Genomic DNA, 57,671 nt, shown 5'->3' on the forward strand with positions numbered 1-57,671 from the left:
GCTGCATTTCAAACAGCTGATCTCATTGCTGGTGCAGCATGGCTACCAGGTCATCGCCTACGATGCGCCGGCGCACGGAAGGTCGGATGGTAAACGCACCAACCTTGTACAATGGATGCATGTACTGGAACAGGTGATTCAACGCGAAGGCCCGCTCCACGCTGTAATCGGCCATTCTATGGGCGGACTCAATGCCGCGCTCACCCTGGCCCGCAAAAATGTAAGTATCCCCCGCCTGATCATTCTCAGTGCTGCTATCAGCGCACCGGTATTCTTCGACGATGCGCTCAGGCTATTCCGCATCCATCCCGTAGTGATGCCCAAACTGAAAACCCTCATACGGCAACGGCTCAACGAAGATCTGACAGACATGGACCTGCACCGGTACATCAATGGTATCAAAGCAGGCCGGATATGGTTCGCGTACGATACTACCGATACCCTGGCACTGTCGTCCGAAATTGAAAAATTCCTGCAGGCTTATCCCACTATAGAATCATTCCGTATCACGGGCGAAGGCCACTTCAGAATTATGCGTAATCAGAAGGTACTGAATGGCATGCTGGAAATACTTGGGGAACCGGAAAGTCATTAGACTATAAAAAATCGAAAGAACAATATATTTTTACGCCCTGATCAACAGTTGTTCCGTGAGTAAAAAATATTATATAATCGATTTCGATAGTACCTTCACACAGGTGGAAGCGTTGGACGAACTGGCGCGCATCTCTCTCAAAGACCATCCGGAAAGGGAAGCCATTTATAAGAAAATTGAGCACCTGACCAACCAGGCAATGGAAGGGAAACTCTCCTTCCGCGAAAGCCTGGCAGGCAGGGTTAAATTGCTGGAAGCTAATAAAGACCATCTCAAACAACTGGTAAAACACCTGAAAAAACAGGTGTCTGTTTCGTTTAAGAGAAACAAGGATTTCTTTAAACAGCATGCAGGCGATGTACTCATCGTATCAGGTGGATTCAAAGAGTTTATTACACCGGTAGTGCTTCCTTTTCATATCAGGAAAGAGAATATTTATGCAAACACCTTTGTTTTTGATAAAGATGGGAAAATAGTAGGCTATGATGCCGCTAATCCTTTGTCTGATGAAGGCGGAAAAGTAAAGCTGCTAAAGGATCTGCAACTACAGGGTGAAATACATGGTATCGGCGACGGCTATTCTGATTTCCAGCTGAAGGAATCCGGTATGATCCGGAAGTTCTATGCTTTCACCGAAAATATAGAACGGAAATCTGTCACGGAGAAAGCCGACCACGTAACGCCGAGCCTCGATGAGTTCCTGTTCCTGAACAAGTTGCCGTCGGCCATCTCCTATCCCAAGAACCGCATCCTCTGCCTGGTGGCTGGCGAGGTGCCGGAATCCGCAGTGAAGTACCTGAAGAAAGATGGCTTTACCATAAAACAGGTGAATGCATCCGACAATGGAAAACACCTCGAAGATGCGGTGATCATTCTGGCCAGCGAAGGTGAAATCATCTCTGCACAGAAACTTCGTCAGGCTGGAAAACTGAAAGTAATCGGTTATCTGGGAAACAGCCAGAAACATGTGCCACACGACGTTTGCACGGAACTGGGTATTGCTGTGTTTGATAATCTTAAAAAACCAGAATCAATTGCAAAAAGAGTGGCCCGATTTATTAACAATGGAGATTCATTTAAAAGCAGTAACTTTCCAAATATTCAGCTGCCTGCTGTAAAAAATGGCCACCGCTTTATTCACATTCATCACAATGTACCTGGCGTAATGGCAAAAGTAAATCAGGTGCTCGCCGAACATGATATCAATATTGTATCGCAGTTTCTGATGACCAACAACAACATCGGTTACGTGATTACAGATACAGCAACGGCATACGATAAACAGGTGCTGAAAGAACTGAAGAAGATACATAACACCATCCAGTTCAGGGTACTTTACTAAGAATACTAACCCAATAGTATAAAAGAAAGAGCCGCTTTGATTATTCAGGCGGCTTTTTAATCGGGCTGTTTTAACGGAAACGTATATACGAAATTTGTTTACGGGAGATGAATACCTGCCATGATTTTTTCTTTGTGAAAACCACCGCCTTTACATCTTCCGTAAAAAAATGATAATCAGCACCAACAGACCAGGGATGAAATAAATTCCGGAACTTAGCCTTATAACTTCCGGTATGCCAAGGTATATTACAGTTACATCGCTGCTGAACAAAACCAAAAAACGGGATCCCTGGTTTCTCGACGACTATACCATTAACCCTTACAGTGGCTGCGCATTCAATTGTCTTTATTGTTACATACGCGGCAGTAAATACGGCATCAACATGGCGGAAAAACTATCCGTGAAAGAAAACGCGCTGCCTGTTCTTCGCCGGCAGCTTGCAGTCCGCGCAAAGAAGCACGAACAGGGAGTAGTGGTGCTATCGTCCGTTACAGATGCCTACCTGCCGATAGAAGAAAAAGAACGGCTGACGCGGGGCATACTGGAACTGCTGCTCGAATACCGTTTCCCGGTACATATCATCACCAAATCGCCCCTGGTGCTGCGCGACCTGGATCTCCTGCGCAACATCAGCGAAAACGCCATTTTACCGCCTGATATGGCCGGATACCATCATAAGGCTTTTATTACCTTTTCATTCAGCACCATTGATCCGGTGATAGGAAAACAATTTGAACCCGGTGCACCTGACCCGGTATTACGCTTGCAAGCCCTGAAAACCTGTGCCACAGCAGGATTTATGACAGGCGTCAGTCTCATGCCGCTGTTGCCTTACATTACAGACATACCGGAACAACTGGCGCTGATGTATGCTGCCTTCCGGGAAAACGGCGCCCGCTATGTCTTTCCTGCTTCTGTTACATTATGGGGAGATGGAGAGGCCGACAGCCGGCAGCTGATCATGCAGGCCGTGCAGCGGTATTATCCGCAATTTGCCGAAAGCTACCGGCGCCTGTTTTTAACACAGGCCGGCGTGCCCGATCGTTATAACAAGGCGTTGCAGGCCGCCGCAGCTGAAGTTGCCAGTCGTTACAGCCTGCCTCCATATATTGATCAGCGGCCGTAAGTGATAGTTACTTTATTATCGCTGATCCGGTATTTGAAATGCTGTTGTGCACCAATACGGCGCAACACATCTTCCAGACTGGCTTTGTAAAAAATTTCGTTTTCAATAACAGGCATCTCGCCGGTATCTCCCTTTATCTCCACATCCACGCCAAACCAGTCTTCCAGCATACGCGAAAAGGCCATCACGTTCGTATGGCTGATATGTAAGGAATCTGATAGCCACGCTTCCTGCTCCGACGGATGATAGGTTTCCTTTTCCATCAGATCTATATCGTTGTTGGCAAGGATCATCTGGCCCCGTTCCAGTATTTCAGGCTGATTATCAGTAGGGGAGTGGTAAGATTTGCCAATGCGGATCTTTCCGCTGAGCAGATAGGCGGTAGCACCATGCTGACTGCCAAAAGACCTCATTTTAAACACAGTGGCGCTATCCGGCGAAGTTCCCAGTACCGTGGCGGTTAGCTTGTCTGAAACAACAATGAACGAATCAGTTCGTGGCCGTACGTCAAAAAATGCTTCACCATTGAGGATCACGCGGCGGTTACCCTGCGGATAGTTATCCGGCACCTCCAGTACAGACGCTGAATTCAATATCACAGTTGAACTATCAGCCAGTGTTACGCTGGTACGTTTCCCCGTAACCCCTTTCCATGTATGATAAGAAATACCCGGCGCCTTCAGATTCACGGTATCAGCAGCGGTTTTTACAGGCTGAGCATGATGACAGCTACAGAATAAAAATCCGCTGATCAATAACAGTCTGGTATCTGATTTAAATTGCATATTCCGGGAATATTTTATGTGTCGCAAAAAGCCTAAAAGTAATAAAATAAACAGCGGTAAATAAGTATGCTTAAACAATTTATGTGAAGCAATAGACAATATCCGTTAACGCTGTTAAAAATATATGCTGATATTATAATGATTTTTGGCTGGAATGCGCACGTACCCTAACTTTGCGGCCCATGGAAAAGCAGCTATCTTTATCTTTTGATGATACGGCTATTGCATTTGAGGCAAAGACCGACAAGGCACTGAAAAAGGCCAATTTTCTTTTCAGTAATATTGGCAAGCCATGGTTAGTGAAATTAGGTGCAGTCATGACGCCCCTTGCCTTTAAACTGGGCCTGCCGGTTAAGGGTATCATTAAGAACACCATCTTCTCCCAGTTTTGTGGTGGTGAATCGTTGGAAGAAGCGGCAACTACTGCACTGGAACTGGGTAATTATCATGTGGCAGCCACGCTCGATTACGGAGTGGAAGCCATGGACGGAGAAGAAAGCTATGATGCTGCTGTTCCCGAATTTATCCGCGCTATCCAATATGCCGGCTCCCGCCCGGATATTCCCTTCATTGCGATTAAAATAACCGGCTTTGCCCGTTTCGGACTGCTGGAAAAGATACACAGTAAGGAAACACTTACGCCCGCCGAACAGGAAGAGTATGCGCATGTACGCAAACGCGTACTGGCTATCGCCGAAGCTGGCGCCAAACACGATGTAGGCATCCTCATAGATGCAGAAGAGTCATGGATTCAGGATGCTGTGGATGCGCTGACAGACGAAATGATGTCGCTCTTCAACAAAGGTAAAGTAGTGATCTATAATACCTTCCAGATGTATTGCCACGACCGCTACCCGTTCCTGCAGGTTTCTTTACAAAAAGCCGAACGGGAAGGCTATCTCCTGGGAGCAAAACTGGTGCGGGGTGCATACATGGAAAAAGAAAACAAACGTGCCTCCGAAAATAACTATCCAACACCGATACAGCCCAACAAAGCTGCTACGGATAAGGACTTCGATGCTGCAGTGGAATTCTGCATCGATAACATCGATAAACTGGCTGTATTCATCGGTACCCACAACGAAAACAGCTGCATGCTGGCAGCCCGCCTTCTTGACGATAAAGAACTCCCACATAATCACCCGCATGTCAGCTTTGCCCAATTGCTGGGTATGAGCGATAACATCACTTTCAACCTGGCGCATGCCGGCTATAACGTTTCCAAATACCTGCCTTACGGCCCCGTGAAAGATGTGATGCCTTACCTGATCCGCCGGGCGCAGGAAAACACCTCCATAGCCGGACAAATGGGCCGCGAACTGGCGCTCATCCGGAAGGAGATGAAGAGAAGAGGGATTTAAAGAATTCCTTTCGTAAATTGCACCCATGGACCAGTACTTAACCTTATTACAACATATTATCCGTGACGGTGCCGTAAAAACAGACCGTACAGGAACAGGCACCACCAGCGTTTTTGGTTACCAGATGCGCTTCGATCTGCAGGAAGGATTTCCGGTGGTGACTACAAAAAAATTACATCTCAAATCCATTATATACGAATTACTGTGGTTCCTGAGGGGCGATACCAATATCGGCTGGCTGAAAGAACATGGTGTAAGCATATGGGACGAGTGGGCCGATAAAAACGGTGACCTGGGTCCGGTGTACGGTAAACAATGGCGTAGCTGGGAAACCCCCGGTGGTAAAGTAATTGATCAGATCACTGAAGCCGTGAATACCATTAAAAAGAACCCCGATTCGCGCCGCATTATTGTAAATGCCTGGAACGTGGGCGACCTGCCGGATATGGCGCTGAGCCCCTGCCACTGCCTCTTCCAGTTTTATGTAACACCGGCAGATAAAGCAAAAGGCGAAACCCGCGGAAAACTGAGCTGCCAGCTTTATCAACGCAGTGCCGACGTATTCCTGGGTGTTCCTTTCAACATTGCTTCCTACGCACTGCTGACCATGATGATGGCGCAGGTATGCGACCTGGATGCCGGCGATTTCGTTCACACCTTCGGAGATGTACATCTCTACAGCAATCATATGGAACAGGCGCAGCTGCAGCTGACCCGTCAGCCTTTCCCTTTACCCCAGATGAAGATCAACCCGGAGGTAAAAGACATTTTTGCATTCAAATATGAAGATTTCGAACTGGTGAACTACCAGTTTCATCCCGCTATCAAAGCACCGGTAGCCATATAACTCACTTATGCGCATATCAATTATTGTAGCTGCTTCGGAAAACAACGTCATTGGTATCCATAATGAGCTGCCATGGCGCCTGCCGGCCGATCTGAAATACTTCAAAACTACTACCCTCGGCAAGCCGGTCATCATGGGGCGTAAAACCTTTGAATCACTGGGAAAAGCGCTGCCTGGAAGACCGAATATCGTCATCACCCGGCAGGGCGATTACCACCCGGAACATACTTTTGTAGTGAGCTCACTGGATGCTGCCCTCGATAAAGCCCGCAGCTTCGGTGGCGATGAATTGTTTATCACCGGCGGATCCCAGATTTTCGAAGCTTCCTGGCCGTTAATAAACCGTATCTACCTCACCCGTGTACACGCCGTGGTAGAAGGGGACGCTTTTTTTCCGGAGATAGATGAAAACAGATTCAAACTCGTCAGCGAACAACACCATGAACCCGACGAAAAGCACGCCTATGGCTTTACTTTTCAGGTTTGGGATAGCGTAGCTGCTAAAAGCTAGCAGCTATCTGAATACCACCGTGCCCATGCTGTGCGTCAGCTCGTACTCTAATGCATTCAGGTGCTTTTGCATTTCCAGGCAGCTTAATACCTGTTCTATGCTGGTGGCCTTTTTCGCTTCTTCCTGGTTTTCCAGGATCAGCTTCTTGATCTTGCGGAGTATAAGATAGTTGGTAGTGCTAATGGTATCTCTCAGATAGGCGTTGTCGCCATAAACGGTATCAATTTCAAATCGTTCCTTCCAGTTAACACTCAGGTCGGCTTCTTTATCTTCGAGGATATTCGCAATCTGTTTCGACAACTGCTGGTCTTCATGATAAAGGAACCATCTTTTATCCTGCAGGTTGCCGGCATCATACAGTGCCTTGTATTCCCTGAGTATCCTTTTCACCAGCTCATTCTCGGCCAGCGCTTCGAAATCGTAAGGCAGGTGGAAGACATAATCAGCCACAGTAGTGTTATCTTCCTCGCTGAACATTTTGTCGCCGAAACGCAGCAGGATCTTTATCAGTTCTTTTTCCTGTTTTTCGTGACTGCCAATACTCAGTACCGCATCTACCGAAATGCCGGTTTCCGCAGCTTCCATCGCGGCGATGGCTTCTTCGCTGAGGTCGTCGTCGGAAGGTGCAGGGTTATTGCGGGCCTGCGCCTGCTCCCGTTTGATAAGGCGGTCGCGGATGAATTTATTCACCAGCTGTATCAGCCCCTGTTCATCAATATGCAGTAACTGGCTGCACTGGCGTATATAGTCCTGCTGCCTCGTGAAATCCTCGGCTTTGTCGATTTTGGAAATCGTTTCCGCGATTTCATTCACCAGCTGCGATTTCTTGGTACTGTCGCTGCCAACATCCTGCATACTCAGCTGCAGCTTAAACAGTACAAAGTCCTGCTTGTTTTCTTTGATGAATTCCCGGAATGCTTCCGCACCTATCCGCTGCACATAACTGTCCGGATCTTCTTTATCCGGCAGCAATACCAGCTTCACGTTCAACCCTTCTTCCACGGCCATATCCAGTCCGCGCAGCGCGGCCTTCACACCGGCACTGTCGCCATCATAGAGGATCGTGAGGTTCTTGGTGTATTTCTTTATCAGCCGCAACTGATCCTGTGTAAGAGAGGTACCGCTGGATGCTACCACGTTTTCCACACCGGCTTGGTGAAGCGAAATAACGTCCGTATAGCCTTCTACCAGTAAACATTCGTCCAGCTTATCAATCGCATGGCGTGCAAAGTAGGTACCATACAACACCCTGCTTTTAACGTATATCTCGTTTTCGGGAGAGTTGATGTACTTGGGTGCCCGGTCGGATTTGGCCAGGATACGTGCTCCGAATCCGAGTATCTTGCCCGACTGGTTATGGATCGGGAAAATAACGCGGCCCCGGTAATTATCGGCCGGCTGATCGTTACGAATGGTAACAAGACCGGTCTTTTGCAGGTATTCCAGGTTGTAACCCTTAGCCAGCGCCGATTTTGCAAAGGCATCGAATGTATTGAGGCAGTAGCCCAGCTGGAATTTTTTGATGGTCTCCTCCGTGAAACCACGTTCTTCAAAATAACTGAGCCCGATATTCTGGCCTTCGTCGCTTTTGAAGAGGGTATCCGTAAAATACTCCCGTGCATAGCTGTTGATGATAAACAGGCTATCCGCCATCTGCTGGAACTGCTTCACCTCAGGGCTCACCTCAGTTTCTTCCAGCTCTATCTGGTACCGTTGGGCTAACCAGCGCAGGGCTTCCACATAGGAGTACTTTTCGTGCTCCATGACAAAGCTGATGGAGTTGCCGCTGGCGCCGCAACCAAAGCATTTATAGATCTCTTTTCCGGGAGATACGGTGAAAGACGGCGTTTTCTCATTGTGAAACGGGCACAGGCCCAGGTAGTTGGCCCCCCTTTTTTTTAGTTTCACAAAGGAGCCCACAATATCCACAATATCAATGCGGCTGAGTATCTGTTGTATGGAGTTTTGCGATATCACGTTCTGATCAGATGCAACTACAAACATACGGGAAATCTGCGACGCAGCGAAATGAACGCTGAACCGCCCGTACCGCCGCTGTTGCGCGATTATTTTCCTTATATTTGGAAGATTATAAATTAGCCAAATCAATCTTATTTATCAGATGAAAGAAGTATTTATAGCAGCAACGGCACGTACCCCCATAGGTTCGCTCAATGGTGCATTGTCAGGCGTTCCGGCTACCCGGCTTGGTTCCATCGTTATAAAAGCAGCGCTCGAAAGAGCTGGTGTGGCTGCATCCGAAGTGAATGAAGTATATATGGGCAATGTGCTCAGTGCCAACCTCGGCCAGGCGCCCGCTAACCAGGCCAGTCTTGGCGCCGGTATCCCCAACACCGTGCCCTGTACTACCGTTAACAAGGTATGTGCTTCCGGCATGAAAGCCATTATGCTGGGCGCTCAGAGTATTATGCTGGGTGATAACGACCTGGTGGTGGCCGGCGGCATGGAAAGCATGAGCGGTGCTCCTTACTACCTCGATAAAGCCCGTTCCGGCTACAAACTGGGGCATGGCAATATATTGGATGGCATCATCCGCGATGGCCTTTGGGATCCTTATCACGATTATCACATGGGCAATGCCGGAGAGCTTTGCGCCAAAGAATATAAGATTACCCGGGAAGACCAGGACGCATTCGCTATAGAAAGCTACAAGCGTGCCGCAGCTGCCTGGGAAAAAGGACATTATAAAGCGGAAGTAGTGCCCGTGGAAATACCCGGCAAACAGGTGGTAACGGTTGCTGAAGATGAAGACTACAAAAAAGTCATCTTCGACAAGGTACCAACGCTGAAGCCTACTTTCCAGAAAGATGGTACCATCACCGCTGCCAACGCCTCCAACATCAACGATGGTGCTGCAGCGGTAGTACTGGTAAGCGGCGAAAAACTGAAGGCGCTGGGACTGAAGCCCCTGGCCCGTATTATCAGCTTCGCCGATGCTTCACAGGCGCCGGAATGGTTCACCACCACCCCCGTGAAAGCCGTGAATAAAGCCCTGGCAAAGGCCGGCCTGAAGATCAGTGATATGGATTTTGTAGAAGTCAACGAAGCATTTTCCTGCGTACCTATCGCCAATGCAAAAGACCTGGGCTTATCGCTCGACAAAGTGAACATCTGGGGCGGAGCAGTGGCCATCGGACATCCGATTGGCTGTAGCGGCGCCCGCATTGTCATTACCCTCAATTCCATTCTGCACGACCAGCAGGCCCGCTACGGTGTAGCTGCGATCTGTAACGGTGGAGGCGGAGCGAGTGCTATGATCATAGAAAGAATGTAGAATTGAGAGTGAAGAATTAAGAAACAGCGCGAAGACCTTAGCGATGGATATTATTTGCTAAGGTCCTCGCGCTGTTTCTTAATTCTTCACTCCTAATTCCCAATTCTAATCGTTGTATCTACCCTGTTCACCTGTATCCGCACACTATCGGCATTCGTTTTTGCCATACGAATGAAATGTACCTCATCCCGGGGTTTGATGATATCCGGCGTTATCTTCTCAAATAAAAAATATTTATCTTCTACGAGGCTATAGTCCGGCCAGGCGGATAATATCCCGTTGCTTTTGGTTTGGAGCGCATAATCGTCGTCGATAGGGTAGCGGTGAAAGTTGCTGTCGCATAACAGGGTGATGCCTGCCACGAGGGTAATGATTCGCAGCGGCGGCAGTAACAGCCCCAGGAATAGCAGGAGCGGGAAGCCGAAAAGACATAGCAGGTAAGCATACCGGGCGTCGTTTCCCGGCTTTGTGAGGCCATAGAGGAGCATCCCGGTGCCGGCGTAGAGGGTGAAGAAAACCCTTTCGGTTTGCGTGCCCTTGAACCCATAGTTATTGATCATTAAAAGAAGACATAACAGGGCAAATGCGGCAAATACCAGGTGCAAATACCAGAGGAGTAGCCTGAGAACAGGTGCTTTCGCTTTTTTGATCTTGCACGACAGGGCCGCCAGGAAGCAGACGCTCAGGATAGGGATGGTGATCATAGCAGTTGGCAGGGATAGAATAAAGTTTAAAATATAAATATATATAATTTTATTAATTAATAGTAACAGGAGGTATATCGGGGGGATAGGGAGATGTATATTGCGGAATCAGAATTATTAATCGGGTCTTTGCTTTGCTTTTTCGTGAACATACAATATTTTTGCCCTGCCTTTTTTATAGGCAATTAACTTTCAATTAAGAATAGCATGCGTCAGATAGCTTTCAGACAAGCCTTAAGAGAAGCCCTGCAGGAGGAAATGCGCCGTGATGAACGGGTATTCCTTATGGGGGAGGAAGTAGCCGAATACAATGGTGCTTATAAAGTGAGCCAGGGAATGCTGGATGAATTTGGTCCTAAGCGCGTAATTGATACGCCGATCGCTGAACTTGGATTTGCTGCCATTGGAGTAGGTGCTGCACAGAACGGCCTGCGTCCGGTGGTTGAATTTATGACCTGGAACTTTGCTGTACTGGCACTGGACCAGATCCTTAACACTGCCTCCAAAATGCTGGCAATGAGTGGTGGCCAGGTGGGTTGCCCGATCGTTTTCCGCGGTCCTAACGGTTCTGCCGGTCAGCTGGGAGCTCAGCACTCTACTGCTTTCGAGAGCTACTATGCCAATATCCCCGGTCTGAAAGTAGTATCCGTATCCAATCCATACGATGCAAAAGGTCTGCTCAAAGCGGCTATCCGCGATGAAGATCCGGTTGTTTTCATGGAAAGCGAAGTGATGTATGGCGATATGGGTGAAGTTCCTGAAGAAGAATATATCATCCCTATCGGTAAAGCAGATATCAAACGCGCCGGTAAGGATGTAACCATCGTATCATTCAACAAAATGATGAAGGTGGCCCTGGGTGCTGCTGAAGAACTGGCAAAAGAAGGTATCGAAGCCGAAGTGATCGACCTCCGTACCATCCGCCCGCTGGATTGGTTCACCATCCTGGAATCTGTGAAGAAAACCAATCGCCTGGTGATCGTGGAAGAACAATGGCCTTTCTCCAGCATTTCTTCCGAAATCTCCTACCGTATTCAGAAAGAAGGTTTCGACTACCTGGATGCACCTATCCGCCGTATTACAGCCGTAGACGCGCCTATGCACTACGCGCCTAACCTGGTAAAACTGTACCTGCCCGATATCGAGCGTACCGTGAAACTGGTGAAAGAAGTAATGTATATGAAGAAATAGCTGTTAGCTGTTAGTTAGCAGAGAGGATATAAATAGAAAAAGAGGATGAGTGATCATCCTCTTTTTTATTGTTTTAGGAAGATGGATAACGAGTCAGGTATTCATCTTATGCTTACTGGAACAGATCACTCGACAGGTAACGGTCTCCCCGGTCGCAGATAATCGTCACGATGATGCCGCTGCTCAATTCCTTTGAAAGCCTTACTGCTGCCGCAACGGCGCCGCCACTGCTCATGCCGCAGAAAACAGCTTCTTCTTTGGCTAGTCGTTTCGACATAATTCTGGCTTCTTCTTCGGAAATATCCATGATCTGATCTACCCGCGGGCGTTCGAATATTTTGGGCAGATAGGCTTCCGGCCATTTGCGGATGCCCGGGATCCTGGAGCCTTCGGTGGGTTGGCAGCCAACGATCTGTACGCCGGGGTTTTGCTCTTTCAGGTAGCGGGAAACCCCCATAATGGTACCAGTTGTTCCCATGGCGCTCACGAAATGAGTAACCTGCCCCCTGGTATCCCGCCAGATCTCAGGTCCGGTGGTTTTATAGTGCATGCCATAGTTATCGGGGTTGGCAAATTGATTCAGCATGTAGTAGCCGCCTTTCGCCACCTTGTCGTTGGCATAATCGATAGAGCCTTCCATGGATAATTCTTTAGGGGTAAGGGTAACCTTCGCACCGTATACCTCCATCGTAAGCACCCGCTCCCGGGTGGCGTCTGCAGGCATCACCAGCTCTATCTCCAGCCCAAACAGGCTTGCGATCATGGCCAGCGCAATGCCTGTATTGCCGCTCGTGGCCTCAATCAGTTTCATACCGGGCTTAATGTCGCCACGGTCGAGCGCTCCCTTGATCATCCCATAGGCAGCCCTGTCTTTCACACTGCCAGCCGGATTATTACCTTCCAGCTTTGCAAAGATCTGCACCGCCGGATTAACCGATATCTTTTTAAGTTCTACCATCGGTGTATTACCGATCAATTCTATAATAGAAGCCATGAGTTTAGTCCTGGTTTGTATCTGAAAATTTATGTTCCGCTTTATAGTAGATCCTCGAAAAAGGCTCTACACTCTTGATCAGCCATACATTACCACCAATCACGCTGTGATGCCCGATCACCGTATCTCCGCCAAGGATAGTGGCGCCGGCATAGATCACTACATGTTCTTCTATGGTAGGATGACGTTTACTGCGCGCCATGGTTTTCTCGATGCTCAGCGCTCCCAGGGTCACGCCCTGGTACAACTTCACATGCGGACCAATCACCGTGGTTTCGCCGATCACGATGCCCGTGCCATGATCTATACAACACCAGGGCGCAATCGCCGCTCCGGGATGTATGTCTATGCCGGTACGCGAATGCGCCAGCTCCGTAATCATACGTGGCAGCACCGGTATCTTCAGCTCGTACAAGGCATGTGCGATACGGTAAAATGCAATGGCATAGAAACCCGGATAAGCCCGTATAACCTCATATGTACAGGACGCCGCCGGATCGCCCTGATAGATGGCGCTGGCGTCTTTTGTCAATTCATCATAAATCACCGGTACCTTGTCTATGAACAACCGGCTCAATTCCGCTGCGGCCGCCGGCAACTGGTTCTTCATAGATTCCAGCAAACATCGCAGCTGAACTTCCAGTTGCTGTCCATATTGCTCCAGCTGTACCGGGTCGGCAATCACCTGCCCCGTATGCTCAGGAAATAACCAGTTTAACAGGTTGCTCACAAATTCATCTACTGCACCGGTGGCCGGATAGGCATTGACGGATGCCATCTGGTGCCGCCGCTTCAACTCTTCAAGAAAATCATTCATATGCGGATTGAGTTACAGGTTCTGGTACTTTCATTGATACTGAAACTACGCATTAACCCTGTAAAATTAGTGGACTATGCGGTAAATTTCAAGCAATGTAAGCACCTTTAATTTCAGATACATTACTGCAACGGGCTAACAGCGGATGGAGAAATACGTCTGTTTCAGTGTGGTAAGGCGTTTTTGCCGGTAGTTGCCGCTTCCCAGATATAGGCGCCTTCCATCAGCACATCAAACACCGGATCCTTTATATCATAGTAAGCGTCGGCATTGTCAGGGAAATATTTTGCCAGCTGTTGTTTTATTTCTCCATAGGCCCTTGCTGCATGCGGGTGTGTACGCAGATAATCCCGGCACAACAGTGCATATCGCTGATTGAACCTGCCAGCCACTCTTACATGCAGATTCACCCGCCTGGACGATTTAAAATAGAAGTGCTTCTGTAGTGCTTCTTCCGGAAGATCTTCCCTGCCCGGCGGGCGATGATCGCTCAGGTGCAATTTACGCTGATATCCCAGTTTCTCCAGCATCGGTTGCAGCGGAATATCCAGCGATGCAACGGTTACCTGTATGTCGATCACATCTTTTGCTGCCAGTCCGGGTACGCTGGTGGAGCCAATATGGTCGATTGCCAGTACGTACGAGCCAATGCTGTTGGTCAATTCCTCTTCCAGCTGCCTGAATTCTTCTGGCCAACGGGAGCTATAAGGTACTATTTCAATTATTTCCGACATGTTAAATGATCCTTATTATAATGCAATTTTAACTGATTAATCTTTATTTTTGCCCGTTGTGTGATGACAGGGAAATTTCCATCATGCTAAACCCAAACCAGACTATGGCTAACATTCTAATAATTGATGACGAAAAAAGTATTCGTAAAACGCTCACGGAAATTTTAACCTATGAAGGCTATAAGATCGACGAAGCGGCGGATGGAATAGAAGGTTTTAAGATGTTCCAGGCCAAAGCCTATGACGCTGTGCTGTGCGACATTAAGATGCCTAAAATGGATGGACTGGAGTTCCTGGAAAAAGCCCGTGAAGTGAATGCAGATGTGCCTATTATCATGGTATCCGGTCATGGAAACATTGATACGGCTGTGGATGCGGTGAAGAAAGGAGCATATGATTATATCTCCAAACCGCCGGACCTGAACCGGTTGCTGATCACGCTGCGCAATGCCATGGATAAAACCACCCTGGTAACAGAAACCAAAACCCTGCGCCGTAAGGTGAACAAGGTGCCTGAAATGATCGGCCAGTCCGGTCCCATCCTGAAGATCAGGGAAACAATAGAAAAAGTAGCGCCTACCGACGCCCGTGTGCTGATTACAGGCGAAAACGGGGTGGGTAAGGAGCTGGTGGCCCGCTGGCTGCATGAACGCAGTAACCGCGCTGCCGGACCTATGGTGGAAGTGAACTGCGCAGCCATTCCGAGCGAACTGATTGAAAGCGAGCTGTTTGGTCACGAAAAAGGCTCTTTTACCTCTGCAGTGAAACAACGTATAGGCAAGTTCGAACAGGCAAGTGGTGGTACACTTTTCCTCGATGAAATCGGCGATATGAGCCTCAGCGCGCAAGCTAAGGTATTACGCGCCCTCCAGGAAGGAAAGATCACCCGTGTAGGCGGCGATAAAGAAATCAGCGTGGATGTACGCGTAGTAGCTGCTACCAACAAGGATCTGCTGCAGGAAGTGGAAGGCAAAAACTTCCGCCTCGACCTGTATCACCGTCTGAGCGTGATTCTGATTCACGTACCCTCGCTGAACGACAGGAGAGATGATGTGCCGCTACTGGTAGACAGCTTCCTGGACAGCGTTTGCAACGAATATGGTATCTCCCGTAAGGCTATTGATAAAGATGCCATGAAGGCACTGCAACAACATAACTGGACCGGTAATATCCGCGAGCTGCGGAACGTAGTGGAAAGGCTGATCATCCTGTCAGGCAAAACCATTACAGTAGAGGATGTGGATGATTTTGTGGTACCTAACCGCGACCGGAAAAAAGTAAGTTCCTGATCTGTTTATGCAAAAGCACCTGTATCTGATCAGCGGTCTGGGCGCAGATGAGCGTATTTTCAATAATCTGCGCTTCCCTGCCGGCTACCAGGTGCATTACCTGCCCTGGATTGCACCGGAGCGGGAAGAGCCCATCGGCCAATACGCCGCCCGCATGGCGGAAGGTATCAGGGACGATGGGCCCGTTTCCTTGCTGGGCGTATCTTTTGGCGGTATTATGAGCCTGGAGATCAACAAACATATACCGGTGAAAAAAACTATACTGGTGTCCAGCATCAAACGCACGGCTGAAAAGCCTCCGTACTACGATTGGGTGAAACGCCTCGGTATCCACAAACTCCCCGACCAGCTGCTCTATCAGCGCCGGAATATTATCGTCCGCAAATTCCTTAATATCGAGTCGCCCGAAGAACGTAACCTCGTGAACGAATACCTCGGCAAAAGGGATTTTACCTATATGCGATGGGCCGTAAACGCCATTCTGCATTGGGAAAATGAAGATATCCCACCAGGCTTGGTACATATCCACGGGGCTAAAGACATGCCCTTCCCCCTGAAATATCTCAAGCCTACTCACCTGATACCCGATGGCGGCCATTTCATGGTCCTGAACCGCGCCGGTGTGATCAACCAGATACTCGCACAGGAGCTGTAGCCGGGAATTCCGTCAGTTTACCTGTCTTTTTAAATATCTATAATAATCTTAATAGTTTCCGTTGATCCATTTTTAAGAAAACTTTTATGAGTTAAAAGTGGCTTGCTAACGACAGAATATTATATTTGCCTTTTTAAGCATTTAATAAGGGTAACTGAATGAACCTGGCATTTTGGAAAAAAAAGAAAGACAGTCAGCCTAAGAAAAAGAAATCTGCGGTCAGAGAATGGTTCGATGCTGCGATTTTTGCAATTATAGCTGCTACACTTATCCGCACATTTATTTTTGAGGCCTATACGATTCCGACACCTTCAATGGAAAAAACCTTACTTGTGAACGACTTCCTGTTTGTGAGTAAGATCAGTTACGGACCCCGTATTCCGATGACCCCACTGGCAGTGCCTTTCGTGCATCACACCCTGCCTTTTACTAAATCTACAAAAGCCTATTCTGAAGCTATTCAGTGGAAATACAGACGTTTACCGGGTTTCTCCGATATCAAACGTTATGACGTGGTGGTGTTCAACTTCCCGGAAGGTGATTCGGTAGCCATCGATTCACCTGATCCGAGTTATTACAACATGGTGCGTCAGCTGGGCTGGCAGGCCGTACATAACTCTTACCAGGTTATTCAGCGTCCGGTCGACAAGCGCGAAAACTATATCAAGCGTTGCATGGCCCAGGCCGGCGACACGATTAAGATCATACACGGAGCCGTGTATATAAATGGTGAACAGGCGCCTGTTCCGCCGGAAAGTCAGCATAAGTATGTAGTAGAAACGAACGGGGATCAGCTGAACCCCAGCAGACTGGATGAATTGGGCATTGCTACCAGCGGACCTGATTTTTACCAGATCGATAACACCCGTTTCCTGTACAACCTTACCCCGGCCAATGTAGCAGCGCTGAAGCAGTTCCCGATTGTGAAAAATATTACGGTTTATGAAGAATCCAGTTTCTCGGATTTCAACTATAACAACGTTTTCCCGCACGATACTACGCACTTCAAATGGTCTGATGAGAACTTCGGTCCATTGTATATTCCTAAGAAAGGTGCTACTGTAAAGCTGGACGACAGCAACATTGCACTGTACGATCGCGTGATCCGCGTTTATGAAGGCAATACACTGGAGAAAAAGGATGGTAAATTCCTGATCAATGGTCAGCCTGCTGATTCGTATACTTTCAAAATGAATTACTATTGGATGATGGGGGATAACCGGGATAATTCCCTTGATTCCCGCTTCTGGGGCTTTGTTCCGGAAGATCACGTGGTAGGCAAGGCCTGGCTGATCTGGATGAGCTATGGCGAAGGTGGTATCCGTTGGAGCCGTCTGTTTAAAGGCATTAAGTAACTACGGAATTAATTTGATTATATTACGGATCGGCCGCCAGCCGGTCCGTACTTGTCTTTACCCGAAATCACGCATATGGAAAAACAAACGTTGCATTTCGAATACGAGGTATACAGCGATATTGCCGCTTTGCCGGAAGCTGATGCCTGGCTGCTGAAGGAGGCAAGAGAAGTAACCGCACAGGCTTATGCACCTTACTCCCGTTTCCAGGTTGGTGCGGTGATCCGGCTGGAGAACGGTGAGATAGTTGCTGGTACCAATCAGGAAAATGCCTCTTTTCCGATCGGACTTTGCGCAGAAAGAGTAGCACTGGCTTCTGCTGCTTCTGTATATCCGAATGTAGCCATAGATACTGTAGCTATCAGCTATCACAACCTCAATGGTAGTAGCGGTCATCCTATTTCACCCTGTGGTATCTGCCGCCAGACCTTATCTGAATACGAAACGAAACAGGATGCCCCCATCAGACTGATTCTGGGCGGACTAACCGGAAAAGTTTATATCGTTAAGCGCGCGAACGATCTGCTGCCGCTGGCTTTTAATTTCTAGCTAAAAGTTGCTAACTACGTATTAAATAAAATATGTATATTAGCAACATGAAACCCTGCCAGCTTTTGTTTTTTACAGCTGTTATATTGTTGTTTACTGCTGCGTATAGTGAACCGGCGAGTTGTTACTTTGATACAGGAAGTAATACCCCGGCATACTACCGGGAAAGGCTATACGCTGGAAAAGATACGCAGAAATTAGTGGACAAATATCAATATCTGGCACATGAGTTGTACAGCAAGGGACGCTTCAAACGAGCCATTGTGCAATGGAAAAAGGTACTGAAGCTACAGCCGGCTAACGCGTTTGCGATGTTTATGCTTGGAAAATCGTATATAGGTGCAGGTGAGACAGTGAGGGGAGAGGCGCTTTGCGACCAGGCAATTTCGATGTCGGCACCCAACGTGAATGATATTTGCCACAGCGTAGAAGAACTGAAAACAACGCACTAAGGATAGGCAAGCTCCTTTTTTGCTTTGCTGCTAACTGTGGTATTTTCTTCGGCAGTTTCGGCCACGGCGGCCGCAAGCTGTCAGCGCTGCAGTCTGAAAGGTTTGCAGCGTTTATTGAAAAAGAAAAGGAAGGCATTGGCCTTCCTTTTCTTTTTACAAAAGATATTATTACATACGTTCCGGTACCTGTATGCCCATCAGTTTTAAAGAAAGAGCAATGGTTTGAGAAACAAGGGAGATGATCTGTACACGCAGCTGCTTCTTATCTTCATTGGCCGCCCTGAGAATGGAATAGGTAGGCACCCCTTCTGACTTTTCGGCATAGAAAGAATTGAATGTTTGCGCCAGCAGGAAGGCGTAATTGGCAATTACTGCCGGACTAAGCTCACGGTATGCTTCCGCGAGAATAGCCGGGAACTGTTCTATCAGTACAATCAGTTCTTTCTCCAGTGGCAGCAGATCGCCCTGATACGTGTAGTTGTCGATACCCGCTATATCTCCTGTTTCTCTCAGGATAGACCTGATACGGGCGTAGGCATATTGCACAAATACAGCGGTGAAACCGTTCAATTCGATGGATTCTTCCGGATTGAAGATCATTTTCTTCTTGGGATCTACACGCAGCAGGAAGAATTTCATGGCGCCAAGGCCAATGGTATTATACAACTCGCGTAATTCTTCTTCCGAAAAACTATTGAGGTTCTTCGCTGTTTTTTTAGATTCTTCTTCGGCAGTTTTCACCATTTCATCGATCATGTCATCGGCATCCACCACGGTACCTTCCCTGCTTTTCATACGGCCGTGAGGCAATTCCACCATGCCATAGCTCAGGTGCTTGATACCCGGGGCAGATGGTTCTCCGAGCTTTTGCAGGATCAACTGCAATACTTTGAAATGGTAATTCTGTTCGTCGGCCACCACATACACGCTTTGTTCCATGTGGTAGTCATCGTATTTCAGTCGCGCTGTACCAAGATCCTGGGTCATATATACAGAAGTGCCGTCGCCACGCAGCAGCAGCTTCTCATCAAGTCCGTCGGCGGTCAGGTCAATCCACACCGAATTGTCTTCTTTCTTAAACAATACTCCTTTCGCCAACCCTTCAGCTACCAGGTCTTTACCCAGCAGATAGGTTTCGCTTTCGTAATACATTTTATCGAAATCGATCCCCAGGCGTTTATAAGTTTCGTCGAAACCTTCATACACCCAGCTATTCATGGTGGCCCAGAGTTCGCGTACTTCGGGTTTACCGGCTTCCCATTGTTGCAGCATGATCTTCGCCTGCTGCATAATCTCCGTTTTATTACGGGACATCTCTTTGATATCGCCCATGATTTTGGCCGTTTTTTCCTTATCGGCCTTCACTTCCGGTTTATGCAGGGCGGTAACCAGTTTATTTATTTTCTCGGCATCTGCGCCTTCAAAGTCGCGCAGGTCATTTTCGAGGATGACCCGGTCGATGATCACTTCGGATTGTTCTTTTACAACAGATTCGAATTTCACGTAGTAGTCGCCAACGAGGTGATCGCCCTTGATGCCGGTAGTGGCGGGGGTATCGCCATGAGCGAACAGTTGCCAGGCGAGCATCGATTTACAGATATGAATACCCCGGTCGTTCACCAGGTTGGCCTTGATCACTTCAAAGCCGTTTGCCTTCATGATTTCAGCGATGGAGTACCCCAGAAAATTATTTCTCAGGTGTCCGAGGTGAAGTGGCTTGTTGGTATTGGGTGAGGAATACTCCACCATGATTTTCTGACCATTGGCGGGTTGTACCCCGAAGTTTTTATTCCGGAAATTTTGCTGAAGGAACTTAGTCCAGTAAGCATCATGAATGCTCAGGTTCAGAAATCCCTTTACCACATTGAACCGTGCAATGAGCTCAGGATGATGAGCTACCAGATATTCCCCTATACGTTGGGCTGTTTCTTCCGGTTTTTGCCTGCTGAAACGGGTGAAGGTGAAAACAACCATGGTATACTCTCCTTCGAATTCAGGCTTGGTGACATTAATGGCAATATCTGCTTCCGTCAGCTGCTGATCATAAAGGGACTTAATAGCGGCCACTGCGGCCGTTCTGATAGATTGTACAACACTCATGCTGAAAATGGTTAATGCGAGCGGCAAAGATAAGAAACAGCTGTTAGCTTTCAGCTTTTAGCCTTTAGCAAAATGCAGCGAAGATCACATTATCTTAAATCTTGTGATCTTCGCTGCATTTTGCTAAAGGCTAAAAGCTAAAAAGTATAAAATACTCCGATCTGCGCCACGGAATTTTTTCCATCCGCATTCTTCGAGTCGTATACGTTAGTCAGACCAAAGTTATATCGTCCGCTGATACCCAGGCCCATATCGAACTTATAGCCGAAACCAAAGCCCAGCCCCAAATCCACGCTCTTCATGCGGTCTTTTACATTTACGGAGATGTCGCCGCTTTTCAGTTTGGCAGCTGCAAGGATACCCAGTTGCGGGCCTGCTTCCAGGTAAAATTCAGGTACGATGTTGTATTGTACCATTACCGGGATATTGATGTAGTTCAGTTTTAATGTGCTGGAGGTGTTAACCAGTCCCCAGAATGCGCTTTGCCGGGCTTTAGTGCCCTGTGCAGAATAAAGCACTTCAGGCTGAATGGCCCAATTCTCATCAAGGGCGAAGTTTACGAGTGCACCTGCATTGAAGCCTGCGAGCGACTTAACCCCGTCTGTTTTGGTGATCCTGGAAATATTCAAACCACCCTTCACACCAAACTTCACACTTTGCGCCTGCACTGCCAGCATGGATCCGATTACTAAAAAGCCAGACAGAATAAATTTTTTCATGATATGTATTTTTGTACCGGCCTTTTGGTCAATAAATATGCCGTTTTCCTGAAAGAACGGACATTTTTCAGAGAGGATCTTTGCTACAGATCCTTTAGCATCCAGCTGTCACAGCCAAAATGGCCGGTGTTCCCCATGGGGCCTGTCAGGTAACGGAATCCGAATTGTTCGTATACCTTTCGCGCCCTGATAAGCTCCGGCATGGTTTCCAGGTAACAATGCGTATAGCCCCGCTGACGGGCAAAGTCCAGGCACATAGAAATCAGTTGACCTGCCAGTCCCTTGCCACGGGCTTCCGGCAGAAGATACATTTTCTGAAGCTCGCAAACATGCGTTTCCCCGCCATCCAGTGGGTGTATACCAGCTCCTCCGATGATCCGGCCATCGGATTCCGCTACATAATATATAGCCCGGGGCTTGGCAAACAACACTGATAAATGGTCTGTTGAAGGATCTGAAAATGCAGTGCCAGGCCTGTTCATCCCGAATTCTGTTAAAGTAGCTTTCACGATATGAGCTACAGCAGCATCGTCTGCAGCAGTGATGGTTCTTATTGAGATTGTTTCCATAAATGGAAATTAGGAAAGAATTAAGAAGATAGAATGAAGAATTAAGAATGCCAGCGGAGATAGTAGCGAATTTGATCTTCGCGTTTACTATCTCCGCTGGCATTCTTAATTCTTCATTCTATCTTCTTAATTAGAATATCGTGAACTCTACCCTCCGGTTCTTCTGGCGTCCGGCAGCAGTTTTATTGCTGGCAATTGGCTGGCTGCTGCCATAGCCTACTGCTTCAATCTTGGAAGCATTTACGCCTTTACCTACGAGGTAAGCTTTTACTGCTTCGGCCCTTTCTCTGGACAGCGCCAGGTTCCTTGTTTTGCTGCCAACATTGTCTGTATGGCCACTCAGTTTAAGGTTCAGGTGCTTGCGTGTCAGCAGGTCTGCAACACGGTCGAGTGCTGCATAAGAGTGTTCCTTGATAGTTGCTTTGGCGAAGTCGAATTCCAGGTTCTGGATGGCTTCTTTTACGATGCGGTTATCTTCTTCAGTGATGACTATCTTTTCTTCTTCTTTCTTCACTTCAGGAACGGGCAGCGGGCAACCAGCGCCATCTACCTTTGTGTTAGGCGGTGTGCCGGGGCATTTATCGAAGAAATCAGAAACACCGTCACCATCGCTGTCTTTTGTCAGTTTATCCACATCGGCAGTCAACCTGGCATTGTTCTGATTAGCGGCATCCAATGCGCTGCTCAATGCAGCTTTCTGTGCAACGAGTTCGTCGTACATCTGTTTGGCAGGATTGTGGAACTGCAGTTGCGGCTTACCTTTCTTGCCCAGCGCAAATTCCAGCCCGGCATAACCATAGGAGAACTTATCCTTGTTGGGTCCTTTCGGATAGCCGTCGAGGTTGTCCCCGTCTGTGTAATACATCGTATAACCCAGATCCAGGTTGATGAATTCTGACAGTCTGAATTTTAGTCCGGCTCCAACGGGGATCACCAGTTCTTTGATGGCTTTTCCATCAGTTTTGTAATCGAACGTAGTGCCGCTTGTGGTGGTCAGCGTAGGTTTGTAACCCGACAATCCACCACCAACAGACGCATACAGGGTCACGAAATTTTCTCTTGACAGCCAGTTAACGGTGGTAATATTGAACACGGCATTCAGGGTACCAGTCCAGTTTACTTTGGTGTCGAATGAGCTGTAGGGACTTACAGGAGGCATTCCATTACCCAGGTTCTTACTGTTGTCGCCCTGAAGTTTACCCCCTACATAATCTGCACGCAGGGCCAGGAAATGGAAGATCTGGTATTTCACATAGGCGCCATAGCCGAAGGATGCTTTCCACTTGGTGAAATCGTTGCTGCCACCAGTAGGCACAACCGGGGCCATGAGGCCACCATTAATACCGATAGACCAGGTTTTGAAATCCCGGGGGCCGCTAAACAACCTAACGGCGGGCTTAACAGAAGAAGAGGTTTCCGTCGGTTGGTTCTGAGCCTGGCTCAGCATGGGGGCGGCTGCTAACAACACACATGCAACCTTCCACATAATGGATTTGTTCATAAGATTAACATTAAGTGATTCAAATAAAAAACTTGTCAGGTTCGGGATTAAATAGCGGAAAAGGGCAAGATTATGAACAATTGCTACTATTGGGTTATTTAGTCATATCCGGGTTTTTTTGCTGGGTTAAAACACTAAATAACAAATAGGTACATCAAATATAGGGTACCTGACTGACATAATTTCATATTTTTTTGCTTGGCATAATCATTGACAAACCAACGACACACGAAATACTTACAACTAAAGGATAATCTTTAATACTATGGGAAAAATAATAGGCATTGACTTAGGAACTACCAACTCATGCGTTGCCGTTATGGAAGGTAACGAGCCGGTAGTGATTGCCAATGATGAGGGCAGGAGAACAACCCCATCTGTAGTGGCTTTTTTAAAGAACGGAGAAAGAAAAGTAGGTGACCCCGCAAAACGTCAGGCGATTACCAACCCTGTTAACACAATTATGTCAGTAAAGCGTTTCATGGGCCGTCATTTTGACGAAGTAGCCAATGAAATCAGTCACGTTACATATAAAGTGGTAAGGGGCGACAATAATACAACCCGCGTCGATATCGACGGCAGATTATATACTCCGCAGGAAATTTCAGCTATGATCCTGCAGAAGATGAAGAAAACGGCTGAAGATTATCTGGGCCAGGAAGTAACTGAAGCAGTTATCACCGTTCCTGCTTACTTCAACGATGCTCAGCGTCAGGCTACCAAAGAGGCAGGTGAAATTGCCGGTCTGACTGTTCGCCGTATCATCAACGAGCCTACCGCCGCAGCGTTGGCTTATGGCCTCGATAAAAAACATCATGATAGCAAAATCGCTGTATTCGACCTCGGTGGTGGTACCTTCGATATCTCCATCCTGGAACTGGGTGATGGCGTATTTGAAGTGAAATCTACCAATGGTGATACGCACCTCGGTGGTGATGACTTCGATAAAGTGATCATGGACTGGCTGGCTGATGAATTCAAGAAAGAAGAAGCGGTAGATTTACACAAAGATCCGATGTCATGGCAGCGTTTGAAAGAAGCTGCTGAGAAAGCTAAGATCGAATTGTCTTCTTCCCAGGAAACTGAAATCAACCTTCCTTACATCACCGCAGTGGATGGCGTTCCCAAACACCTGGTGAAAAAACTGACCCGCGCTAAATTCGAACAGCTGAGCGATGCCCTGGTGGAAAGAACACTGGAGCCTTGCCGCAAAGCACTGAAAGACGCAGGTCTGAATACTTCTGAAATCGACGAAGTGATCCTGGTAGGTGGTTCTACCCGTATCCCGAAGATCCAGGAAGTAGTGGAAAAATTCTTCGGTAAAAAACCTAACAAAGGTGTAAACCCGGACGAAGTAGTAGCTGTTGGTGCTGCTATCCAGGGTGGTGTACTGACCGGTGATGTGAAAGACGTACTGTTACTGGACGTTACGCCACTGTCACTTGGTATCGAAACAATGGGTGGTGTAATGACCAAACTGATCGAAGCCAATACCACTATTCCTACCAAGAAATCTGAAACTTTCTCTACTGCCGCAGATAACCAGCCAAGCGTGGAAATCAATGTACTGCAGGGTGAAAGACCAATGGCTAACCAGAACAGAACACTGGGCCGCTTTATCCTCGGGGATATTCCTCCGGCTCCGCGTGGTGTTCCTCAGATCGAAGTTATCTTCGATATCGATGCCAATGGTATCTTGCATGTAACTGCAAAAGATAAGGGTACTGGTAAAACTCAAAACATCAAGATCGAAGCAGGTAGCGGTTTGAGCAAAGATGAAATCGAAAAGATGAAAGCGGAAGCAAAAGCCAACGAATCTGCCGATAAAGAACAGCGCGAAAAGATCGAAAAGCTGAATAAAGCCGACAGCCTCATCTTCCAGACTGAAAAACAGATCAAGGAATATGGCGATAAACTGCCTGCTGATAAGAAAGCTACTATCGAAACAGCCCTGAACAAACTGAGAGAAGCACACAAATCTCAGGATGGTGCACAACTGGATACTGCTACTGCTGAGCTGGAAGCTGCATGGACTGCTGCCTCCGAAGAGCTGTACAAAGCCTCTCAGGGTCAGCCTGAAGCAGGCGCCCAGGCTAACGCCGGTCAGCAACAGGGACAGCCTAACGCAGGTGGCGATGGTGTTACCGATGCTGAATTTGAAGAAGTGAAATAAGGCTGATGGATTTTTGCAGGGAAATAACCTGTAGAGATTAATCAAACTGAAAATATCACCAGCGGAAATAAAATGGCGACAGCTATTTTATCTCCGCTTTTTTATGCCCGCAAAACACAAGGTATTTTTTCTTACTTTGTTCCGGCTTAGCCGGGACTGATGAATTACAGACTACGTTTCTATCTCCGTTACCATACCAATTATGGGCAGGATCTATACCTGCTCGGCAATATCCCGGTGCTGGGTAATGATGTGCCCGGGAAGGCTTTCCGCATGCAATGGCTGAACAACAACTGGTGGTATGCAGATGTACAGCTGCCTGCCGGCAGGGCCCTGAATTTCCGTTACCAATATATATTGCGGGAACTCGAAGAAGTGACCTATGAAGGCAGGGTAAGGGAATTTACATTTACTCCCGGCCAACACCGGGAATTGATATTTACCGATACCTGGAATGTTGCAGATGCTCCCGAAAATACCTGGCTGACGGCCCCCTTCACCAACGTGTTTTTTAAACGCCCTGCGGTTGCTATCAGCAATCTCCTAACGGCTACGCATATATTCCGTATCCAGGCCCCGCTGCTGGAGCCCCATCAGACCGTATGTTTGCTCGGCAACCATTTCCCCGGAGAGGGATGGAACACCAAACAGCCGCTGCTCCTGGAGTACGATAAGGAAGGCTGGTTCTCTGCAGCGCTGGACCTCAGGGATCTGCCTATGCCGCTGGAATATAAATACGGGATTTACAATCAGCAGCAACAATTATTCGAAAGCTACGAAACCGGCGATAACCGGGAGCTGCATACAACTGCCATAAACAGCCGGCTGGTGGTGTTGCATGACGGGATGCTGAGAGTGCCGCGTAAATACTGGCAGGGAACCGGCGTAGCAATACCGGTGTTCAGTTTGCGTAGCAGCGAAGGATTTGGAACCGGCGAGTTTTTGGATCTGCCGGAACTGGCCGGCTGGGCAAGGAAACATCACTTTCAGCTCATTCAGATACTGCCGGTCAATGATACCATACAAACCAACACCTGGAGAGATTCCTATCCTTATTCAGCTATTTCATCTTTTGCGCTGCATCCTCAGTATATCAGGTTACAGGAAGTAGGTGTGTTGCCGGCTCAGCATCCCCTGCAAAAGCAATTCAACCGCTTACGGCAATGGCTGAACGAACAGGGCATGGTGGATTATGAAACGATGATATCGTTCAAACTGGCTTACCTGCGCGCCCTGTATGAAGGAACAGGTGAGCAATGGCAAACACCGGAGTACCATCAGTGGGTCGCCGCCAATAAACACTGGCTCCTGCCTTATGCCGCTTATTGCTATCTGCGGGGGAAATACCAAACGAATGATTTTACACAATGGCCTGCCTATAACGTATATGACTATACGGAAATAGACCGGTTCTTATTAACAGATCAGGAGGCTGCTGCCGCTGTCCGTTTCCATTTTTTTGTACAATACCATCTTCACCGGCAATTGTTGGCCGCTGTGGCTGCCGTACATGATCACGGAATAGCGCTGAAAGGCGATATCCCCATTGGTATTGCGCGTCACAGTGCAGATACCTGGATGCATCCGGAGTATTATCACCTCGATATGCAGGCGGGCGCTCCTCCGGATCAGTTCACCACCGATGGCCAGAACTGGGGATTTCCTACCTATAACTGGAAGAAAATGGCTGAAAACGGGCTGGAATGGTGGCAACTTCGTCTCCGTCATATGGCCGCTTATTTCGATGCTTTCCGGATAGATCATATCCTCGGTTTTTTCCGTATCTGGCAGATTCCCCGCGATGCCATCCAGGGATTATTGGGGTATTTTCACCCGGCTATACCCGTCAGTCGTGAAGAGTTGCTCAGCAGAGGCATTCCATTTGATGAAGATCGTTTTTGCAATCCCTGGATTACAGATAGTATACTGGAAGATATTTTTGGAAATCATGCCTGCCGGATGAAGGAGCAGCTGATGGAGTCTTTACCGGATGGAAGATATCGTTTGCTGCCACCATATAGCAGCCAGCGGAAAATACAGGAATCCACCCTGCCGGAAACGTTAAAGCAGCTGCTTTACCCGCTGCTGGCAGATGTACTGTTGATCGGGGTATCAGTTTCCGGTACTACGTTGTATCATCCCCGTTATAACTTGGCCGCCACCCATTCTTTTGCCGCCCTGGATGAAACCAGCCGTAACAGTCTTCAGGCATTGTATCATGAATATTTTTATGTTCGTCAGGAGAGCCGCTGGCGCAAGGAAGCGATACATAAACTCCCCTTGCTTAAAAGGGCAACCGGCATGCTTATCTGCGGAGAAGATCTGGGAATGGTGCCGGCCTGTGTGCCAGATGTTATGCGCGCAATGGGGTTGCTAAGCCTGGAAGTACCGCGCATGCCTAAAGCAGCCGGATTAACGTTTACCCGTGTTAGTGAGGTCCCTTATTTGTCGGTCTTATCGCCCGGAACCCACGATATGAGTACGCTGAAAGGATGGTGGAAGGAAACCCCCGATCTGTCGCAGCAGTATTACAAAGAAGAACTGGGGCACGCTGATTCCGCCCCGGCCACAGCAACCCCTGAGCTGATCCGGGAAATCCTGCAACACCATATGCAGGCTCCTGCTATGTGGAAGATCTTTCCTATCCAGGATCTCCTGGCTGCTAATGGTTATCACCATCAGCGCTCCGACAATGAAGAAAGGATTAATATTCCTGCAATAGCGGCTCATTACTGGCGTTATCGTCTCATGGAAAGAATTACGGATTACGAATTAATTGCTAATTCGTAATTTCAGGGGATGAAGCTGTCTCTTTACCCTTTTGAACTTAAATTCCGTTACACCTTTACGATCTCGCGTAAATCAAAGGATGTACAGCCCTTGCTGGTAGTAAAACTGGCCCAGGATGGTTATCATGGGCTGGGTGAAACAGCAGACAATGCCTATTATCACATGACGGTGCCCCGCCTGATGGAGGCCATTGAACAACACCGGTCATTTATTGAAGGCTATACACTCACTACGCCGGAAGTATTCTGGCAGGATATGTATCCATTACTCCGGGATAATATGTTCGCCTTGTGCGCACTGGATATAGCGGCCTGGGATCTGTATGCCAAACAGCAGCAAAAAAAGCTGTATGAAGTCTGGAATCTTGATATCTCCCATAACCCGCTTACGGATTATACGATTGGTATTGATACGGTCGACAACATGGTGAAGAAGCTCCGTGAGTTTCCCTGGCCGGTATATAAAATCAAGCTGGGCACGCGGGAGGATATCCAGATCATTAAAGCGCTGAGAGCGCATACCAATGCAGTGTTCCGGGTAGATGCCAATTGTGCCTGGGGGGTAGATGAAACCCTGAGCAATGCCATAGCCCTGAAGGAGCTGGGTGTTGAATTCATTGAACAGCCTATGGCTGCTGCAGATACAGAAGGAATGCGGCGGGTATACGAAAAGGTGGTATTGCCGGTGATTGCCGATGAAAGCTGTATTGTAGAACAGGATGTAGCCCGCTGCCAGGGCCTATTTCACGGAATCAATATCAAGCTGACGAAATGTGGGGGAATTACGCCGGCGATCCGGATGATTACTGCAGCAAAACAAGCTGGTATGAAAGTCATGACTGGCAGCATGAATGAAAGTACGGTTGGTACTTCGGCTGTGGCGCACCTGCTCCCGTTACTGGATTATGTAGACATGGACGGGCCGCTGTTACTGGCGGAAGATACTGCAGATGGTATCAGGATGGAGAATGGGAAGATTATTTATGCAGATAGACCTGGAACGGGAGCTGAATTGTTATCAGAGTAGTTTTCAGGGTGTTTGCAGGAGATGATAAATATTCAGGTCGCCAGACCCTGTAATATCCTTTGTGGATAAAAACGGAAAATAGTTGAGACGGAAAGATATTGATGCAGCTTGTTTGGCTTTATGTGGTTATAGATAATTTTTTAAAATTTCTAATGTAATTTTATTCAGAAGATTTCTGCTTTCCCTATCATATATTTGAGTTATTCCTCCTGACAGCCTGGTTCCGCTAAAATAATTACCGGAATTGTTATTATGAAGCAATGCTTCTATTGCTGAAACTCCACTATCTACTGAGTTAAGTGCTAATGATTTACCAACCATATTTGTATTCATCAGTGTGGCCGGGTGTAACGCATTTACGGCTATATTACTATTTTTCAATCTTTCTGCTAAATCAAGTGTGTACATAATCAAGGCTGTTTTACTTTTTGAATATGCTGAATAGCCCTCAAAATATTTTTCCATTGCAAAGTCTGAAAAATCTACGGTTGCCTGAGAAGCAGAAGCTACATTTATAATTTTTCCGGTAGCATGCGGAATTAGCGAAAGCAATTTTTCTGTCAGTAATACCTGTGACAGGTAATTGACGGTCATGGTCATTTCCATACCGATGTTAGTCTTTACATAATTATAAGTAGCCATACCTGCATTGTTGATAAGAATATCAATGTGCTTATTTTCTTCTAATAATTTGTTGCTTAAAGAATTGACTTCATCTAATAAAGAAAAGTCTGCGTTGTAATAACTTAATCGGGCATTATTGTATTTAGTCATTATTTCGTTGATCACCATTTCCCCTTTTGCCTTATTTCTGCCGTGCAATAATATTTCTGTATCTTTTGAGGCTAACTTTATTGCCAGTGCTTTCCCCAAGCCGTCGGTAGAACCGGTGATAAGAATTGTTTTCCCTGAAAATATATTTTTCATTTTCTGACTGGTTTATTTGAAAATTATCCGCAGATTTTTTTAACCTACGGATAATTGAGTGATAAAATTTAGTAGGAATTTTTCCCATACACAAGTAACGAAGCCTTTGCCAGCGTGTTCATGCTAAGCATAAAGCCTATCAATGCTGCACTTGCATTTTCGTTCACTGTAATGGTGTCTTTGAGGGCATGAACTGTAATAATGTAACGATGAAGTTCGCCCGCAGGTGGACAAGGCCCGACATAACCTTTAACGCCAACATCATTTAGTCCGCCAATTGCGCCGTCGGGCAAATTGTTTGCAGATAAGTTTCCTGCATCTGTTGGGAGGGATGTGGCAGAAGGCGGAATGTTGTACGTTATCCAATGCCAAAGCCCGCTTCCGCCTGTGGGGGCATCTAAATCGTGCATTGCTACGGCAAATGATTTAGTTTCTTTTGGTGCATTTTCCCAATGCAATTCGGGCGAGATATTTTTGCCTGAGCCACCAAAGTTTTCATTGGCAAACTGTGTTTCTGTGAACTGTCCGCCAATATCACTGCTTTTTAATGTAAATGTTTGTGCTGTCTTTACCATTTTACTGTATGTTTTAAATTCGACACAAAAGTAGAATGGAAGTATATGGCAGCGTTATGGCTAATCGTTCAAAAGCTGTTGGGAAGCGGTCAGATTTTGTTGCTGAAATTTTTTGGGGCTGATGCCGTAAACTTGTTTAAATGATTGTGAGAAACTTGAATGGTTTTCATAGCCAACTTTGTAAAACACTTCACTTGGATTTTCGTTTTGCAGTAATAGCGATTTTGCTATTTTCATTTTTTGTTGCAGGAAATATTGGCTGGGTGCAACATTGTAAAGTTTTACGAATTTTCGTTTGAAAGTAGAAACGCTTGTATGGCATAAAAATGCTAATTCTTCCAATGTAAGATTGCTGGTGATGTTCAGTTCAACCGCTTTTCTGATTTCAAAGTCTGAATACTCTTCCTGGCTTTTTGTTTGGAATGAAAGCATTTCATTCGGATATTTTTCAAGAAGATGAAGCATTAACTCTTCAAATTTAAGTTCTATTATCTTGTCTGAAAATAATACAGGTTTTGATTGAATGAGTTTAAGCGAAGTAATGTAAGTTTTGATAAATTCGTCTTTCTCAAAAACAACAAATGGCTGATTTGTTTTGCGGGGATTTGATGAAATTTTATCAATTACAGCAGCATACTTTACAAAGAATTTCGTTAGTGCGGTATTGTCAAAAAACAATAGCGTACTGCGATAACTGTTATTTATGGGGATTTTTTCCGTCATCAAACAATTTCCCGAAGAAAGTATCGCAAATTGGTTGTCTGTAACGGTTGTTTTGTTGTCAGCATAATACACTATTTTTTCACCTTGCTCCAATAACGAAACAAGGTGTTGCGGAAGAAAGATTTTGCTTCTCGGTGCTTGTCTGTCCGAAACGTAGTCGTATACACTGAATGTATTCATTTTAAATTTGTCTGATAGCTAAATTACAAAAGCCATAGATGTTTTGAGCATTTATGGCTGTTTTTCTGTATAAATGGGTATTCAGAAATGGCTTAATTACCGTATTTACAGCAAGCACAAAACAGATTAGACTTGCCGGAGCACATCCTTCTCCGCCGGTGTTAATTCCGCCATCACTATCTTTTTACTTATCAATACCTGGTTTATATTCCGGCCAGAGTATACTGGCGTAATTTCCCAGTGAAGCATTCACCGTAGCCTCAACCGCGGCAATATTACATCGCCCTGCATCCCGCGTAGCAATGATCCTGTCGGCGTACATCTGTAACAGCGACGGGCATGCGATAATCAGGTCAGTATTCCCGGTAGCAGACAGGTTCATTCCGGTTGATGAAAAAGGCCATTGCATGGCAGTAGTTTTCAGCCTGGTAACAAGTGGATCGTCGGGGGACAAGCCTTTACTCAAACTCAGCAGATCCGGGAGATATCGCAGGCAAAGATCCGCACTGTAAATGCTACCACTGGTGAGTGGTGCTTCATAAGGTGGCAGCCAATGATCAATAGCGGCAATCCCTGCTTCCCTGATAACTGTCAGCTGAGCGGCGTGGTATACATACCCTGCTGCCCATAAGGCTGCTGCTGCGTCGAAATCCGGCGCTTGGCCTGGCATTTCCAGCTTATCTTCCTGGTAATATGCCAGCAGGGCCTCTTGTGCATGCGCTAATTCTGTTGGTGTAAAGGGTATCAGTTGATCAACTACAGTTACTTGTCCGTCGTGCACAAGGTGGTTAATAAACACAGATAAATTCATAGGTAAGCATTTGACCGGCGGTGATTCCGCCGGCTGCGCTTAAAATTAGTAAAAAAAGTTATTCTTCTTCCTTCCAGGTTTGCGCCAGAAACACATAATCTTCAATGTAGCCGGTAGCTACAATAGATTTTCCGGCAAGCGGCATCAGCGGATTGGGCATGAAAGGATTAGCACCGGAAGGACGGATCAGGTAATCACCCTGATCTGTGACCAGGAATACGCCAAGATGCTCACTTTTGCTGTGTTTGCCAAAAGTACGGAGTACCAGTCGCCCGGTAAGCGTAATAAACGGACTGTCGTTATCCCTGTTGGTTTTATCTGCTGACATATTCACGGTAGCCCAGTATTTGATTGTTTTTTTCTTTTACCACTATCACTTTAGTCAAAGGTCCATCACCATGGTGGCCTGATTCCGAAAATACGTGAAATTTCACAGACGGCATGGAATGGCTGATATCATCTTTAGATGATTGGTGCCTGTTGATAAACACCTTTGCAGTTCGCTGGGCGGAGAATTGCTTTTCGTCCAGCAATTGGTGCATGGCTTCGTGTAAAGCGGGATCCGTGGCATGCGTGCCATCGGAAGGATGAGGAACCGCGATAAACCCTTCCAGCATTTTCCCCCGGGCTTCCAGGTTATCACGGCGATTCTGGAGGGTGTTAACAAAAGGCTGAGAAGTGGCTGTTTTACTGGGATCCTTGTCATTGACCACCGGCTGCCACGATGGATCTCCCAGCAGATAAAACTGTGCCGCAGTTTTTAGTTCATAAGGATCCAGCGTAGGACCCATTTCATGGAGAAACCGTTGTCGCGCCTCCAGCATGGCACGCCCCGTAGAGGCGCCATTCAGCACATTGATCACGAAGTATTGCGTAAGCAGGTCGGCCAGCCCCTGCCCGGTAGACGGGCCATAGGCTATATTGGAACTGCCTACAAATGCCAGCGCATTCTGTTGCAGATAACTGTTAGCCATACTCATACGCTTCGCACTGTTCTTTTTCGGATCAAACAACTGTCCGCCGTAACAACATTCCGCAGCTACCACCGTGCCTTTGGATATCTTGGCAGTTAATATATCGGACCTCAGCGCCAGCGGAAAATCAGTGGCTTTCTGACCATAATAACCGGGATTATTAATAGCGCCGTGGCAATTGATAAAGTGGGTTTTAGCCTGCAGCTGTTCCGCTGTCCAGTTAGTGCCGTTCAGCGCTTCGTCACTGCCGGGAAACACCAGCAGGCTGCCGTAGTTGCCGAAAATTTGCTGCAAACTGTTCTGTGTGGAGTTCTGCCAGTCAAATGTACTCAGTGAAAAATACGGGAGGTAGTCCTGCTGCGCAGCAGGTACTGCCGTTATGATATTATTGATCAGTGTATGAAGGTAGGTGGCATCTGCCACAGCAGGGATATCCGGAAGCCGGCCCACTACCCGCACAGGTGAAATGAATTTACCGGGATCCGCATCATATGGCACATCGCAGGCATAGGGGAGATCACTGGGAATAGCAGCATCCGGATCATTCTCTCCCGGCAACAGGTTCTTTAGCCTTTGGAAAGGAATGATATCCTGTGATCCCACCAGCATGATATAGCCTGGTGAATAAAAACGGTACAGGTCATCTATCGCTTTTTTATGCTGGGCATCATCATTAACATCTGTTACTGCCGTTGCCTGGCACGACTGCATCTGCGCCACATCATCCAGGAAAATCACGTGCGCATCCAGATGCCTGTTCTTATCCGCCGCCTGCAGCGCAGTCAGGTCATCCAGGATCTGCTGGTGAGCATCCCCATATTTCTGCTGTAAAGCAGTCCTGTTGGTTATTATGAGTTTTGTAGTCAGCATATTCATTAGCGGAGCTGCCATTTTCTATCCGGTTGAGCTTTCAAATGTATTGAATTAAAGGATAATAAGCCATCAGCACCATCACAATATTATTTACTCACTACGCAGGGTATTTGCATAGTAAAAAAGTAAGCGTATTTTTCAGATAATCTATCCACGTTTTACATGAAAAAATTAATCCTCTTCCTGTTATCCGCCTGCTTATACCAGACTGCCGCCGTTGCTCAGGTGATTGCACGGTTTGTTGTCAAACCCTCCGGCATCGCCCGGCATAATACAGCCGTTCACGCATCATTGCCGGAAGGTGCCGGAAATGAACTGGTACTGGAGGAAATAACCGGAAAAAAGCATATGCCCGTTCCCGTTAGTGTGCAGGATGGGCGCCTGTACTGGGTGCTGAATGGCGATACTCCCGGAGATGCAACACGTACATTTGAGCTGCGCAAAGGTCATCCCCGGAAAGACACCCTGATGAAAGCTGTTATCACCAATGGGCACCTGTTACTGGAACAGGCCGGCCAGCCTGTTCTTCAGTATAATTATAATACAGTTCCGGCTCCTGCCGGCGCCGATACTGTTTATAGCCGCAGCGCTTTCATTCATCCGCTCTGGGCTCCCAACGGCGTTGTACTGACCAATATTTTCCCCAATGCAGGTCATTTGCACCACATGGGCATCTGGAACCCCTGGACCCACACGATGTTTGAAGGCAGGGAAACCGATTTCTGGAACGTCCAGAAAAAAGAAGGCAAGGTACGTTACGCAGGTAAACTGGAAACATTTTCCGGCGATGTTATCTGCGGCTTCTCCGCTAACCAGGATCATATTGCTTTCCTGAAAAACGGCAGCGAAAAAACTGCCCTCCACGAAACATGGCAGGTGAAAGTTTATCCCACCACCAACAACGGCTCACGGCGCATATGGGATTTTACTTCCATCTTCACTCCGGCTACGCCTGCTGGTATTACGTTGCTGCAATACCGTTATGGCGGCGGGTTCGGACTGAGAACCACCGCTGCCTTCACTGCCAGCACCAGCCGGGTATTAACATCGGAAGGTAAAAACCGTAATGAGGCCGACAGCACCCGGGCCCGGTGGGTGAAAATATCAGGCTCCACCGCCCAGGGAAAGGCAGGATTGCTGATCATGGACCATCCTGATAACTTCGACTATCCTCAGCCTCTAAGGGTATGGCCGGAAAATATGGAAGGCGGCGAACTGATGTTCAACTTCACCCCAACCCGGATGAAATCCTGGCAGCTCGACCACGGAACCCGCTACCAGCTTAATTACCGCGTGATGGTGTTCGATGGCGATATTACCGATGCTGAAGCTGAGGCCGCCTGGAAAGACTTCGCCTTTCCGCCCGAAGTGATCGTTATCCAGCCTTAAAGGCTTTTGAGATTTGTTGCATTTTCTTTTACTTTAGCGGTGTGAATGATAGGTTTCAATTCGGTTAACCTCGGAGAAACCTCCCGATACATATTTACAGCCATATCCCGATGAATGAAACAAATTTCAACAGTACCCCGGGTAACGGGAACATGCCGCCTGAACAAGACAGCCGCCTGCCTTTGTGGATGTACATGCCGGGCGCATGGGTACCGGGCACGGAGTGTACACAATACTTCGCAATCATTCATCCGAAAAAATATAACCTACATTTAAAACACACATCAACATGAACAACCTTTCAGAATTGAAATCCACCTTACTGGATATCCACGAGAAAGACAAAAAACAAATCATCAACGCGCTCATTATTGCAGAAATATTCGCTGTGCTGCTATTGGCATTGGTCGGATATTCCCTGTTCTCCAACAGCAACGGAAAGCCTCCGGTAGCTATTCTGTTTATGCTGGCGTTGTTGCCAACAGGCGTACTGGTGGCCTATCTTATTATGCTGGCCCAGGCAAAGAAACGGCCGCAGAAAATCGAAGATTTTGTTAAACGGCTGGAAACCGGTGAACGGATAAATACACTCGACACTTTTACCGATTACAAGCTGACATTGCCCCTGCGTATTATCAGGCTTCGCCTGTTTCCTATGGAATATGCACACATCAGAATAGGGCAGAACCGTACTTTTTTTAAATTGCCGTTGTCGGAAGAAAACGTACAGCCATTCAAAGCTTTGGTAAGCCAATCGCAGCAAACTGCGCCGGGCAATACCATCGGAGGAAATGCAGCTAACTGGTCTTCCAACTGATAATAACGGGTATATGAAGTCACTGGAAGAATTTAACCAATTTATTGATCAGCAGCTGAGCAACGAACTAAAGGCAGTTGAACAGCAACGCATTGCCGGCCGCAATTGGATGCGACGGATGTGGGCTTTCAGCATCCTGTTCTTTGCATTGTTCGTTTTGTTCATCATCTGGTTTGCCGCCAGCTCAGGCGATGCCCGCACCACCTCAGGAACCAGCAGCACACAGATCATCCTGATAGTGGGCGTTGTGATATTGTTTTCTATAGGAGGTTACGCCATGAGTTACTTTATGAAGAAGCAGAAAGGGAGCGATGCGGCGGCGGATTTCCAGCAAGACTTCAAACACCGTGTCGTGAAGCCGATTATCGGTTTTATTGATCCGGGGCTTACCTATCAGCCACTCAATCATGCCAGCTACGACGAATTTACGGAAAGCGGGCTGTTCATAAAGAAGGATTACCATATTACCGGCAACGACCAGGTATACGGCAAAAACGGAGATATGAATTTCCAGTTTTGCGATTTGCTGGTAACACATACACCCTTGATCACCATGAGAGGCCAGGGGCCTGATACCGTTTTCTGCGGAAGTTATTTTATCGGGCAGTTTCCCCGTTATTTCAGCACGCCGGTATATATTCTTTCCCGCAGTGGCCGGCTGGAAAGCTGGTTTGCAGGAAGTGCCGCTGATGAAGGCTTTATCCAAACCTGGAACCTCGGCAAAAAAGTATTGCCAGCTGATGCCAGCTTCAACAAACAGTTCATGGTCTATTCCCCGTTGCCGGAAGACGCAGAACAACTGCTGACCCCATCGCTGATGGAACGGATCAGGGAAATTTCCGGACGTACAAATGCAAAACTGTGGTTGTCGTTTTACAACAACCGGGTATACGCCGCCATAGATCATGGGATGGACTATTTTGAAACTACCCTGAACAGATCTTTGGAGAACAGGAAAATGCTGGAAAGTTTTTATTTGGATTTTATGTCGGTACTGCAACTGGCGAACGATCTGAAAAGTAATGCCACCATCTGGACGACTAACGCTTTTTCCCGGTCCTAAGGTGGTGGTAACACATTAACTTACCGCGCGTTTCCTATTTATTAGATAGACATCCTGTCCATATTTTTTTATCAAGTACATTTTTTTGATGTTAAATCTTTATATGAATAAAAAATAAATAATATATACAGGTTTTTTATCGTCCGCCGAAAGGCTTATCCATAAAGGATTTTTAGGGAAATTTACAGAGATGGATATACGAATAGTGTCTGAGGCCGCCCGGAAATTGAAATAGCGGCAGAGTTTTTTTGGGGATTGAATTCTCTGTAAATATTTTCGCTGTATCTTTACTCCGCCTCCTTTTGGGGAAGGCGAACTTTGAAATTGTAATTGTTAACTTGAATTTTGAAAAACCTGGTATCATCTACATGACCCTGTCATCGTTGACTATATTTGGCCCTGAACTGCAATCTGCTATTAGGATAGCGGCTGCCATTGCGAAGGAATACCGTCATCCGCAATATACTCCCGCGCACCTGCTACGCGCCTGCCTGCACCGGGAAACCGGATTGGCTCCCACACTGCATGAGATGAATCTCGACGTTTACTACCTGGAAGAATGGGCGGAAGTTCGTTTGGATGAAATGCCCCGCGCCTCCCGTATGCCGGACGATCCGGAACCAGACGACGCTGCGGCTGCAGTATTGAACGAAGCATTGAGCATAACCCAGGAATATGACCGGGCAGAAGCGGATGCCTGGAGCCTGCTCCTGGCCCTTTGTACACCGGGGGTAGGGTTCTCATATGAACAACTGAAAACATTTCCGTTTATAAGAGATCAGTTGATAGGGGTAATGAAACCGGAGAAAGGGAACGGAAAAGAAACTACCGCTCCTGCCAGTGCCATCAAACCGGCTGCCCTGAAGTATGTATATCGCATTACTGATCCGCAGCTGCTGAAAACGTTTCATCCCGTTATTGGCCGCGACGGCGAAATCAGGGCGGTCACTGAAATCCTTACCCGGAGAGATCGTGCCAGCGTATTGCTGATAGGAGAAGGCGGTGTGGGCAAAACCGCACTGGCTGAAGGATTGGCCCGTGCCATTGCGCAGAAACAGGTGCCTGTACAATTACAGCAGTCTGATATGTATGCGCTCGATTATGGCGCTTTCATAGCAGGGGCTGCCTATAAAAATGAACTGGAAGACCGTTTGCTGCAGATTGTTCAGCAACTGAAACAAACGGGAAGGCATATACTCTTTATTGATAATCTCCACAGCCTGCTCGACAAACAATCCGGAGGCGGCATGGCCAATGTGTTGAAAGCCGCTTTGGGAAAAGGAGAGATCATTATCGTCGGAACCACTACTCCGGAAGGATTCCGCAAACTGATTGAACCGGATGCGATCCTGCGTCACCGCTTTGAAACCATTTCATTGTCCGAGCCCGATGAAACCCTGGCCAGACACATGATCCAGGCGGTAGCACCCGTATATGAAAGCTTCTATCAACTGAAAATACTACCTGAAAGCATAAACGAAGCCATCCGCCTGTCGGGCCGTTATCTGAAAGAACGGGCGTTGCCGGATAGTGCGATGAATCTGGTAGACAGAACCATGGCGGCCATTCGCGCCAGCCAGGATACCAGCGAAGGCTTGCTGAAATCGCTCAGGGAATCCCTGGATGCATTATCTGCTAAGGAATCCGTACAGGCAGAAGAACTGCATTGGTATTTCAGGCAATTGAAAGAACAGGCAGGAACACTGCTGGCTGCACGCCTGAACATCACACAGGATCTGCAGCTTATCTCAGATGTGGCTGAGCTGAAACAACAACTGCAACAGCTGCTGGAACAACTGGAACAGGTAACTGCCATCCGGCAGGAATCTTTAACACCGGTTGACCTGGCCACGATGATCGCAGCCATGACAGGCATCCCACTCGGAAAGGTACAGTCGCAGGAAAGAGAACGACTGGTAAACATGGAAGATCACCTGCGCAAGAGAGTAGTAGGTCAGGACCACGCACTAAAAGCAGTAGCTGATGCTATTCTTGAATCAAGATCCGGCCTGAGCCGGCCCGGACAACCCATCGGCTCTTTCTTTTTCCTGGGCCCTACCGGTACCGGTAAAACAGAGCTGGCTAAATCGCTGGCCGATTTCCTGTTCCAGGATGAACATGCGATGATCCGCTTCGATATGTCGGAGTTCAAGGAAGAACATGCAGCTGCACTGCTGTATGGTGCACCTCCGGGATACGTCGGCTATGAAGAGGGAGGATTACTGGTAAACAAAATCCGCCAGCAACCATACGCGGTAGTATTATTCGATGAAATAGAAAAGGCACATCCTTCCGTGTTTGATATCTTCCTCCAGATCATGGATGAAGGTAAACTACATGATAGATTGGGGAAAACAGGCGACTTCTCAAATGCCCTGGTACTGTTCACTTCCAATATCGGGAGCGAAGCCATTGCCAGATCTTTCCAGGAAGGAAAGATCCCTGCTTCCCAACAGCTCATGGAACTGATGACACGCCATTTCAGGCCTGAATTCCTGGGAAGGCTTACAGAGATCGTTCCCTTCGGACCTATACAGGCAGCGAATGTGGAAAAGATATTCGACATACACCTGAAACATTTATTGCAGCTGCTGGAACAACAGCATATCCGGCTGGAAGTAACGGCAGAAGCACGGAAATACCTGGCCCGGCTGGGCTATTCGCCGCAATACGGGGCACGACCTTTGCGGGAAGTGATCCGCGGCCAACTCCGCAAGCCGCTGTCCAGAATGATCATCAACGGCAGCCTGCGAAAGGATATGACAGTAACACTGGATATAAAAGATGAACAGTTAGACTGGACTATAATTTGATAAGTATCAGATTGAAAAATTTTAAATTTATCTCAAATGAATGACAACTACGGAATTGGCGGCACAGAAGTGAAGCTCGACGCCAACGAAGCCATTGCGGAGATCTCGCACAACCGTACCTTGTTTGCTGAAAAGTTAACCCAGCAGGCACCCGTAAAACCTGAAATTGTGGAAGGGCTTACTTCCGTAGAAGCTGTTTTTGAACACTTCAAACCGGCAGTAAATGTAAGTTTCCATGATGCAGAAGGACAAACAGTGCCAGAAAAATTGCAATTCCATAACCTGGGAGATTTTGGCGTAAAAGGTATCACTGCTCAGAGTGCATTCCTGAACGACCTTTCAACGGAAAGGGAACAGTACCTGAAAATTATGAAGCAGCTGAAAACAAACAAAATCCTGAAAACAGCGCTGGCTGATCCTGAGGCTCGCAAAGCCATGCTGGGCGCCATCCGCGGGATGATGAAAGACCTTAACACCAAATAATTCACGGTTCCCTGTACAGGAACATAACCTCAATGACTATGGCAGAATTACAGAAAAACCAGGAGTTACAAAATGAAAACCTGTCGTCCCAACAACAGGTAGCAAGCCTCGAACAAAATATAGAGGCCCTGGCAAAGTATGGCGGTTTCGATTTGCTCGAAGGCACCGTGGAAGGCGCGCAGAACCTTAACCCCGAACGTAAGGCACGCCGGAATATCTTCCTTACCGAAGCTGGAAAAAAAGCTGAAAGAGAAAAACTGAAAAAAGTTTTATCCCTTTGGGAAAAAGTATTATCTGAAACTACCGAACTGCCGGAAATGGTGGACTACTGCACCACTCACGCCGAACAGGCCGAAAAAGTGTTGTCTTCCAACCTCGGTGAAGCAGTGGAAAGTACCAGAGAACTGGAACAGTCTTACAGAAACGTAGCACTGTTTTACAAGAATACAGAGTCTGATAAGGTGAAGAACATTTCCTTCATCAACGTGGAACTGGATCAGTTGAAAGACCTGGACAACACCCGGTTTATTGATGCTATCAGCGCTGAACTGGTGAATAATTACGACAGGCTCGATCTGCGTAATAACTACAGTCTGCTGGTGATACCGGGTTACCTGGGCTCCAACAAAGTGATAGAAAAATGGGCGAAGATCGCGCATGAAAATAAAGCCATGCTGGTCACCGATTTTGCACATCTGGATGCACCGGATGATGTAATGGAAATGTTTGAACTGGCAAACCTCACCGGTGGTGAGATTCATCGTTCCAATGTGATCATGTCATGTAACTGGCTGGTTGGCCGTGGCAAATTTGATGAAGTGGGAGAACAGGACAACCTGTATGTACCACCATCTGGCGCCCTGGCTGGTAAAATATATAAAACACTGATGTCGCAGGTGACCGCTGGTAAGAAATTCGGTGGTATGAACGAAGTGGACGGTGTTAAATTTGAACTGAAGAAAAGCGAAATCGCCAGCCTCGAAAAAATGGGCCTGGTGCCAATGGTGAAGGAATATGGCAAGGTGATGGCCTTCAGTGCAAAAACACTGTTCAACGGCGATAACCTCGGTCTGCAAACCTACTCCGTAGTACGTGTATTCGACTTCGTTACAAAGGTGCTCATGGACTTCCTGAACCGCAGGGCCTTCGAAAACTTCAATGCTAATACCCGCAAGGATCTGATGAAACAAATCATCCGCTTCCTGGATAGCATTACAGGCCCGGATAAGCTCATCGAGGATTTCAATATCCGCCGCTTCGAGCAGGATCCGATTCAGAAAGATCGGATTCACCTCGATATACACCTGAAACCATATTTCCCTGCTAAAAACTTCCTGATCAAGATGGAAGGGCAGAAAGGAGATGATGCCGCTGATTGGGAAACCACCTACGAACAGGATGGAAAATAAATTACCGGCAGTCAGCTTCCGGGATATGTCATGTACCGGAATGCTGACTGCCTGATTTCCCTTAACACCAACGAAATATTTAAATGCTGATAGAGATGAAACAAGTGCTGTGCAGTATTCTGCTTTGTTTGTTAATCACATATGCCAACGCCCAGACAGGTACAGATAGTATTCTCACAACGAAAGGTGCAGTTACACTGATCACCTCGGGGGCGCCCATCAGTACTTTCCAGATCGGAGATGGAAAGAACACCGATTACGATTACCGTATCGTGGAAGGTAATATGGTTTTTCTCCGGCCCATTACGCCTAATCCACGGCCTACTAACCTGATTGTCCGGGAAGGCGAAAACATTCACTATCTTATCATTTGCTACACCGACAGAGCAGATCTTGCCAGATTGAAATACACTTTATCCGGCAAGAACAAAACTACCGGTGCACTTACCACCGCAGATGGACCGAAACAGGCTCCCCGCCCGGGTAACGGCGAAAGAAACGGTGCGGTGCCTGTAGCCAATGTGCCGGAAGAAAACAACAACTACCTGATCAGCGTAGATACTGTAACAGTGGGTAAAATAGCCGAAGATTTCGGTAAAGATCATAAGATCAACCACCAGTATGAAATAAAGGTAGATGGTGTAAGCATCGGCTATACACAGGCTATGACGCTGAATAACATGAGCTATTTCTGTTTCCGCGTCCGCAACAAAGGGAAGGAACCTTATGAGATAGTGAAAGCTACCCTGCTGCACAAGGAAAAGAAAGATACCTCCCTGTTGCATACCATGCCTATCCTCTATCGGAGAGGTCCTGCTACCATAGCCGGTAAAGAGGAAGCGAACGAAGTGTTTGTGGTGCCTTCCAAAATGTTTAAGAAGGAAGACGAGGTAGTGGTAGTATTGCAGACAACAGAAGGCCAGCAGCAGCTGGTGCTGTATGTACCCGTTACCGCACTTCCCAGGTATATGATCGCCAAACAATGAGGAAAAGATTCACATTGACGGTAGTGCTGTGCCTGTTGCTTACGCAATTCAGTATAGCACAACAGGTCGATTTCTGCGGCGAAGTGGTGCCGATGGAAAGAGACTTCGTGTCATTCCGTTTGATGGATATCATAAAGCGTAATCTTCGTTACCAGGGCTATCTGCCTTCACTGCGACAGAAAGCCGAATTGTACTTCCCGGTGATAGAGCCCATCCTGCAGCAATACCAGATTCCGCTGGATTTCAAATACCTGCCGATTGTAGAAAGCGGGCTAACCAACGCCACTTCGCCGGTAGGTGCTCAGGGGGTGTGGCAGATTATGCCCGGCACCGCTGCTGACCTGGGATTGACGGTTACCTCAGGATACGATGAAAGAAATCACATCATCAAAGCCACGCATGCTGCCTGCCGGCTCCTGCGTATACTGCATAACCAACTCCGTTCATGGACGCTGGCCGCAGCCGCTTATAACGCTGGTTCGGGTAACATCGCCCGAAATATGAAACGGCAGGGGAGCAGCGACTACTATCAACTGGTACTGAATAATGAAACAGCGCAGTACATTTACAAGATCGTTGCTATAAAGCAACTGTTTGAAAGCCCCGAACTTTACATGCCCGGCTTCGGATACAATGTATTTGCCAAACGCACCGACAACGGATCCGTTTTTGCCTCTCCACCTCCCGCCTCCAGCTATAATGATTTCAATACCATTCGTATTGCCGTGGGAAAAAAGCCGGTGCATAAAGCTACCGTAGTAACCTGCGCTGCAAAGCTACAGATGCTGAAAGCCTTTGCTGATGGCGAACTGGTGAACATACAACTGGTAGATGATTTACAGACAGAGGGAGTCTACATCCGCCGCAATTCCAATTTATCCGGAAAAGGATGGTTGGTCAGCAACCGGGTTTATGTAGACCTGGGCTTTGGTAACGGTGTAGTACTGTATGCTGCCGATGGCAAAAAAGGTGTACCTGCAGAGCTGTTGAAAACCGGTGGGGATGTGCAGTTGCGTAGTGTCAGTAACCGGGAATTTAGCATGGAAGTGAAAACCCATTTCGCCAATAGTTATGCGATCAACAAAGCGCATTGAAAATAAAGCGCCTTTATCCTGAAAAGTATTTCAGGCATCCTTCGCCCAATCAGTCATTATTTATAAAACCCCTGGAAATAAAAAAGCCAGTTTTGCAACTGACTTTATCATGAATATATTTTATGCTGCTTTCGCGCTATCAAAAATTCAGTGTATCATTTACAAACACCCGGTAAGGGAATGTATTACTGGATTTTTCCTCCAGCTGCAATAACAATTCCTCTTTCATATAATGAAGGTTCGCTACCGGATAACTGGCTATCTGCTGATACAGGTTGATCCGGATATCCAGTGTACGGCTATAACCCGCGCCAGCGCCCGGTTGTAGCGACATGCCCTTGTTAATGGTGACAGACCTTACATCCTTTCCGAAAATTGTTTTACACAATGCTTTGATATCTTCTGGTGTCACAATCCGGTTATGCGACAACAAATGGGAACGGTAAAGATTGATCTTCTCATCAATATTCAGCCGGTCTTTTCCCCCTTGCGTATTAGACAGCAGCGTAATACTGTTGGGCCGCGTGTGGATACTGCCATATTCCTGCAGGCGGGTGCCCATGCGTATATTATTGGCGGCTGTACCATTGGTAGAGTAGAATTCGATGAAAATATATTCCGCCCCTTCTTTCGGTTTCACCATAATGTAAGGAATATTGCCTTTATTGGTGCCAGGCTGAAGTTGCTCTTCCAGCGAAGCTATCAGCTGATGCAGTTCCCGCATGCGGTTGGTCACATAGTCGTTCTTAACTTCTTCGAACAGGGAGCTTTCATCGCGGATTACTTCCATCAGATAGGCAATCACTTCCTTTGCTTCACGGGTATCGAACCGCCCGATGCCGCTGCTGCGGATAACCATTTCTCCTTCCTGCATCTGCCCTGCAGTAGAGAAGCTGCGCAGGTAATAGTCGGTACCTTCCAGGTCGTACACCCGTTTGATATCAAAGAAGATATCCGGCGTTTGCAACGGAATGATGTTCAGGTACCGGTTTAGCTTCATTGACTGCTCATTATTTTTCTTGTTGATAACAGGAAAGCAGTTGATGCTGCAGTAAAGATCTTCCAGTAGCGTGTGGTGTAGCGCTTCGGGGAACTCAATGCGCAGCCAGTAAATATCTTTATTGAGCCTGTCGGCCTCTATACCGAAGATATTGGTCAGGGTATTGGGGAGATGAGGACCGCCTGGTGTATGCGTGTCCGTAACCGTCAGGAAGTGCCTGCGGTAACGTTGCAGTATATGCTGGCTATAACGGGCATTGTTGTTAATAGCCACATGGATGACGCTGTCGGCTTCCTCTTCTGCAACCTGCCGGCTGTGTGCGTAGCCTCCTTTCACCATCAGCTCGCGGTCGTCTGCAAATATCCTGGCCTGCGGCAGGTAATGGTAAAACATCTCCTGCTGGTGGATATTGCGGAGATCAAAGAAAAACGACATGCCCTCCCAGGACACAGGTACATCTTCCATATTCAGCCCTATCCACAGGTGATTGTGTGCCATACCGGGGAAAGAGCGTCCCTGCATGATTTGTTCTTTGAACCAGTTGTCGCGGGTTTCAAACAGTTTGTTACCAATCACCATGTATTGTACCATTCCCCGGAAAAGGCGGTGGCTGGCTACTGGTGAAAAGAACAGATCGCGCGTCGGGCTGCCGCTTTTACCATGATGATAGAATTGATGATCAGCGTGTATATCGGCTACCGGTTCGGTAGCAATGGCATGCAGGATGCCGAAAGAGGGCTGGCTGCTGGTGATGGGCTCTGGCATCATGATCTGTGCAAGCCGTTCCACCAACCGGGCATGTGACACATCCACTTCTCCGGAAATCTTCTCCAGTTCGCTGGCACAGGCTTCCAGCAGCAATTGCACAACAGGATCAAAGGAGGTTTCCACTTCAGCATCGGGATACCCCCACAAGCGGGCGGCTGTTTTCAGCATCCTGTCTTTTATTCTTTCTTTCTTTTCCTTCATCTGCTGTTAATAAACAAAAATGATCAATCGTATGATAACGGGCTGATGTAAAAGTAACTGCTGTACTGGAATGGATTATTATTCTTTATCACTGTTCCGGTAACGGTTACCCTGATTTTCTTTTTCATTTTACGGGTGGCCGGCAGCATCAGTTCTTCCTGATTAACGGCTGCTACTACCTTTATCTGAGCCAACCGCTTTTCATACCTCGTAATAGAAAATTTTACGGCGGTTTCAATCTGTTCCTTCACTTCATTATTGGAAGCCTTGATATCGAAATCGCTGTCCCACCAGCGGCAGCCATACTGGGGATCATCCTTGTTTTCCCCGAGTACAGTAGTGATCAGCAGATGGATATGCTGCAATATGGAATCTTCCAGAGGGATCGATGGCATATCCTTTTTCTGCAGCAGCAGGGAAAAATCTATAGGTAACTGATAATATTTTCCTTTCATGTTTACAGTTTAAAATATGCCCAGGAATCTCTTTTTATCATACACGATCAGGATCTCTTTCACACAACCTTTCTCATCCTTGGCGAGGTTTACCCTTTCTATCTGGAATTTCTTTTTACCATAGATGCGGGAGCAGAAGTGAGAGAAGTTATCCACATCTTTCCCATTCAATACTACCCTGGCCTGAAGGTTATTGCAAAGATATTGTGCAAAGTCGGGCGCATTTTTCTGTTTCGCCGTAACCTGGGTAAGCAGGTATTTGAATTCATCATCAGAGATGGACGGACGCGGTGTTTCTTTCACTACCGGGGCCTCCTTCTTCACGGAATCCACCGGCGGAGGCGGTGCAAAAGGAATATCCGGTGTATTGTTACGTTCTACCGGGCGGGCAGGGAATACATTGATACGTTTCATTACCATGTGAGCGGTATCGCCGTTCACGATGAGCGACAGGGTTCTTTCACCGGGAGAGGAGAAAGTATAGGTTACCGACTGGCCGAAGTGTACTTCTGCATTATCCTGCATGAGTTTCCAGGTCCATTTGGAAGCTCCGGAGCTGTTATTGGTAAAGGTAGCCGGACGGCCTGCGAAAACGGCGTCAGGGCCCTCGATCAGCGGAAACAATTCCGGTTTGGTATCAGGAGCTGCCGAAACATTCATGATCACCATTACTTCTCTGGTCCAGTTACATTTTCCACAGGAAAGCGTAACCATATAACTGCCTGCCTTATTAAAAGAGTGATATACCTGACGGCCGGTAGCTTTGGCAGTAGAATCGCCAAAGTCCCACGTATAGTCTGTATTCTTTTTATTTCCTTTATCTGCATTAAAAGTAATAACATCACCTACAGCATAGGTTTTACTGTTTTTGCTGCTTTGTGCATGAACCAGCTTGATTTCAGTAGTACTGCAGTCTTCCCGGTTATCCAGCTGAAATGCCAGTAATGCTGCGCTGATAATAAATAGTCCAAGAAACGTCCACAGCACCATGGGGTCAACATGACTGGCGATATTTCCAAAAGGTCTGAATGAGGTAACCTTACGCTCATTTTCGGGTTTACGGGGGGCCATCGGTTTTTCAGATTTTTACAATTTTAGTATTTTTTTCAGAAAACGGTTAAAGATATTTAGGCCTGAAAAATTTTTCCAGCGGCAAAATTAAGGCACAATAAATTTACAATAATAAAATCAAACCCCTATTTTTGCTTAGTTGTTAGCCCGGAACCATAAACTGAAACAGTAATGCTAACAGCATTCAGCGCATGAGCTGGAAAAGAAAAACCTAAATATAACTTCATGGTAAACAATGCACAGAAAGCTGCCGTGCTGGAGGAGGTGATCGACCACGTCAGTGCGCTGCCCTACGATGTAAGGGCGGAAGTGGTAGTGGGTGAGCTGTTGGATAATCATGTAAGGGAAGATGAGGTGGTAGTACAGTTGCAGAATGTATTTACCAGGTCGTTTGCCACAGATATAACGCAGGTGAAGCTGGATGACAGTCAACCCTATCAGCCCTTTATCAACTTATCCTTATCCAGAGATGGTATTTACGATCGTTTACCCCAGGGCATGTTCCATGAATTCAAGCAAACAACAAGTTCCCGGGTAAACGGTGTTACTGAAATGGTGGCCCGGTATAAGAGGCAGCAGCAGGAACAGCAGAGAGCCCGGAAATTTTTCCAGCCCCTGGAAAATGAATTCTTTTTGCAGCGGGTGTTTTTGGAACAACGGGAAAAACATCTTTTATTTGATGTGTTCGGTAAGGATGCCGATCAGCTGTTCCATCAATTCTGGGAGCTTCCGGACGGATTACCCGCCGCGGGTGCAAACAGGCTGGTGAAATTGTTACCCTATGTGCATCGTATAGCCGGTAATATGTCGCTCGTAAAACTTTGTCTGGAGGAAGTCCTGGAGGAGAGCGTAGAGATCTCCTGGCAGCGGGAGCCCCGGCTGGTAGAAACAGGGAGCTTTGTTCCGATGGGCGAGTGCAGGCTGGGAGTAGACGCGATGGTAGGATCGGCGGCCTATACAGATATGCCGATAGTAAATGTAAGTATAGGTCCGGTAAAACACCAGCGCATATACGATTATTTGCCCTGGCGTCCTTATGGCAAACTGCTGGAAACCTGTTACGGATTTTTCTTCCCGGCGGATATCGAGCTCAATACGCTGTTGGTACCACCTCCGGGCGAAAAGAAAGTGGTCATGGACGATAAACAACCTGATCAGGGGCTGATGGGATATAATTTTTTTCTTTAAAGTAGTGAGTAATGAGCAGATGGAATTATTTTTGCTATTAACCCGGCTGCCCGAAACACCAGGAATATGTTAGTACCCAAAACTGAAAAACCTTGATACCGAAAAAAATATGAGATACACGGCTAAGTTTTATATCATGCTGGCAGGCGCTATGGCTCTGGGATCGTTCATAGTGGCTATACTCAGCAGGTACATCAAGCACTTTGACCAATACAAAAAGAAAGCACTGTTATACATACTATGTATGATGCTGGTGTTTGCTGTTATCAGCTCCATTCCTTTCCTGTTTACACATCAGAACCTGATGAACCAATACCTGTTTTATGAAGTATGGTTCCTGGGCCTCGGCGTGTTGCATTGTCATTTTATGTATACCCGCTTTTGGGCAAATGAAACCACACTGGTATCAGAACTGGCATTTATCCTGGCTATCTGGTTATTTGGCGGAGCCAGCTTTGTATTGGTAAACCGGTTTCTTGATAAGGATACGTTCCTTTATTACCCGATGCTTACCAGCATGTTTTCCTTTGTACTACCTACCTTTGTGTACAAGACCTTTGAACGGATGATGACGATCCCAGTGAAAGTACACAAGTGGTGGCAGTATCCGATGTATCAGGATATACCCGAAGTAAATGAAGATGAGATGAGAGACCTGATAGTGATAGGACTGGAAATGGAGAAAGGATTTAAGGACAACAGCCGCACCTATTTCCGGGCGCGTACACCCATCAAAATGGATCTTGGAGATCTCTTTTATCATTTTATCAATGATTACAATGATCGTTATCCCAATACCCCTATCGATTTTGTAGATGCCAACGGACAGCCCTATGGCTGGGTATTTCACCTGAAACCCCGTTGGTTTGGAGGCGCCAAAACATTGGACCCCGACAAGGCAGTATTCATGAACGGGATAAAGGAAAACAGTGTGATCATTTGCAACAGAATTGTGTTATCCTAAACGAAGTATTATGGCAGAACCGCTCAAGCATTTTCCCGTTAACTGGGTAGATGGGATGAAGATTAAGAAGCAGCATTTTATAGAGACGGAAAATGCAATGCTTGATCAGATACGGGATGCGCTCTCAGTTGGCATCCACGCCCTCAATTATGGCCTTTTACCTCCGAAAGCAGAGAACAAGGAATCGCTGCGCTGCTGGTTTGTAAATGATAACCAGCATCAGTGGCGAATAAAACTTACTGAATGCAGAGGTGTGACACCGGGTGGTGGCAGAATCGAAATTCCTGAGCATACGGTGCATTCCCTGAAATATGCGACTACCTTCCCGGAGGCTACCTATAACTGGGATCCCCAGTATACCGAAAGTACCTACTATGTTTTAATACAGGTAAATCCATTTAACCGGCAGCCCAGTGGGGAACCCTTGCTGGAAGAAGATCCGCCAAGATTACCCTATGCAACGCCGGAGTATAGTTTATACGTACTGCCTGCGTCGCAGTTACCATCCGGACAGATAGGCAGCTACCAAATGGTACTGGGGCGTATACTCGTTACCGATGGCCGGCCGGAGATGGACGACGAATACATCCCGCCCTGCAGCATTGTAAGTGCACACCCGTCATTGATTGACCTGTTTCACGAACTGGATCAGTTCCTTGGGCAGATGGAGCTTTATGGAGTACATATCGTACAGAAGATCTACGGACGTAACCAGCAGAACGACCTGGCACTGGTGGTACTTTATATCACGGAAAAAATGGTGCAGTACCTCGGGACACGCATCACACAGTTCCGTTGGCTGGCGCTGCAGCAGCCACCTGCGCAGATGCTGGAAATAATCGCCGGCCTCGCCCGTACCATGAAGAATGCCATCGATCAGCGTGCTGGAGCCGGAAAAGAAGAGCTGCTCAACTACCTCTCTGAATGGTGTGAACTCCGGCAGGGGGAATTGGAAACACTGATGATTAATTGCGCCAATATACGCTATAAACATCTTGATGTAAGGGAATGCCTGCAACCGATGATACCCTTTGTGAGAGCCGTGAATAAACTGTTTGAAAGCCTGAGCAGGTTGGATTATATTGGCCGCAAGCAAGACAGCAACATCTTTGTGAAAGAAGAATCCCAGGAGGATTCAGAATACCTGCGCAAGCATAAAACAAAACGCTGGTTCTTCACAGACTGATAGCATTTATCTCTTGACCAACACTATTTTAAACTCATAAATCGTCGCGCAACATGCAAGTATTAAACAGGCAGGAAAGAAGTATCTCCTTTATATGGTTCCTGTTATTTTTTATTATAACAGTTGGCCTGTTTGTGCTGGCCATATTTTTTAATTATCAAGTGCCTGCAAGAGAAAATGCTGCACTGCGTAAAGAGCTCAGTACATTCCGGGAAGAACAGGCATTTCAGGGCGAATTTTTGCAGAAACTGGATAAGGTGAAGCATAATCTCGATTCCATTAATCTGCCTAATCAGAACGCTAATTATATGGATCAGGTAATTGCCGCATCACTGGCAGATATGCGTAACTCCATCCCAAAAGAAGCAGTATCCCATTACGGACTGTACGATAATATTGTACAGAGCTGCCTGTCGCTGCAGCAGTCGAAGCAACAGCTTCGCGAAACACAGAATGCGCAACAGAATATTGCTGCGCTGAAAGAGCAGGTAGCCGACCTGACCAGCAAGCTGGAAAGCAAAAGCAGGGATCTGGATAACTGCAGGCAAATGATGTTGCTGAACAGTCGTGCACACTAGTGTTAAGTTTAGGCTATTTTAACAAAAAAACTTTGATAGGACTCCTTTATATTGAAAATTTCATCCTATATTTGGTTTCATAATTATTTAAATAAATTTTTGGTTTTTTTCTTTATTGTAACCTTAAAAATTAACCCAACATGTCCTTCAAAGCAATCTTTGAATCAGGCGGACAAAAGTACAACGTACAACATGTCGCCTACGATCTCACACAAGAAGTAGATGCAACTGGTCGCCCTTCAGCCATTACACGTGGTGGTCGTATTAAGCTGACCGTAGAATCTACAGGTAAAGCTGATCTCTTCGAATGGATGGTAAACAACTTTGAAAGAAAAGATGGTACCATTACTTTCTACAAAAGAGACACTGATTCCAAGCTGAAATCGCTGGAATTTAAAGAAGGTTACCTGGTTAAGTTTGAAGAGTCTTTCGACTACGAAAACAAAAATCCAATGGTAATCTCTTTCACCATTTCTGCCCGGGAAATTTCCATGGGTAACGCAAAACATGTTAATGAGTGGGTTTAATAACTCCTTACATTATGTGGAAGGGCTGTCTCTCCGGAGACAGCCTTTTTTAATTGCTGACAGCTGCTATTATCGCTATATACACCGGCTGAAACAGCAACCTGCTCCACGTATACCAGGGTTTGGATGGTAAGCCGCCAGGCGCCGGCAGTTTCTTCACTGCCACCCGGATGTTGGCAGGAAACATGCCAACCAATAGTATAATCAGGCCCCAGGCTGCATACAGCCTCGTAGATGGAAACAGCAGTCCAGCTCCGAACAGTATTTCTGCTGCTCCGGTCAGGTATATCCAGAAAAGCGGCCATGGAAGCATGCCTTCAATCATGTAACTCAGTTGTCGCGGTTTAGCGAAATGAGAAAACCCTACCAACAGGAACATAACGCTAACAGATATACGAATATCGGTAGTGAATGTTTGCAACGCCGGAATGTGGAACAGATATCCGATGGCGGCAAATAATAAAGCAAAGCTGCACAAACCTGCAAAGAAAGCCATAACGGTAAGTTTTATACCTCAAAGTTCTGATTCCGGAACGGGACCGGAGCTAACATATGTTAGTTAATGTTTTTGCGGATACGGCTCAGGCTTTCCGGTTCTATGCCCAGATAAGAAGCGATATGCTTGACAGGAATATGTTGCACTACCTGCGGATATTCTTTCAGCAATTGGAGATACCGCTCCTGCGCGGAATAACGTAGAAAGGAAAGTTCCCGGTTGAATTTGCGCAGGTATTGCTGTTCTGCTATCAACCGGCCGATTTTTTCTGACTGTGGAGAATGGCGGTATAACGCTTGCAGATCGTGATAGTAACAAACATAACCTTCTACAGGTGTAACGGCCTGTAAGCTGACTTCCGCCGGCTGTTGTGTGATAAAAGAGGCATAGGAGGTACTGAAGGTACCCGGAAAGGCAAAATCCAGGCTGATTTCCCTGCCTTCATGTATGGTAAACACTCTTACGATGCCTGTTTCAAGGAAGTAAATGGCATTGGCTGTTTTTCCTGCTTCCGACAACAGGCTGCCTGTTTTAAAACTGACAGGATGTAGCATCGCTTCAAACTGTTCCCAGCTTGTTAGCGGCTCCTGTAATAATGCCTGCAGCTGTTGCCGGATAATTGCAGTACCTGCCATTATGTTTTACGCAGTTGGATGGATTGTACAAAATGATGGTGCCCTTTTTCCAGGATAAGACTGGAACGATACCGGGTAGGAGCGATATTTTGCTCCAGGTTGGGTTTGTTGATATCTTCCCAGATCTGCGTAGCCAGCTCTACAGTGGCGGCATCCGACAGATGTGCATAACGGTGGAAGAAGGACTCCGGATTCTGGAAGGCTGTTTTACGAAGGGATTCGAAACGGGCGATGTACCATTGACGGATATCTTTTTCAGCAGCATCTACATAAATACTGAAATCGAAAAAATCGGAAACGAAAACAGCCGGATCTTTCTGTTGCTGACGGGGACGTACCTGCAATACATTTACCCCCTCTACAATCACGATATCAGGCTGTTCTATCCACTGTAGCTGTCCGGGTAGTACATCGTATTCAAGATGAGAATACAGGGGCGCAGCGACCTTTTGTTTGCCGGATTTCACATCGGCCAGGAAATGGATGAGGCGTTTGATATCGTAACTCTCCGGAAATCCTTTCCGGTTCATGATATTATTGGCATCCAGTATTTTATTCGGATACAGGAATCCATCGGTGGTTACAAGATCCACCCGTGGATGATTGGGCCATGCCTGCAGTAATTTCTGCAACACACGGGCAGTGGTACTTTTACCCACGGCCACGCTCCCGGCTATACCAATGATATAGGGTACCTTGTGCGCCTGGCTGCTGAGAAATTTGCTGGTAGCGGTATGCAGATGCTGTGATGCAGTTACGTATAAGTTCAGCAGATGTGCCAGTGGAAGATATACCTGCCTGATCTCTTCGAGTGTGAGCGGTTCATTCATTCCATGTAATGCTTCCAGGTCGTAATCCTCCAGTTGAAGCATGGCATCGCCGCTTCGCTCCGCCCATTCCTTACGGGTAAAGCTGATATAGGGAGTATAGCGGTCGCGTTTCAAAGAAGTGGACATAGCTTTTATTCTTTAGCTTTTAGTCTTTAGTTACCGGCGCCGGGTGTATCATTTTCCGGTGACGTGGGAACAACTGCAGCTATTATTTTATTTGTTGTGAGATGTCGTTTAAATTTTGTTGAACTGATCTGAAAGCCTGTTTCGCTTATTGCTGAACATACACAGTTTTAATATTGAGAAATTCGTGTGCGCCTTCCAGTGAGAGTTCCCGTCCGTAGCCGGATTGTTTCACTCCTCCGAAAGGCAGGCGGGCATCTGAGCGTACCATGGCGTTGATAAAAACGTTACCGCTTTCGATCCGCTGTGCCAGGCGGGCGGCTTTATCCAGGTCGCTGGTCCACAGTGCTGCACCAAGACCGAATTCCGTTGCATTGGCGAGTGCAATGGCTTCATCCTCATTGGCTGCTTCAATAATCACAGCCAGTGGACCGAATGTTTCTTCTTTAAAGGCAGTCATATCACTTGTAACCCTGGTAAGAAGGGTCGGCGCAAAGTTACATCCTTCATACGTTCCGCCCAACTCCAGCCGGGCGCCTTGCCTGACGCTTTCCTGCAACTGTCTTGCAAGATCTTCTGCCAGATCCGGGCGTGCCATAGGTCCCATTTGGGTACTTTCCTGAGTGGGATCACCCTGTTGTAGCGCGCTTAGTATCCGTTTCACTTCTGCGGTGAAGGCCGGTACTATTTCCTTTTCTACTATCCAGCGTTTGGCTGCAATGCACGACTGTCCTGCGTTTTGCATACGGCCCTGCACGGCAGTTTTAGCAGCAGCTTCAAGGTTGGCATCTTTCAATACAATGAAAGGATCGCTGCCACCCAGTTCGAGCACTGTTTTTTTGATGTATTTACCCGCCAGGGCTGCCACACTTTTACCTGCAGGGGTGCTGCCGGTAAGTGTAACGCCCTGTACCCGCGGATCCGCAATGATGGGCTCAATATCTTTAGAGGATACCAATACCGACTGGAAAGTACCGGGTGGAAACCCACTATCTGAAAATACTTTTTCTATTGCCAGCGCACAACCACTTACATTGCTCGCGTGTTTCAATAAACCAGTGTTGCCGGCGAGTATATTGGGAATGGCAAAGCGGAAAACCTGCCAGTATGGGAAGTTCCAGGGCATAATGGCCAGTATGATCCCTTTGGGTTCATAGGATACGTAGCTTTTATAAGCGTCGGAAATGATGGGTTTCGGCTGTAGCATTTCGGCGATGTTTTCTGCATAGTATTCCGCCGACAGCGCACATTTCAATACCTCTGCTTTTGCTTCCTTCCCTGTTTTTCCCATCTCCTGTGTGATCAGGGCGGCATGTTCATCTGCATTTTTCCGCAGTAAGCCCGCCACTTCCATCATCCATTGCCTGCGCTGATCCACGGTACTTTGCAACAGATCGTGATAGGCTTTATTTCCTGATTCCAGTTTCTTCTCAATTTCTTTTGCTGTATGCGGAGTATATACTGCGATGGTCTCCTGCGTAAATGGATTAATGCTTGTAAACATAGCTGAGCTTTTAACCGTGAGCAAATAGTCCGACAAATTTACCGCTTTCCGTTAAATGATCATCTGATCGCTATTTGCTATCTTTGCGGCTCAAAATATAATAGTTTTTTATGGGGCTCAGCAGATGGAATATTATGATCATGGCGCTTTGCACAGGATTGATAGTAGCGAATATCTATTACAGTCAACCGTTGCTGGTGCTGATTGCAGATAAGTTAGGGGTATCAGAAAGCAACGCGGGACAGATCACTTTTTTCACACAGGTAGGGTATGCACTTGGATTGTTGTTTTGTGTACCATTGGGAGATAAACTGGAGCGCAAGCGTCAGATAGTGGTGATGACAGCGGCAGCTGCTGTAGTACTGGCTGTTGCAGCCATGTCCACGAATGTAACTATGCTGAAAATAACAGGACTACTGATTGGTTTCACATCAGTAGTGCCTCAGCTGATATTACCGTTGGCTGCTAATCTATCCGATCCTGCCAGCAGAGGAAAAGTGATCGGTACTATTATGAGTGGGTTATTGGTGGGCATATTATTATCCCGGACCCTAAGCGGAATCATCGGGCATCGTTTCGGATGGCAGGCTATGTTCTGGATTGCATCCGGCATCAGTGCGCTGCTGGCGGTAATCATGATGATATCTTTTCCTAACAGCAAACCTTCCTTCACGGGGTCCTACAGCGATCTGATGAAATCCCTGCTGACACTGATCCGGGAACAACCGGTGCTGCGGGAAGCATCTGCTATTAATGCATGCTGCTTTGCGATGTTTGGTATGTTCTGGACAACTGTGGTGTTCCTCTTGTCGGCCCCACCTTTCCGGTATACGAGCGAACAGATTGGTTTCATGGGGCTTGCAGCGGCTGCAGGCGCACTGGGAGCTCCCCTGATAGGACGTATTGCAGATAAAAAGAACCCGCGCATTGCGATAGGATACGGCATTATTTTCCTTTTCCTGGGTTACTTTTTGTTTTATATCTTCCGTACCAGCCTCGTTGGCATTGTAGCCGGCATAATAGCGATAGACCTGGGTTTACAGGGGATTCATGTATCCAACCAGACGCGTATTTACACCCTTATGCCCGAAGCCAGGAACCGCCTGAACACGGTGTTTATGACCACCAGTTTTATCGGCACCTCTCTTGGCTCCGGTATCGGTTTGTGGGTATGGTCGTTTGCACAATGGAGTGGCGTTTGTATCGCCGGTATTGCGCTGATCTCTACTGCGTTGATCATCTACCTGGCCACTTACAAAAAAGCCAATACAGCTATTAGCGCTTAGTCCTGGTCAGTAGTAACATCACCACCAGCAGGTAGCCTATCATACAGCAAAGCGCTATTTTATAGGCAACGTAATAATTGCCGGAATGGCGTGCCAGATAAAGGAAAATACCTCCCAACATGCTTACGCCCAATGCGGAGGCAAACTGCTGTACAGTGGAATATACTCCGCTGGCCGCGCCAGCTCTTTCTGTGGGCATATCCTTCATGGCTACCTTCAGCAGCGAAGGCATCAGGATACCCGACCCAACGCCGTAAAT

At 47.1% G+C, this 57,671-nt stretch carries 54 protein-coding genes (2 of these 54 only partly in view); 30 read left to right on the forward strand and 24 right to left on the reverse strand.

Annotated elements, in window-relative coordinates:
* The 3 genes from UNH61_RS03750 to UNH61_RS03760 all read left to right on the forward strand — a co-directional run.
* A protein-coding gene (locus tag UNH61_RS03750) for an alpha/beta hydrolase (RefSeq protein ID WP_326990775.1) crosses the window boundary here: on the forward strand, window positions 1-595 show its 3' portion. 287 nt of this gene lie to the left of the window's left edge; the window shows 595 of its 882 coding nt (coding positions 288-882); its start codon lies beyond the left edge, outside the window; the stop codon is at window positions 593-595.
* Window positions 596-650: 55 nt separating this feature from the next.
* Window positions 651-1,937, forward strand: a complete 1,287-nt coding sequence (locus tag UNH61_RS03755; protein WP_326990776.1) for an HAD-IB family phosphatase — start codon at window positions 651-653, stop codon at window positions 1,935-1,937.
* A 235-nt stretch (window positions 1,938-2,172) separates the two neighbouring features.
* Window positions 2,173-3,066, forward strand: coding sequence for a radical SAM protein (locus tag UNH61_RS03760; protein ID WP_326990777.1), 894 nt, complete (start codon window positions 2,173-2,175; stop codon window positions 3,064-3,066).
* Here the strand turns inward: UNH61_RS03760 and UNH61_RS03765 are convergent.
* Complete coding sequence (locus tag UNH61_RS03765) at window positions 3,054-3,851, reverse strand: FecR domain-containing protein (protein ID WP_326990778.1); 798 nt, start codon at window positions 3,849-3,851, stop codon at window positions 3,054-3,056. The genes UNH61_RS03760 and UNH61_RS03765 overlap by 13 nt on opposite strands.
* A gap of 182 nt (window positions 3,852-4,033) precedes the next feature.
* Here UNH61_RS03765 and UNH61_RS03770 point away from each other — a divergent pair, with 182 nt between their 5' ends.
* Genes UNH61_RS03770 through UNH61_RS03780 form a run of 3 tightly spaced genes read left to right on the forward strand, consistent with a single transcriptional unit; the run spans window position 4,034 to window position 6,570 of the window.
* Complete coding sequence (locus UNH61_RS03770) at window positions 4,034-5,212, forward strand: proline dehydrogenase family protein (RefSeq protein WP_326990779.1); 1,179 nt, start codon at window positions 4,034-4,036, stop codon at window positions 5,210-5,212.
* Between the two features lie 25 nt (window positions 5,213-5,237).
* Window positions 5,238-6,059 (forward strand): thymidylate synthase, encoded by an 822-nt coding sequence (locus UNH61_RS03775; protein ID WP_326990780.1) that lies wholly within the window; start codon window positions 5,238-5,240, stop codon window positions 6,057-6,059.
* A gap of 7 nt (window positions 6,060-6,066) precedes the next feature.
* Window positions 6,067-6,570, forward strand: coding sequence for a dihydrofolate reductase (locus tag UNH61_RS03780; protein ID WP_326990781.1), 504 nt, complete (start codon window positions 6,067-6,069; stop codon window positions 6,568-6,570).
* A 3-nt stretch (window positions 6,571-6,573) separates the two neighbouring features.
* Here UNH61_RS03780 and dnaG read toward each other — a convergent pair whose 3' ends face one another.
* A complete protein-coding gene (gene dnaG, locus UNH61_RS03785; protein WP_326990782.1) occupies window positions 6,574-8,574 on the reverse strand; it encodes a DNA primase in 2,001 nt (666 codons plus the stop codon).
* A gap of 118 nt (window positions 8,575-8,692) precedes the next feature.
* On the opposite strand from dnaG, the gene UNH61_RS03790 reads away from it, so the two are divergent.
* Window positions 8,693-9,865, forward strand: coding sequence for an acetyl-CoA C-acyltransferase (locus UNH61_RS03790; RefSeq protein ID WP_326990783.1), 1,173 nt, complete (start codon window positions 8,693-8,695; stop codon window positions 9,863-9,865).
* A 92-nt stretch (window positions 9,866-9,957) separates the two neighbouring features.
* Here UNH61_RS03790 and UNH61_RS03795 read toward each other — a convergent pair whose 3' ends face one another.
* The gene (locus tag UNH61_RS03795) at window positions 9,958-10,569 is read right to left on the reverse strand and encodes a hypothetical protein (protein ID WP_326990784.1); all 612 of its coding nucleotides are present in this window, start codon (window positions 10,567-10,569) and stop codon (window positions 9,958-9,960) included.
* A gap of 207 nt (window positions 10,570-10,776) precedes the next feature.
* On the opposite strand from UNH61_RS03795, the gene UNH61_RS03800 reads away from it, so the two are divergent.
* Entirely contained in the window at window positions 10,777-11,760 is a 984-nt protein-coding gene (locus tag UNH61_RS03800) for a pyruvate dehydrogenase complex E1 component subunit beta (protein WP_326990785.1), read from the forward strand.
* A 112-nt stretch (window positions 11,761-11,872) separates the two neighbouring features.
* Here the strand turns inward: UNH61_RS03800 and cysM are convergent, their stop codons facing one another.
* From cysM to UNH61_RS03815, 3 genes are all read right to left on the reverse strand, one after another.
* On the reverse strand, window positions 11,873-12,754 hold the full coding sequence (gene cysM / locus UNH61_RS03805) for a cysteine synthase CysM (RefSeq protein WP_326990786.1): 882 nt from the start codon (window positions 12,752-12,754) through the stop codon (window positions 11,873-11,875).
* Window positions 12,755-12,758: 4 nt separating this feature from the next.
* On the reverse strand, window positions 12,759-13,571 hold the full coding sequence (locus tag UNH61_RS03810; RefSeq protein WP_326990787.1) for a serine O-acetyltransferase: 813 nt from the start codon (window positions 13,569-13,571) through the stop codon (window positions 12,759-12,761).
* 164 nt (window positions 13,572-13,735) lie between these two features.
* Entirely contained in the window at window positions 13,736-14,305 is a 570-nt protein-coding gene (locus UNH61_RS03815) for a GrpB family protein (RefSeq protein ID WP_326990788.1), read from the reverse strand.
* Window positions 14,306-14,409: 104 nt separating this feature from the next.
* Here UNH61_RS03815 and UNH61_RS03820 point away from each other — a divergent pair, with 104 nt between their 5' ends.
* The 5 genes from UNH61_RS03820 (at window position 14,410) to UNH61_RS03840 (ending at window position 18,605) form a co-directional block, all read left to right on the forward strand.
* On the forward strand, window positions 14,410-15,594 hold the full coding sequence (locus UNH61_RS03820) for a sigma-54 dependent transcriptional regulator (RefSeq protein WP_326990789.1): 1,185 nt from the start codon (window positions 14,410-14,412) through the stop codon (window positions 15,592-15,594).
* 7 nt (window positions 15,595-15,601) lie between these two features.
* Window positions 15,602-16,249, forward strand: a complete 648-nt coding sequence (locus UNH61_RS03825) for an alpha/beta hydrolase family protein (protein ID WP_326990790.1) — start codon at window positions 15,602-15,604, stop codon at window positions 16,247-16,249.
* 158 nt (window positions 16,250-16,407) lie between these two features.
* Entirely contained in the window at window positions 16,408-17,604 is a 1,197-nt protein-coding gene (lepB, locus tag UNH61_RS03830) for a signal peptidase I (protein ID WP_326990791.1), read from the forward strand.
* Between the two features lie 75 nt (window positions 17,605-17,679).
* Window positions 17,680-18,153, forward strand: coding sequence for a cytidine deaminase (locus tag UNH61_RS03835; protein ID WP_326990792.1), 474 nt, complete (start codon window positions 17,680-17,682; stop codon window positions 18,151-18,153).
* A 32-nt stretch (window positions 18,154-18,185) separates the two neighbouring features.
* A complete protein-coding gene (locus UNH61_RS03840; RefSeq protein ID WP_326990793.1) occupies window positions 18,186-18,605 on the forward strand; it encodes a tetratricopeptide repeat protein in 420 nt (139 codons plus the stop codon).
* A gap of 168 nt (window positions 18,606-18,773) precedes the next feature.
* Here UNH61_RS03840 and argS read toward each other — a convergent pair whose 3' ends face one another.
* The 4 genes from argS to UNH61_RS03860 all read right to left on the reverse strand — a co-directional run bounded on the left by argS (window position 18,774) and on the right by UNH61_RS03860 (window position 23,494).
* Window positions 18,774-20,705: an arginine--tRNA ligase gene (gene argS, locus UNH61_RS03845; protein WP_326990794.1), complete on the reverse strand. Its 1,932-nt coding sequence runs from the start codon at window positions 20,703-20,705 to the stop codon at window positions 18,774-18,776.
* A 137-nt stretch (window positions 20,706-20,842) separates the two neighbouring features.
* On the reverse strand, window positions 20,843-21,424 hold the full coding sequence (locus tag UNH61_RS03850) for a porin family protein (protein ID WP_326990795.1): 582 nt from the start codon (window positions 21,422-21,424) through the stop codon (window positions 20,843-20,845).
* 83 nt (window positions 21,425-21,507) lie between these two features.
* Complete coding sequence (locus UNH61_RS03855) at window positions 21,508-21,993, reverse strand: GNAT family N-acetyltransferase (RefSeq protein WP_326990796.1); 486 nt, start codon at window positions 21,991-21,993, stop codon at window positions 21,508-21,510.
* Window positions 21,994-22,123: 130 nt separating this feature from the next.
* Complete coding sequence (locus UNH61_RS03860; RefSeq protein ID WP_326990797.1) at window positions 22,124-23,494, reverse strand: OmpA family protein; 1,371 nt, start codon at window positions 23,492-23,494, stop codon at window positions 22,124-22,126.
* A gap of 265 nt (window positions 23,495-23,759) precedes the next feature.
* Here UNH61_RS03860 and dnaK point away from each other — a divergent pair, with 265 nt between their 5' ends.
* The 3 genes from dnaK to UNH61_RS03875 all read left to right on the forward strand — a co-directional run bounded on the left by dnaK (window position 23,760) and on the right by UNH61_RS03875 (window position 29,483).
* Window positions 23,760-25,667, forward strand: coding sequence for a molecular chaperone DnaK (dnaK, locus tag UNH61_RS03865; RefSeq protein WP_326990798.1), 1,908 nt, complete (start codon window positions 23,760-23,762; stop codon window positions 25,665-25,667).
* Between the two features lie 159 nt (window positions 25,668-25,826).
* Window positions 25,827-28,457 carry a 4-alpha-glucanotransferase gene (locus UNH61_RS03870; protein WP_326990799.1) on the forward strand — a complete coding sequence of 877 codons (2,631 nt, stop codon included), beginning with the start codon at window positions 25,827-25,829 and terminating at the stop codon, window positions 28,455-28,457.
* Between the two features lie 9 nt (window positions 28,458-28,466).
* Entirely contained in the window at window positions 28,467-29,483 is a 1,017-nt protein-coding gene (locus UNH61_RS03875) for a dipeptide epimerase (RefSeq protein WP_326990800.1), read from the forward strand.
* Window positions 29,484-29,609: 126 nt separating this feature from the next.
* Here UNH61_RS03875 and UNH61_RS03880 read toward each other — a convergent pair whose 3' ends face one another.
* The 6 genes from UNH61_RS03880 to UNH61_RS03905 all read right to left on the reverse strand — a co-directional run bounded on the left by UNH61_RS03880 (window position 29,610) and on the right by UNH61_RS03905 (window position 34,564).
* Window positions 29,610-30,410, reverse strand: coding sequence for an SDR family NAD(P)-dependent oxidoreductase (locus UNH61_RS03880; protein WP_326990801.1), 801 nt, complete (start codon window positions 30,408-30,410; stop codon window positions 29,610-29,612).
* 68 nt (window positions 30,411-30,478) lie between these two features.
* On the reverse strand, window positions 30,479-30,985 hold the full coding sequence (locus tag UNH61_RS03885; protein ID WP_326990802.1) for a YbhB/YbcL family Raf kinase inhibitor-like protein: 507 nt from the start codon (window positions 30,983-30,985) through the stop codon (window positions 30,479-30,481).
* A gap of 60 nt (window positions 30,986-31,045) precedes the next feature.
* Complete coding sequence (locus UNH61_RS03890) at window positions 31,046-31,888, reverse strand: AraC family transcriptional regulator (RefSeq protein WP_326990803.1); 843 nt, start codon at window positions 31,886-31,888, stop codon at window positions 31,046-31,048.
* Between the two features lie 184 nt (window positions 31,889-32,072).
* A complete protein-coding gene (locus tag UNH61_RS03895; protein ID WP_326990804.1) occupies window positions 32,073-32,699 on the reverse strand; it encodes a hypothetical protein in 627 nt (208 codons plus the stop codon).
* Between the two features lie 58 nt (window positions 32,700-32,757).
* Complete coding sequence (locus tag UNH61_RS03900) at window positions 32,758-33,027, reverse strand: hypothetical protein (RefSeq protein ID WP_326990805.1); 270 nt, start codon at window positions 33,025-33,027, stop codon at window positions 32,758-32,760.
* The gene (locus tag UNH61_RS03905; protein ID WP_326990806.1) at window positions 33,014-34,564 is read right to left on the reverse strand and encodes a C25 family cysteine peptidase; all 1,551 of its coding nucleotides are present in this window, start codon (window positions 34,562-34,564) and stop codon (window positions 33,014-33,016) included. Before UNH61_RS03905 ends, UNH61_RS03900 begins: the two co-directional genes overlap by 14 nt.
* A 144-nt stretch (window positions 34,565-34,708) precedes the next feature.
* On the opposite strand from UNH61_RS03905, the gene UNH61_RS03910 reads away from it, so the two are divergent.
* The 8 genes from UNH61_RS03910 to UNH61_RS03945 all read left to right on the forward strand — a co-directional run bounded on the left by UNH61_RS03910 (window position 34,709) and on the right by UNH61_RS03945 (window position 44,600).
* Complete coding sequence (locus UNH61_RS03910; protein ID WP_326990807.1) at window positions 34,709-35,935, forward strand: PmoA family protein; 1,227 nt, start codon at window positions 34,709-34,711, stop codon at window positions 35,933-35,935.
* A gap of 289 nt (window positions 35,936-36,224) precedes the next feature.
* Window positions 36,225-36,752: a hypothetical protein gene (locus tag UNH61_RS03915; protein WP_326990808.1), complete on the forward strand. Its 528-nt coding sequence runs from the start codon at window positions 36,225-36,227 to the stop codon at window positions 36,750-36,752.
* A 13-nt stretch (window positions 36,753-36,765) separates the two neighbouring features.
* Window positions 36,766-37,815, forward strand: a complete 1,050-nt coding sequence (locus UNH61_RS03920) for a DUF3137 domain-containing protein (protein ID WP_326990809.1) — start codon at window positions 36,766-36,768, stop codon at window positions 37,813-37,815.
* A gap of 338 nt (window positions 37,816-38,153) precedes the next feature.
* A complete protein-coding gene (locus UNH61_RS03925; RefSeq protein WP_326990810.1) occupies window positions 38,154-40,628 on the forward strand; it encodes an ATP-dependent Clp protease ATP-binding subunit in 2,475 nt (824 codons plus the stop codon).
* 36 nt (window positions 40,629-40,664) lie between these two features.
* Complete coding sequence (locus UNH61_RS03930; RefSeq protein ID WP_326990811.1) at window positions 40,665-41,111, forward strand: hypothetical protein; 447 nt, start codon at window positions 40,665-40,667, stop codon at window positions 41,109-41,111.
* Window positions 41,112-41,149: 38 nt separating this feature from the next.
* Window positions 41,150-42,520 carry a DUF5458 family protein gene (locus UNH61_RS03935; protein ID WP_326990812.1) on the forward strand — a complete coding sequence of 457 codons (1,371 nt, stop codon included), beginning with the start codon at window positions 41,150-41,152 and terminating at the stop codon, window positions 42,518-42,520.
* Window positions 42,521-42,615: 95 nt separating this feature from the next.
* On the forward strand, window positions 42,616-43,506 hold the full coding sequence (locus tag UNH61_RS03940; RefSeq protein WP_326990813.1) for a hypothetical protein: 891 nt from the start codon (window positions 42,616-42,618) through the stop codon (window positions 43,504-43,506).
* Complete coding sequence (locus tag UNH61_RS03945; protein ID WP_326990814.1) at window positions 43,503-44,600, forward strand: lytic transglycosylase domain-containing protein; 1,098 nt, start codon at window positions 43,503-43,505, stop codon at window positions 44,598-44,600. The genes UNH61_RS03940 and UNH61_RS03945 overlap by 4 nt, the downstream gene beginning before the upstream one ends.
* 139 nt (window positions 44,601-44,739) lie before the next feature.
* Here UNH61_RS03945 and UNH61_RS03950 read toward each other — a convergent pair whose 3' ends face one another.
* The 3 genes from UNH61_RS03950 to UNH61_RS03960 are packed head-to-tail and all read right to left on the reverse strand — an operon-like array spanning window position 44,740 to window position 48,095.
* The gene (locus tag UNH61_RS03950) at window positions 44,740-46,569 is read right to left on the reverse strand and encodes a hypothetical protein (protein WP_326990815.1); all 1,830 of its coding nucleotides are present in this window, start codon (window positions 46,567-46,569) and stop codon (window positions 44,740-44,742) included.
* 23 nt (window positions 46,570-46,592) lie between these two features.
* Complete coding sequence (locus UNH61_RS03955) at window positions 46,593-47,024, reverse strand: GPW/gp25 family protein (RefSeq protein WP_326990816.1); 432 nt, start codon at window positions 47,022-47,024, stop codon at window positions 46,593-46,595.
* Window positions 47,025-47,033: 9 nt separating this feature from the next.
* A complete protein-coding gene (locus tag UNH61_RS03960) occupies window positions 47,034-48,095 on the reverse strand; it encodes a PKD domain-containing protein (RefSeq protein WP_326990817.1) in 1,062 nt (353 codons plus the stop codon).
* A 225-nt stretch (window positions 48,096-48,320) separates the two neighbouring features.
* Here UNH61_RS03960 and UNH61_RS03965 point away from each other — a divergent pair, with 225 nt between their 5' ends.
* The 5 genes from UNH61_RS03965 to tssD all read left to right on the forward strand — a co-directional run bounded on the left by UNH61_RS03965 (window position 48,321) and on the right by tssD (window position 52,538).
* A complete protein-coding gene (locus UNH61_RS03965) occupies window positions 48,321-49,283 on the forward strand; it encodes a hypothetical protein (RefSeq protein ID WP_326990818.1) in 963 nt (320 codons plus the stop codon).
* Between the two features lie 109 nt (window positions 49,284-49,392).
* Window positions 49,393-50,247 carry a TssN family type VI secretion system protein gene (locus tag UNH61_RS03970; protein ID WP_326990819.1) on the forward strand — a complete coding sequence of 285 codons (855 nt, stop codon included), beginning with the start codon at window positions 49,393-49,395 and terminating at the stop codon, window positions 50,245-50,247.
* A 10-nt stretch (window positions 50,248-50,257) separates the two neighbouring features.
* Window positions 50,258-51,433: a hypothetical protein gene (locus tag UNH61_RS03975; RefSeq protein ID WP_326990820.1), complete on the forward strand. Its 1,176-nt coding sequence runs from the start codon at window positions 50,258-50,260 to the stop codon at window positions 51,431-51,433.
* 53 nt (window positions 51,434-51,486) lie between these two features.
* Window positions 51,487-52,011 (forward strand): type VI secretion system TssO, encoded by a 525-nt coding sequence (gene tssO / locus UNH61_RS03980; protein WP_326990821.1) that lies wholly within the window; start codon window positions 51,487-51,489, stop codon window positions 52,009-52,011.
* A gap of 140 nt (window positions 52,012-52,151) precedes the next feature.
* The gene (gene tssD / locus UNH61_RS03985) at window positions 52,152-52,538 is read left to right on the forward strand and encodes a type VI secretion system tube protein TssD (protein ID WP_326990822.1); all 387 of its coding nucleotides are present in this window, start codon (window positions 52,152-52,154) and stop codon (window positions 52,536-52,538) included.
* A gap of 49 nt (window positions 52,539-52,587) precedes the next feature.
* On the opposite strand, the gene UNH61_RS03990 is transcribed toward tssD, so the two are convergent.
* The 4 genes from UNH61_RS03990 to UNH61_RS04005 all read right to left on the reverse strand — a co-directional run bounded on the left by UNH61_RS03990 (window position 52,588) and on the right by UNH61_RS04005 (window position 56,126).
* Window positions 52,588-53,034, reverse strand: coding sequence for a MauE/DoxX family redox-associated membrane protein (locus UNH61_RS03990; protein ID WP_326990823.1), 447 nt, complete (start codon window positions 53,032-53,034; stop codon window positions 52,588-52,590).
* Between the two features lie 59 nt (window positions 53,035-53,093).
* Window positions 53,094-53,669: a Crp/Fnr family transcriptional regulator gene (locus UNH61_RS03995; protein ID WP_326990824.1), complete on the reverse strand. Its 576-nt coding sequence runs from the start codon at window positions 53,667-53,669 to the stop codon at window positions 53,094-53,096.
* Window positions 53,669-54,625 carry a type I pantothenate kinase gene (gene coaA, locus UNH61_RS04000; RefSeq protein ID WP_326990825.1) on the reverse strand — a complete coding sequence of 319 codons (957 nt, stop codon included), beginning with the start codon at window positions 54,623-54,625 and terminating at the stop codon, window positions 53,669-53,671. The genes UNH61_RS03995 and coaA overlap by 1 nt, the downstream gene beginning before the upstream one ends.
* 145 nt (window positions 54,626-54,770) lie before the next feature.
* Window positions 54,771-56,126 carry an NAD-dependent succinate-semialdehyde dehydrogenase gene (locus UNH61_RS04005; RefSeq protein ID WP_326990826.1) on the reverse strand — a complete coding sequence of 452 codons (1,356 nt, stop codon included), beginning with the start codon at window positions 56,124-56,126 and terminating at the stop codon, window positions 54,771-54,773.
* A gap of 110 nt (window positions 56,127-56,236) precedes the next feature.
* On the opposite strand from UNH61_RS04005, the gene UNH61_RS04010 reads away from it, so the two are divergent.
* Entirely contained in the window at window positions 56,237-57,412 is a 1,176-nt protein-coding gene (locus UNH61_RS04010; protein WP_326990827.1) for an MFS transporter, read from the forward strand.
* Here the strand turns inward: UNH61_RS04010 and UNH61_RS04015 are convergent.
* Window positions 57,402-57,671 carry the end of an MFS transporter gene (locus UNH61_RS04015; protein WP_326990828.1) on the reverse strand. 1,140 nt of this gene lie beyond the right edge of the window, so only the last 270 of its 1,410 coding nucleotides appear in the window; its start codon lies beyond the right edge, outside the window — the gene reads right to left on this strand; the stop codon is at window positions 57,402-57,404. The two genes, UNH61_RS04010 and UNH61_RS04015, sit on opposite strands and share 11 nt — an antisense overlap.

The sequence above is a fragment of the Chitinophaga sp. 180180018-3 genome (genome assembly GCF_037893185.1).
In the GTDB taxonomy this organism is placed as follows: domain Bacteria; phylum Bacteroidota; class Bacteroidia; order Chitinophagales; family Chitinophagaceae; genus Chitinophaga.

Bases quoted from the DNA above. Each gene is read 5' to 3' on its own strand.
- coaA (WP_326990825.1), bottom strand. From the start codon at position 54,625: ATGTCCACTTCTTTGAAACGCGACCGCTATACTCCCTATATCAGCTTT.
- UNH61_RS03825 (WP_326990790.1), top strand. From the start codon at position 15,602: ATGCAAAAGCACCTGTATCTGATCAGCGGTCTGGGCGCAGATGAGCGT.
- UNH61_RS03950 (WP_326990815.1), bottom strand. From the start codon at position 46,569: ATGAAGGAAAAGAAAGAAAGAATAAAAGACAGGATGCTGAAAACAGCC.
- UNH61_RS03885 (WP_326990802.1), bottom strand. From the start codon at position 30,985: ATGGTAAAGACAGCACAAACATTTACATTAAAAAGCAGTGATATTGGC.
- UNH61_RS03990 (WP_326990823.1), bottom strand. From the start codon at position 53,034: ATGGCTTTCTTTGCAGGTTTGTGCAGCTTTGCTTTATTATTTGCCGCC.
- dnaK (WP_326990798.1), top strand. From the start codon at position 23,760: ATGGGAAAAATAATAGGCATTGACTTAGGAACTACCAACTCATGCGTT.
- UNH61_RS03890 (WP_326990803.1), bottom strand. From the start codon at position 31,888: ATGAATACATTCAGTGTATACGACTACGTTTCGGACAGACAAGCACCG.
- UNH61_RS03960 (WP_326990817.1), bottom strand. From the start codon at position 48,095: ATGGCCCCCCGTAAACCCGAAAATGAGCGTAAGGTTACCTCATTCAGA.
- UNH61_RS03975 (WP_326990820.1), top strand. From the start codon at position 50,258: ATGGCAGAACCGCTCAAGCATTTTCCCGTTAACTGGGTAGATGGGATG.
- UNH61_RS04005 (WP_326990826.1), bottom strand. From the start codon at position 56,126: ATGTTTACAAGCATTAATCCATTTACGCAGGAGACCATCGCAGTATAT.
- UNH61_RS03770 (WP_326990779.1), top strand. From the start codon at position 4,034: ATGGAAAAGCAGCTATCTTTATCTTTTGATGATACGGCTATTGCATTT.
- UNH61_RS03970 (WP_326990819.1), top strand. From the start codon at position 49,393: ATGAGATACACGGCTAAGTTTTATATCATGCTGGCAGGCGCTATGGCT.
- UNH61_RS03870 (WP_326990799.1), top strand. From the start codon at position 25,827: ATGAATTACAGACTACGTTTCTATCTCCGTTACCATACCAATTATGGG.
- UNH61_RS03995 (WP_326990824.1), bottom strand. From the start codon at position 53,669: ATGGCAGGTACTGCAATTATCCGGCAACAGCTGCAGGCATTATTACAG.
- UNH61_RS03780 (WP_326990781.1), top strand. From the start codon at position 6,067: ATGCGCATATCAATTATTGTAGCTGCTTCGGAAAACAACGTCATTGGT.
- cysM (WP_326990786.1), bottom strand. From the start codon at position 12,754: ATGGCTTCTATTATAGAATTGATCGGTAATACACCGATGGTAGAACTT.
- UNH61_RS03790 (WP_326990783.1), top strand. From the start codon at position 8,693: ATGAAAGAAGTATTTATAGCAGCAACGGCACGTACCCCCATAGGTTCG.
- UNH61_RS03815 (WP_326990788.1), bottom strand. From the start codon at position 14,305: ATGTCGGAAATAATTGAAATAGTACCTTATAGCTCCCGTTGGCCAGAA.
- UNH61_RS03895 (WP_326990804.1), bottom strand. From the start codon at position 32,699: ATGAATTTATCTGTGTTTATTAACCACCTTGTGCACGACGGACAAGTA.
- UNH61_RS03850 (WP_326990795.1), bottom strand. From the start codon at position 21,424: ATGAAAAAATTTATTCTGTCTGGCTTTTTAGTAATCGGATCCATGCTG.
- UNH61_RS03775 (WP_326990780.1), top strand. From the start codon at position 5,238: ATGGACCAGTACTTAACCTTATTACAACATATTATCCGTGACGGTGCC.
- UNH61_RS03935 (WP_326990812.1), top strand. From the start codon at position 41,150: ATGGCAGAATTACAGAAAAACCAGGAGTTACAAAATGAAAACCTGTCG.
- UNH61_RS03800 (WP_326990785.1), top strand. From the start codon at position 10,777: ATGCGTCAGATAGCTTTCAGACAAGCCTTAAGAGAAGCCCTGCAGGAG.
- UNH61_RS03840 (WP_326990793.1), top strand. From the start codon at position 18,186: ATGTATATTAGCAACATGAAACCCTGCCAGCTTTTGTTTTTTACAGCT.
- argS (WP_326990794.1), bottom strand. From the start codon at position 20,705: ATGAGTGTTGTACAATCTATCAGAACGGCCGCAGTGGCCGCTATTAAG.
- UNH61_RS03860 (WP_326990797.1), bottom strand. From the start codon at position 23,494: ATGAACAAATCCATTATGTGGAAGGTTGCATGTGTGTTGTTAGCAGCC.
- UNH61_RS03905 (WP_326990806.1), bottom strand. From the start codon at position 34,564: ATGGCAGCTCCGCTAATGAATATGCTGACTACAAAACTCATAATAACC.
- UNH61_RS03820 (WP_326990789.1), top strand. From the start codon at position 14,410: ATGGCTAACATTCTAATAATTGATGACGAAAAAAGTATTCGTAAAACG.
- UNH61_RS03765 (WP_326990778.1), bottom strand. From the start codon at position 3,851: ATGCAATTTAAATCAGATACCAGACTGTTATTGATCAGCGGATTTTTA.
- UNH61_RS03930 (WP_326990811.1), top strand. From the start codon at position 40,665: ATGAATGACAACTACGGAATTGGCGGCACAGAAGTGAAGCTCGACGCC.
- UNH61_RS03810 (WP_326990787.1), bottom strand. From the start codon at position 13,571: ATGAATGATTTTCTTGAAGAGTTGAAGCGGCGGCACCAGATGGCATCC.
- UNH61_RS03875 (WP_326990800.1), top strand. From the start codon at position 28,467: ATGAAGCTGTCTCTTTACCCTTTTGAACTTAAATTCCGTTACACCTTT.
- UNH61_RS03915 (WP_326990808.1), top strand. From the start codon at position 36,225: ATGAACAACCTTTCAGAATTGAAATCCACCTTACTGGATATCCACGAG.
- UNH61_RS03855 (WP_326990796.1), bottom strand. From the start codon at position 21,993: ATGGAAACAATCTCAATAAGAACCATCACTGCTGCAGACGATGCTGCT.
- UNH61_RS03940 (WP_326990813.1), top strand. From the start codon at position 42,616: ATGAAACAAGTGCTGTGCAGTATTCTGCTTTGTTTGTTAATCACATAT.
- UNH61_RS03900 (WP_326990805.1), bottom strand. From the start codon at position 33,027: ATGTCAGCAGATAAAACCAACAGGGATAACGACAGTCCGTTTATTACG.
- UNH61_RS03920 (WP_326990809.1), top strand. From the start codon at position 36,766: ATGAAGTCACTGGAAGAATTTAACCAATTTATTGATCAGCAGCTGAGC.
- dnaG (WP_326990782.1), bottom strand. From the start codon at position 8,574: ATGTTTGTAGTTGCATCTGATCAGAACGTGATATCGCAAAACTCCATA.
- tssD (WP_326990822.1), top strand. From the start codon at position 52,152: ATGTCCTTCAAAGCAATCTTTGAATCAGGCGGACAAAAGTACAACGTA.
- UNH61_RS03880 (WP_326990801.1), bottom strand. From the start codon at position 30,410: ATGAAAAATATATTTTCAGGGAAAACAATTCTTATCACCGGTTCTACC.
- UNH61_RS03835 (WP_326990792.1), top strand. From the start codon at position 17,680: ATGGAAAAACAAACGTTGCATTTCGAATACGAGGTATACAGCGATATT.
- UNH61_RS04010 (WP_326990827.1), top strand. From the start codon at position 56,237: ATGGGGCTCAGCAGATGGAATATTATGATCATGGCGCTTTGCACAGGA.
- UNH61_RS03955 (WP_326990816.1), bottom strand. From the start codon at position 47,024: ATGAAAGGAAAATATTATCAGTTACCTATAGATTTTTCCCTGCTGCTG.
- UNH61_RS03795 (WP_326990784.1), bottom strand. From the start codon at position 10,569: ATGATCACCATCCCTATCCTGAGCGTCTGCTTCCTGGCGGCCCTGTCG.
- UNH61_RS03965 (WP_326990818.1), top strand. From the start codon at position 48,321: ATGGTAAACAATGCACAGAAAGCTGCCGTGCTGGAGGAGGTGATCGAC.
- UNH61_RS03910 (WP_326990807.1), top strand. From the start codon at position 34,709: ATGAAAAAATTAATCCTCTTCCTGTTATCCGCCTGCTTATACCAGACT.
- lepB (WP_326990791.1), top strand. From the start codon at position 16,408: ATGAACCTGGCATTTTGGAAAAAAAAGAAAGACAGTCAGCCTAAGAAA.
- tssO (WP_326990821.1), top strand. From the start codon at position 51,487: ATGCAAGTATTAAACAGGCAGGAAAGAAGTATCTCCTTTATATGGTTC.
- UNH61_RS03945 (WP_326990814.1), top strand. From the start codon at position 43,503: ATGAGGAAAAGATTCACATTGACGGTAGTGCTGTGCCTGTTGCTTACG.
- UNH61_RS03760 (WP_326990777.1), top strand. From the start codon at position 2,173: ATGCCAAGGTATATTACAGTTACATCGCTGCTGAACAAAACCAAAAAA.